Here is a 55,772-nt window from a genome sequence, read left to right as displayed (position 1 = left end):
GTCCGGGCGGACCGCCTCTCCGAATCGTCTGATCATCGCGCGCCCTTTGTGCTTGGCCCGAAGCCTCTGTATAAGGCGGGTATGCCAAGCCACGCGGCACAAGGAAACCCCATGTCACTCGGATCGCAGATCGCCTGGGACGATACCGTCCTGCCCTTTCAGCTTGACCGCAGCGATATCCGCGGCCGCGTTGCGCGGTTGGACGGTGTGCTGGACAACGTGCTGGCCCAGCACGACTATCCGCCCGAGATCGAGGCGCTGGTGGCCGAGGCGGCGCTGTTGACGGCGATGATCGGCCAGACGATCAAGTTGCGGTGGAAACTCAGCCTCCAGGTACGGGGTGACGGGCCTGCCCGGCTGATCGCCACCGACTATTACGCCCCGACAGAGGATGGCGCGCCCGCCCGTATCCGCGCCTATGCCAGTTTCGACGCAGAGCGCCTGGTGCCCGGTGCTGATCCGTTCGGCCAGATCGGCAAGGGCTATTTCGCGGTGCTGATCGACCAGGGTCGGGACATGGTGCCCTATCAGGGGATTACGCCGATTTCAGGCGGGTCGCTTTCGGCCTGTGCAGAGACATATTTCGCCCAGTCCGAACAATTGCCGACGCGGTTTTCGCTGGCCTTTGGCCGGTCCGTGCTGCCCGGCCAGGGCGAGCGCTGGCGTGCGGGCGGCGTGATGTTGCAGATGATGCCCGAGGCATCGCCCCTCGCGGCCGGCGAGGGTGGTAGCGGCGATGCCGGCCTGTTGCGGCCCGAGGATATCCTTGACGGCGATGCCGCCGAAAACTGGGCGCGGGCCAACATGCTGCTGGATACGGTCGAGGAAATGGAGCTTGTCGGGCCGAGGGTCGAGGCCACGCAATTGCTGGTGCGGTTGTTCCACGAAGAGAGCCCGCGGGTTTTCACCCCTCAAAGGATTCAATTCGGCTGTACCTGTTCCGAGGACCGCGTGCGCCAAAGCCTGTCGATCTATTCCGCCAAGGACATCGGTCACATGACCACGGACGAGGGCATCGTCACCGCCGATTGCCAGTTTTGTGGCGCCCATTACGAGCTTGATCCGGCCACGCTGGGATTCGAGGCTGGGAAAGATCCCGACGATGCCGACTGATCCCGTCGCCCCGCTGCGCGCCGCGCTGGCCCGTGCGGGTCGCGAGACATCGGATTATGACCTGAATCCGGGCTTTCGCCTGCCCGAGGGGCGCGTGCTGCGCGATGCGGCCGTCCTGGTGCCGGTCCGGCCCACGCCACGGGGGCTGCGGCTGATCCTGACGAAACGCTCGTCGCGGCTGAAACACCATCCCGGGCAGATCGCCTTTCCGGGTGGAAAGGTGGACGAGGGCGATGCAGGGCCGGTAGACGCCGCCTTGCGCGAGGCGCGCGAAGAGATCGGCCTGCCCCCCGATCTGGTCGAGGTGCTGGGCACCATGCCGCCCCACGAAACGGTGACGGGTTTTACCGTGACCCCGGTGCTGGGCCATGTTCGGGACGCCTTCACGCCGATGCCCGAGGCCGGAGAGGTGGACGAGGTGTTCGACGTGCCCTTTGCCCATGTGATGACGCCGGCCCATTTCGTGGTGCAATCGCGGATCTGGCGCGGGCAGAGACGGCACTATTTCACCGTGCCCTATGGTCCCTATTACATCTGGGGCGCGACCGCGCGGATCCTGCGCGCGCTGGCCGACCGGGTGGCGTGATGCGGGTTGCGGGCGAATGGTTCTTTGCCGATCATACACAGGCAGTTTGCGCGATGCTGACGGATGCCGGGCATCAGGCATTGTTCGTCGGGGGTTGCGTGCGCAACGCGTTGCTGGGTGCGCCGGTCAACGACATCGACATCGCCACCGATGCCCGCCCCGACCGGGTGATGGACCTGGCCGCCGGCGCCCGGCTGAAGCCGGTGCCGACCGGGATCGATCACGGCACGGTCACCGTGGTGGCCGGTGGCCTGCCACATGAGGTCACGACCTTTCGGCGCGACGTGGAAACCTTTGGCCGCCACGCGGTCGTGGCCTATGCTGAAACGGCCCAGGAGGACGCACACCGGCGTGATTTCACCATGAACGCGCTTTACGCCAGGCCCGATGGCACGGTGCTCGACCCGCTGGGGGGCTTACCCGACCTGATCGCGCGGCGGGTGCGGTTCATCGATGATGCCGATGCGCGGATCCGCGAGGATTATCTGCGCATCCTGCGGTTTTTCCGGTTTCATGCGTGGTATGGCGATCCCGAGGGTGGGCTTGATCCGCAGGGGCTGGCGGCCTGTGCGGCCAATTCCGCCGGGTTAGAGACGCTTTCGCGGGAACGTGTGGGGGCAGAGCTGAAGAAGCTGCTGGCCGCGCCTGATCCGGGGCAATCGGTGGCCGCGATGGAGGCCAGCGGCGTGCTGGCCCGCGCCCTGCCCGGCGCGGCGGCAAGGGCACTGCCGGTGCTGGTACATCTGGAAACCGGTTGGGGCATCGCGCCCGATCCGATCCGGCGGTTGGCCGCCCTTGGTGGGCAGGACCACGCCGACCGCCTGCGGCTGAGCAAGGCCGAGGCACGCAAGCTGGATCATTTGCGTGCCGCGATGGGATCGGACGAGGGGCCGGCGGTCCTGGGTTATCGCATCGGGGCCGCGCAGGCGCTGGACGCGGTTCTGCTGCGCGCCGCGCTGATGGAGATGCCGCCGCCCGCCGATGCACGCGATGCGATCGCCCGCGGAGCAATGGCCACCTTTCCGGTCAAGCCGCGCGACCTGATGCCCGCGCTTTCCGGTCCGGCGCTGGGCGCGCATCTAAAGAGGCTAGAGGCGCGGTGGATCGTGTCGGGCTTTGCCCTGACGCGGGATGCGCTTTTGGCTGATACACCGCGCAATGGGCAGGAATAGAGCCTGATGTCGCTCGATCCGCTGTATCTGTTCGTCTTTGCGGGCCTGTTTTCGCCGGGACCGAACGTGATCCTTCTGACCGCCTCGGGCGCGCGGTTCGGGTTTCGCCCGACCCTGCCCCATGTGGCCGGCGTGGTGGTCGGGGTCGGCGTGACCTCGGGGCTGACAGCGCTGGGCATCGGCGCGCTGCTGCTGGCGCAGCCGGGTCTGGCCCTTGCGCTGCGGGTTCTGGCGGCGGGGTGGATCCTGTGGATGGCGTGGAAACTGCTGACCGCCGCGCGCCAGAGGCGGGCGGCGGCGGGGGACCGGCCCTTTACCTTCGTGCAGGCGGTGCTGTTCCAATGGGTCAATCCCAAGGTCTGGGCTATCGCGCTGGCGGCGGCCAGCGGCTATGCCGCGGGCCTGCCCCCGCTGCAAGAGGCGCTGCGGCTGGGCGGCACCTTTTCGGGGATCAACCTGTTCGTCTGCCTGTTCTGGTCCTTTGCCGGGTCGCTCTTGACTTACCTGCTGACCAGTGAACGGGCGTGGCGGCTGTTCATGGGGGGCATGGCGCTGGCGCTGGCGGCCTCGGCGGGAATGGTTTTCCTGTAGGCGCGGGCCAGCTATATCGAGGCGTATCCAGGCGAAAGGCCCGCCCGTCCATGTTCCGTTATTTCGAAAACCTCGTCGATCCTTATGCGCCCTATGCCCAGGACGATACCCCGCCGCAGCGTTTGTTGCCGTTCCTGTGGGCCTATGCCCGCCCGTTCTGGCGTGTCCTGGCCGTGTCCATCGTGGCCGCGATCCTGGTTGCGGCGGTCGAGGTCTGGCTGATCCACGCGCTGGGCCGGGTGGTCGACATCCTGTCCAACGGGACACCGGCCGAGGTCTGGGACCAGTACGGTTGGGCGATGATCGGGCTGGCGGTGTTTATCCTGGTGATCCGCCCGGCGCTGCAGGGGCTGGACGTGCTGCTGCTGAACAACGCGATCATGCCCAATCTCGGCACGTTGATCCGCTGGCGCGCGCATTCCCATGTGCTGCGCCAGTCGGTCGGCTGGTTCGAGGACGATTTCGCCGGCCGCATCGCCAACCGCATCATGCAGACGCCGCCGGCCGCCGGAGAGGCGGTGTTCCAGGTGTTCGACGCGATCACCTTTGCGGTGGCCTATTCGGTGGGGGCGCTGATCCTTCTCAGCAACGCCGACCCAAGGCTGGCGTTGCCGCTGATCCTGTGGCTGGGCTTCTACGCCGCGCTGGTGCGCTGGACGATGAAGCGGGTCGGCCCGGCGTCGAAGGCGGCGTCGGATGCCCGCAGCGCGGTGACGGGCCGGGTGGTGGACGCCTATACCAACATGCAGTCGGTGAAACTGTTTGCCCATCACGACCGCGAACTGGCCTATGCGAAAGAGGCGATCGAGGGGGCGCGCGAAACCTTTGCCGCCGAGATGCGCATCTTTACCCGCATGGATGTGACCCTGACCTTGCTGAACGGCTTTCTGATCGTGGCGGTCGTCGGCTGGGCGATCGCGCTGTGGATGCAGGGATCGGCCAGCGTCGGGATCGTGGCGGCGGCCACGGCCCTGACCCTGCGACTGAACGCGATGACGGGCTGGATCATGTGGGCGCTGTCCAGCTTCTTCCGCGCGTTGGGCGTGGTGTCCGAGGGGATGGAAACCATCGCCCAGCCGATTGCCCTGACCGATGCCCCGGACGCCAGGCCGCTGGTGCTGAAAGAGGGCCGGATCGCGCTGAAGGGCCTGACCCATCACTACGGCCGCGGGTCGGGCGGGCTGGAGGGGCTGGACCTGACCATCGCGCCCGGTGAAAAGGTCGGCCTGATCGGCCGGTCCGGGGCGGGCAAGTCGACGCTGGTCAAGCTGATGCTGCGCTTCTACGACGCCGAGGGCGGGCGGATCGAGATCGACGGGCAGGACATCGCCCATGTCACCCAGGAATCCCTGCGCCGCCAGATCGGCATGGTCAGCCAGGAGGCGAGCCTGATGCACCGGTCGGTTCGCGACAACATCCTTTATGGCCGCCCCGAGGCCAGCGAGGACGAGATGATCGCGGCGGCTAAACGCGCCGAGGCGCATGAGTTCATCCTGGATCTGGAGGACCCGGAAGGGCGGCGCGGCTATGACGCTCATGTCGGCGAACGCGGCGTGAAACTGTCGGGCGGGCAACGACAGCGCGTGTCGCTGGCCCGGGTGATCCTGAAGGACGCGCCGATCCTTGTCCTGGACGAGGCGACCTCGGCGCTGGATTCCGAGGTGGAGGCGGCGATTCAGGAAACCCTCTATGGGGTGATGGAGGGCAAGACGGTGATCGCCATCGCGCACCGCCTGTCGACCATCGCGCATATGGATCGCATCGTCGTGCTGGATCAGGGCCGCATCGTGGAACAGGGGCCGCACGCGGCGCTGTTGGCGCAGAACGGTCTGTACGCCCGGTTCTGGGCGCACCAGTCGGGCGGCTTCATCGGGACGGAGGCGGCGGAGTGAGCCATGTGATCCAGCGGCTCAGCCTCAAGGGCGAGGGGCTGACCGCCGACGGCGTCACCGTGGCGCTGGCCCTGCCCGGTGAAGAGGTCGAGGGCGAGGTGCAAGACGGGCGCATCGCCAGCCCCCGTATCCTGACCCCGGTGCCCGACCGCGTGCGCGCGCCCTGCCCGCATTTCGCCCGCTGCGGGGGCTGCGCGCTGCAACATGCCAGCGATGGCTTCGTGGCGGACTGGAAGACGCAGGTCGTGGCCCGCGCGCTGGCGGGGCAGGGGCTGGAGGCAGCCCTGCGCCCGATCCTGACCTCGCCGCCCTTCAGCCGGCGCCGGGCGGTGCTGGCCGCGCGGCGGACGAAAAAGGGGGTTCTGGTGGGCTTTCACGCCCGCGCCTCGGACGTGATCGTGCCGATCCCCGAGTGCCGCCTGTTGCACCCTGACCTGATGGCCGCGCTGCCCGCCTGTGAAGAGATCACCGCGCTGGGCGGCTCGCGCAAGGGGGAGGTGACGCTGACCCTGACCCGGTCAGAGGACGGGGTGGATCTGGCGGTGGCGGGTGCGAAGGGGGAAACACGCTCTGTTCTGGCCGAACTCGGGGCGCTGGCCGGCCGGCACGATCTGGCGCGGCTGACCTGGAATGGCGAGGTGATCGCCACACGCCGCCCGCCGCGGCAGGTGATGGGCCGCGCCCATGTGGTGCCGCCGCCCGGCGCCTTTTTGCAGGCGACGGAGGCCGGGCAGGCCGCGCTGACCGAGGCCATGCGCGCGGCGGTGGGGCCGGCGGCGCGCGTGGCCGATCTGTTCGCGGGCTGCGGGACGTTTGCCTTGCCGCTGGCGGAGGGTGCCGAGGTCCATGCCGTCGAGGGATCGGCCGCGATGCTGGCCGCGCTGGATGCCGGGTGGCGGCAGGCGCCGGGGCTGAAGCGGGTCACGACCGAGGCCCGCGACCTGTTTCGCCGCCCCCTGATGCCGGACGAGCTGAAACCATACGACGCCGTCGTTCTGGACCCTCCGCGCGCCGGGGCCGAGGCGCAGGTGGTGCAGGTCGCGGCCTCGGGCGTGCCGGTGATCGGCATGGTGTCCTGCAACCCGGTCAGCTTCGCCCGCGACGCCCGGGTGCTGACCCAGGCCGGGTTCCGGCTGGACTGGGTGCAGGTGGTGGACCAGTTCCGCTGGTCCGCGCATATCGAGCTTGCAGCGCGGCTGTCGCGCCGCCATATCGCGTGAAACCCTGTCTGACCCCGACAACGGAACCGACACGATGAGAGAGAGACTGGCCCAAATCCTGGACCGGCCCCTGACCCGCAACGCCATCATGGGCGTGATCCTGGTGAACGCGGTGCTGTTGGGCATGGAAACTTCCCAAACGCTGATGGACCGCGCGGGCGGGCTGATCGTGGCGCTGGACATGGTCTGCCTGACCATCTTCGTGGCGGAGATCGCGGCCAAGCTGGTGGCGCATCGGCTGTCCTTCTTCCGCTCGGGGTGGAACAATTTCGACTTCGTGATCGTCGGCATCTCGTTGGTGCCCGGCGCGCAGACGCTGAGTGTGCTGCGCGCGCTGCGCATCCTGCGGCTGTTGCGCGTGGTTTCTGTCGCGCCCAGTCTGCGCCGGGTGGTCGAGGGCTTTATCACGGCGTTGCCCGGAATGGGTTCTGTTTTTCTGTTGATGGGGATCATCTTCTATATCGGCGCGGTGATGGCGACCAAGCTGTTCGGCGCCGCCTTCCCCGACTGGTTCGGCACGCTGGGCGATTCGGCCTATTCGCTCTTCCAGATCATGACGCTGGAAAGCTGGTCGATGGGCATCGTGCGCCCGGTGATGGAGGTTTTCCCCTATGCCTGGGCCTTCTTCGTGCCGTTCATCATGGTAACGACTTTCGCGGTGGTGAACCTTCTGGTGGGTCTGATCGTGAACTCCATGCAGGACGCCCATCACGAAGAGGACGTGCTGCGCACCGATGCTTATCGCGACGAGGTTCTGGCGCGGCTGGCCGCGATAGAGGCCAGGTTGGGCGGCGGCGCGCATTCGCCTGATGAAACCGCGCCGAGAACAGGGTATGATCCAATGCGAGGACAGGCAGGAAACGGGTAATATCCCATGATCGATCGTCGGTCGGTGCTGGCGGGGGCTGCGTGTTGCGCGCTTGCGGGCTGCGGGTCAAGGTTCAAGAGCTATGACGGGCCCGAGGTCACGCGCATCCTGGTTCAAAAGGACGGGAGACGGATGCATTTGCTGCACCACGACCAGGTGCTGAAAACTTATCGTATCGCGCTTGGCTATGCGCCGCTGGGTGACAAGCGGCACGAGGGGGACGGGCGGACGCCCGAGGGCCGCTATTACATCGACCGGCGCAATCCCAACAGTGAATTTCACCTCTCCCTTGGGATCTCTTATCCCAACCGGGCCGATATTGCGGAGGCTGCGGCACTTGGCAAACCGGCCGGCGGCGATATTTTCATCCATGGACGCGCCGGCCGGCATCGCGGCAAGGGGCGCGACTGGACGGCGGGCTGTATCGCGGTGAAAGATCGCGAGATAGAGGATATCTATGCGATGGTGCGCGAGGGGACTGTCATCGACATCCTGCCCTGAATCCGGTTCAGGTCGCGGGCACCGCGCGCCCGGTGACCAAAGTCCACCAGATCTTGCCGTTGGGTTCCTGGAAATAGGCAAAACCCATATCGGTGGCTTGCGGGTCAAGCACGACGTCGCGCGTGTCGGGCTGTTCCATCCAGGCGGCCAGGGTTTCCAACTCGGTCTCGTAGGTTTCCGAGATGTTTTCGCCCCTGAGTGTGCCCTGGTATCCGGCGCGCAATACCCTGTCCAACGGCGACGAACCGTCCGATCCGAAATGCCAGGGCCGGTTCTGCACCGACATGTCGCGCGAATGCGTGGCCGCGGCGGCAGTCAGACGGGCATCCATCGACACGCCATTCAGGCCGCGGGCCGATCGAAGCGCGTTGACTGCATCCATCATCCGGTACTGGATCTGCGCGGTATCGGTTCGCGATATGCGATAGACCTGCGGCATGGGTTTGCCGTCGGGGCCGATCCTGGGTTCGGGTGCGGTGGAGCAAGCCGAAAGCGCGATCACCGCACTGAAAAGAACCAAGGCCAAATGCTTCATATCCGGCGCTTCCCCGTTATTGACGAAAATCTTGTTAGCCTGTCTGGTGTCCGGGTTCAAATCCTTCGGCAAGGTGGGGTCGTGTATTGACGCCGGTTTGATTTGCGCCGGGGGCGCGGCACTTCTAAGATCGGGTGCAATTCGGGGGTCAGCCCCATGACGGAGCTTAACCATGAGCAGCAAGACAAGACCCGGCCTGTCACGGCGTGACCTTCTGGGTGGGGCCGCGGCAGTTGCGGGCATTCTGGCTGCGCCTGCCCTGCGTGCCCAGACGATCGAGATCGAGCCGGATATTACCCCCACGGTCCGACATAACGTTTCAAGTTTCCGTTCGCTCGATTGGCGGCCCTATTTCGCGGACCTCAGCAAGGGCGCGATCCTGGTCGATACCACCTCGAGGGCGCTGCATTACTGGTCGGAAGATGAAACTATCTACAAGCTTTACCCGACATCGGTGCCGATCTCGGAGGATCTGACACGCCGCGGCCGCACCAGCGTCGTGCGCAAGGTCGAGGGGCCAAGCTGGGCGCCAACTCCCGCCATGAAAAAGCGCAACCCTGAATGGCCCGATTTCGTCGGACCGGGGCCGGACAACCCGCTGGGAACGCATGCGTTGTACCTGAGCTGGACCTATTACCGGATCCACGGCACCCACGACACGCGCAAGATCGGGCGGCGATCCTCGAACGGTTGCATCGGGTTGTATAACGAGCACATCGCCGAATTGTTCGAGCTGGCAAAAATTGGAACGCAGGTGTTGCTAATTTGACGAAATCCAGTTCGACCAAGTACCGGCATGCAAGCGCATGATTGCAAATTGGTGCGCTCGTGCTCTAACAAACGAGTATAGATCATTCGCAGGAGACGGGGGAATCCTGCCCCGTTTCGTATGAGGAGAGAACCATGAAGAAAATCGCCCTTGCCGCCGCTCTTTCGGTTGCCGCCACCACCGCCTTTGCCGGCGGCTATTCCGAGCCGGTCATCGAGCCCGAAGTCATCGTCGAAGACACCTCGTCCTCGGCCGGTGGCGTTCTTGTGCCGATCCTGGCCCTGGTGCTGATCGCGGCTGCCGTTTCGGACTGATCCGGGACCAGAGCTCAGAAAACGAAAGGCGGTGGCCGCAGCCACCGCCTTTTTTGTTGTGCCAGACGCTTTCGCGGCGTGGTGTGCCTATTCCAGCCAGCCGCGCAGGTTGGTCTTGATCACCTCCGACAGAGCATGAACGTGGGCATCGTCGTCGTTGAGGCAGGGGATATAGGTGAATTCCTCACCTCCGGCCTCTTCAAAGCTCTCGCGAATCTCTTCGTTGATTTCCTCAAGTGTTTCGATGCAATCGGCGGAAAAGGCCGGCGCGCAGACCGCGATCCGCTTTTTGCCTTGTTCCGCCAGGCGCGCGACCTCTTCCACCGTGTAGGGTTGCAGCCATTCCTCGGGGCCGAACCGCGACTGAAAGGTCGTTGTGATCCGGGTGTCGTCCCAGCCCAGCCGTTCCTTGAGCAGCCTGGTCGTTTTCACGCATTGGCAATGGTAGGGATCGCCCTCGGTCAAGTATCGCTGCGGCACGCCGTGATACGAACAGACCAGGACGTCGGGCTTGTTCTCAAGCGCGTCATAGGCCCGCCGGATCGAATCGGCCAACGCCTCGACATAAAGCTGGTTGTCGAAATAGGCGGGAACCGTGCGCACCTGGGGCTGCCATTTCTCGTCCATCAGCGCGCGGAAGAAATGGTCGTTCGCGGTGGCCGAGGTGGTCCCGGAATATTGCGGATAAAGCGGGAAGAACAGGATCTTGCGACAGCCCTGATCGACCAGTTCGCGCACCTTGGCCTGGGTCGAGGGATTGCCATAACGCATACAGAAATCGACCACGACATCGTTCCCATAGGCGGCTTCGAGCGTGCTGCGGATTTTTTTCGTCTGCGCCCTGGTGATCGTCATCAGGGGGCTTTCGCCCGCCTCGTTGTTCCAGATCGACTTGTACGCCTCGCCCGAGGCAAAGGGCCTCTTGGTCAGCACGATCAGTTGCAGGATCGGTTGCCAGATCCAGGGTGAATAGTCGATCACCCGTTTGTCCGACAGGAACTCGTTCAGGTAGCGTCGCATCGACCAGTAATCATAGGCATCCGGCGTGCCGAGATTGGCCAGCAGCACGCCGACCTTTTCACGCGGAATCCGGGGATGGTCGGCCGGGGCGTGAACCGGGCGCTCTGCCGTGTCCGCAGAGGTTTCGGGGCGGGACGCGCCGTGCTTTGAATCAAACATGGTCTCGGTTCCGGGGTCTTGCTCGAGCTTCAACTTAGAATTCCTCAAGGACATATACGCTTTTGGTTGGGGGTCAATCGTATCCCCGACTTTACTTGTCGGGCAATTTGACCTCGTCACAGCCCAAGGCATCGGCCAGCCGGGTTGTTGCACTACCCGGGCGCAACGGCTTTTGCTGATTATCGTCGGGGGCCCAGCCTGTCAGATAGATCATTTCCGCCGTTGCGGGAATGCGGCCATCCGGCCCGGCATGGGCCAGGGCATAGCGCCGGGCGGTTTCGGCAAACAAGGTTCGGGGCGCGGGTGCGCGGTGGCGTGTGGCCAGCGCGTTGGTTTCTCCCATGGCGCGCAGATCCTGCATCAGCTGAAAAACCGTTTGATAACTTACGGTTTGGATCACGCTATCGGCCACCGGCAGGGCAAAACCGGCCCGTTGCAGCACCGCGCCGAGGTCGCGGATTTCAGCCATTGGCAGGATGCGGGGTGACAGCCCCCCGGTCAGGGCGGTCTCTGCCTCGGCCAGGGATGCGCGCAATTCGTGCAGGCTGCGGCCGCCGAACAGAACACCGATGAACAACCCGTCGGGACGCAGGGCGCGGCGGCATTGCACCAACTGGCCGACCGGATCGTTCGCCCAATGGAGGGCAAGCGCGTGGATCACAAGGTCGTGCGCACCGGGTGTAAGGTCAAGCATGTCCTCATCTGTGACCACCCTGGCGCCGGGTAGAACGCCCCGCCACCTTTCGGCAAAACCGGTGACGATCGCGGGTGAGATAAAGGTTCTGTTAACCTCTTTCAGCCTTTCCTGAATCTCGCCCACCGCCAGGTCGTGCAGGAACAGTTCGGGCGCGCGCCGGGCGCGGGCGCGGGCGCGGCAAAGCGCGATGCGGTCGGTCAGGTCGGGGGGGCGGGTCATGTGCATTCTGGCCTTGGGCTGGGAAAGGCAGATGTAGGGATGGGTTCCGATGTTGCAAAGCGTCCTGCGGCAGATCTATCCGCCCCGTTGCGTGTCCTGTGGCGATCTGGTCGCGCAGGATTTCGCCTTGTGCCTGCCTTGTTGGGGCAAGACGCCCTTTGCCACGGGGCTGGTCTGCGATGCCTGCGGCGTGCCGTTGCCGGGCGACGATCATGGCCAGCCGGAATATTGCGATGAATGCCTTGCCAGGGTCCGCGCCTGGACCCGCGGGCGGGCGGCCCTGATCTACGCAGACAAGGCACGCGACCTGGTGCTGGCGTTTAAACATGGCGACCGGACAGAGCTGGCCCGGCCTGCCTCGGGCTGGGTGTTGCGCGCGGTGCGACCGATCCTGTTGCCGGGCATGGTGGTGGCGCCGGTGCCGTTGCATCGATGGCGGCTGCTGCGGCGGCGCTATAACCAGGCCGCGCTTTTGTCGCACGGGGTGGCGCAAGGGGCGGGGCTGGACCATTGCCCCGACTTGCTGATCCGCACCCGCGCAACGGTGGTGCAGGACGGGTTGGGTGGGGATGCGCGCTTTGCCAACCTGGAGGGGGCGATCGCGGTGCATCCCCGGCGAGGTGACCTATTGGCGGGGCGGCCGGTTCTGTTGGTCGATGACGTGATGACATCGGGTGCCACGCTTGAGGCCGCGGCGCGCGCCTGCATGGCCGCGGATGCGTCCGAGGTTCGCGTGGCGGTGCTGGCGCGCGTTGCGAAGACGATGTGAATCCCCCATATTCCGCCGAACCTGAGGGGAAGAACCATGCAGAGCGTTGAAATCTACACCTCGCCCTATTGCGGCTATTGTCACGCGGCCAAGCGTTTGCTGGACCAGAAGGGTGTCAGCTATAGCGAAATCGATGTCGCCGTCGCCCCCGAGAGGCGCGAGGAAATGGTGACCCGCGCGCGGGGCGGCTATACCGTGCCGCAAATCTTTATCGGCCAGACCCATGTGGGCGGCTGTGACGAGCTTTATGCGCTGGAGCGTATCGGCAAGCTTGACCCGCTGTTGCAGGGGTGATCGGGTATGCGCGCGGCCTTGTTGCAAATGACATCGGGCGATGATCCCGAGGTCAACCTGGCATCCGCGCGCGAGATGATCCGCGAGGCGGCAGGGGCAGGGGCAGGGGCGGGGTTTGTCCTGACACCCGAGGTTACCAATTGCCTGTCGGCCAGCCGCGCGGTGCAGGAACGTGTGTTGCAGTACGAGGCGGACGACCTGACGCTGGCCGCGTTGCGGGCCGAGGCGGCGGAGCTGGGGATCTGGCTTCTGATCGGATCGCTGGCGCTGAAGACCGGGGATGCGGACGGGCGATTCGCCAACCGGTCCTTCCTGGTCGCGTCTGATGGGGCGATTACGGCGCGCTATGACAAGATCCACATGTTCGACGTGCAGATCAACGACACCGAAAGCTATTGCGAATCCGAGGGCTACCGCCCCGGCAACCGCGCCGTCATGGCCGCGACGCCCTTTGGTGTTCTGGGGTTGAGCATCTGTTACGATCTGCGCTTCGCCCATCTCTACCGGACGCTGGCCCATGCGGGGGCCGAGATCCTGACCGTGCCTGCGGCGTTTTCCCCGGTTACGGGTGCGGCCCATTGGGAACCCCTGTTGCGGGCCCGTGCGATCGAGACGGGGTGTTACGTCCTTGCACCGGCGCAATGCGGATCGCACTCGGCATCCGAGGGTCGCGAAAGGCGCACCCACGGGCATTCGCTGGCGGTGTCGCCCTGGGGCGAGGTTCTGGCCGACGGGGGCGATGCGCCGGGGATCGTCTATGTGGATCTGGATCGGGAGGAGGTCGCGCGCGCCCGCGCCCGCGTGCCTGCCATCACCCATGACCGCCCCTTTGCGCCCCCGGCATGAGCGAGATTGGCGATAGCCTGGCCGTCTCGCTGTTTTCCGAGATCTTCATGGCCGATCAGCTGGCGCGGAACCGGATATCCCGCGCGTTGCCCAAGGGGATGGAGATCAGCCATTTCTCGGTTCTCAACCACCTGGCCCGGCTGAACGAGGAACGCACCCCCGCGCAACTGGCCGCGACACTTCATGTCACGCGCGGCGCGATGACCAACACGCTGAATCGGCTGGATTGGGCGGGGCATGTGCATATCCGGCCCGACTGGGACGATGCGCGGCGCAAACTCGTCTCTATCTCGCCTGCGGGCCGGTCCGCGCGCGACGCGGCGATCCAGGCGATTTCCCCGGTTCTGGCCGAGGCCGTGGCCGATATCGGCGAGGACCGCCTGCGCGCCGCGTTGCCCGTGCTGCGGCAGTTGCGCCAAAAGCTGGAAGGCGGGCGGTAGGCCCAGCCCGGCGTTGCCACCGGACGGGCTATCCTTGCGCGAAGCGCCCCTCAGGCCGGTTTTACCGACGCGGTCACGTAGTTCACCGACAGGTCGCGGCTGGACAGCGACCAGCTCCACGCGATCGGGTTGAAGACGAAACCGGTGCGGTCCACCACGCGCAGCCCGGCGCGTTCGATCAGGTCGCACAGCTCGTCCGGGGTGATGAACTTGTTGTATTCGTGGGTGCCCTTGGGCAGCCAGCGCATCACGTATTCCGCCCCGAAAATCGCCATGACAAAGGCCTTGGGGTTGCGGTTGATCGTGGAACACAGGTGCAGCCCGCCCGGTTTCAGCAATTGCTGGCAGGCGGTCAGATAGGCCAGCGGGTCGGCCACATGTTCCACCACCTCCATGTTCAGGACCACGTCGAACCGTTCGCCCGCCGCGGCCAGCGCCTCGGCGGTGGTAAAACGATAGTCGATCTCAAGCCCCGACTGTTCCGCATGGATGCGCGCGACGGGGATGTTGCGTTCCGCCGCGTCGGCACCGACCACTGTGGCGCCCAGCCGGGCCATCGGTTCCGACAGCAGCCCGCCGCCGCAGCCGATATCCAGCAGGCGCAGCCCCTTGAACGGTTTTTCGGCCGACAGGTCACGACCGAATTCCGCCGCGATCTGCCGCGTGATATAGTCCAAGCGACAGGGGTTAAGCATGTGCAAAGGCTTGAACTTGCCGTTCGGGTCCCACCATTCGGCGGCCATTGCCTCGAATTTGGACACTTCGGCGGGATCGACGGTGGTCTCGGCTGCTTGCATCACACGCTCCGTTCCTGTCTTTTGGTGGCGCACCCTTGGGGTGCGGCCCTTCGGCGTTATATAGGCGGCTCATGGACAAATCCGCAGGCCAAAAGCGCGCATCGCAGGTTCTTTACCCGCCGGTCGACCCGTTTGACCAGCGGATGCTGGACGTCGGTGACGGGCACAGCGTCTATGTCGAACAATGCGGCAATCCCCAAGGGATACCCGTGATCGTGTTGCATGGCGGGCCCGGTGGCGGGTGCAGCCCGGCGATGCGCCGCTATTTCGACCCCGATCAGTTTCGCGTGATCCTGTTCGATCAGCGCGGCTGCGGCCGCTCGCGCCCCCATGCCAGCGTGCAGGCCAACACCACCTGGCACCTGGTCCGCGATATCGAGGCGATCCGCGAAACACTGGGAATCGACCGCTGGGTCGCCTTTGGCGGAAGTTGGGGCGCGACGCTGGCGCTGATCTATGCCCAGACCCATCCCGACCGCGTGGCCTACCTGGTGCTGCGCGGCGTGTTCCTGATGACCCAGGCAGAGCTTGACTGGTTCTACGGCGGCGGCGCGGGGCGGTTCTGGCCCGACCTGTGGGGCCGCTTCGTCGACATGATCCCGGTGGATGAGCGCGACGACATGATCGCCGCCTATCACAAGCGCCTGTTTTCCGGCGACGTGATGCTGGAAACCCGCTATGCCCGCGCCTGGGCGTCCTGGGAAAACGCGCTTGCCTCGATCGAGCATCAGGGCATGGCTGGCGAGGTGCCCGCCGATTACGCCCGCGCCTTTGCGCGGCTGGAGAATCACTATTTCCTGAATCGTGGCTTCCTGGATCGCGATGGGCAGATCCTGGACGACATCTCGCTGATCGCCCATATCCCGGCAACCATAGTGCAGGGCCGTTATGACATGGTCTGCCCGCCCGAATCCGCCTGGGCGCTGTCCGAGAGGTGGAGCCGGTCCAGCTTGCGCATGGTGCCGATGGCCGGCCATGCGCTGTCCGAGCCGGGGATCACGGCGGAACTTGTGCGCACGATGCGTGGCGTGGCCCGCCAGGCCGGTGGTTTGGGATTGTAGAGATGAGCATCAACGTCCGTTTCTGGGACCGCATCGCCCGACGCTATGCCCGCATGCCCCTGCGTGATCCCGACGCCTATGAGCGCAAGCTGGCGATGACCCGCGCCCACATGAAACCCGGTGCCGAGGTGTTCGAATTCGGCTGCGGGACGGGCACCACGGCGTTGAAACATGCCCCCCATGCAGGGCATGTCACTGCCATAGATTGCGCCCCCGCGATGATCGAGATCGCGCGGGAAAAGGCGGCCGAGGAAGGAATCGACAACGTTACCTTCGAGGTTGCCAACCTCGAACAGATGGCGCGTGCGCCGGGATGTTACGACATGGTGATGGCGCATAACGTGCTGCACCTGCTGACTGACCGGCACGCGGCATTGACCCATGTCCACGACATGCTGCGGGAGGGGGGGATCTTTGTCTCGTCGACGGCCTGCGCGGCCCGCGCGCCGTGGCTGTTTCGCGCCATCGTCAAGACCGGAGGGCTCCTGCGGCTGCTGCCGCTGTTCCATCTGCTGACCGAAGAGCAGTTGAAAGCCGACATCACCGCCGCCGGGTTCGAGATCGTCGAGGAATGGCTGCCCGAGGGCGGCAAGAGCGCGCTGTTCCTGATTGCGCGCAAGGTGGGTTAGGCCCGCCCGGTCATGGGTGCGGACAATTCCCTTGCGCCGTGCGGTCTTTGCCCCTATACCGACGACAACAGCGGCGGTTCGGCCTCCACACCCGAACCCCCACCGGATCATCGTGTGCGGGCCGTTGGCCCGTTTTTTTATGCCCGGAATGCAAGCCCATGAATGACCTCATCGCCAAGACCGCCATCGACCGGCGCCTGGCCGAGATCCTGACCCCCGTGATCGAGGGGATGGGGTTCGAACTGGTGCGTCTTCGCCTGATGGGCGGCAAGAACAAGACATTGCAGATCATGGCCGAGCGCCCCGAGGGAGGCATCGAGGTCGACGACTGCGCCGCGATCTCCAGTGCCGTATCGGCGATCCTGGATGTCGAGGACCCGATCGAGGATGCCTATACCCTTGAAGTGTCCAGCCCCGGAATTGACCGGCCCTTGACCCGGCTCAAGGATTTCGCGGCCTGGGAAGGCTACGAGGTCAGGCTGGAAACGACCGAGCTGATCGACGGACGCCGCCGTTTCAAGGGGGTTCTGGCAGGTGTCGATGGCAACGAGGTGCTGGTCGAGATTGCAGATGACAAAGGCGAACAGGTTGTCATCGGGCTAGACCATGACTGGCTGTCGGACGCGAAACTGGTGCTGACCGACGAGTTGATCCGCGAAATGCTGCGCGCGCGCAAGGCCGCTGGTCTGATCGACGAGGATGATTACGACGAGATCGAGACGGACGACGGGTCCGTTCGCGAGGAGGATTGAGACATGGCGATTACCTCTGCCAACCAACTTGAATTGCTGCAAACCGCCGAGGCGGTGGCCCGCGAAAAGATGATCGATCCCGATCTGGTGGTGCAGGCGATGGAAGAAAGCCTCGCACGGGCCGCCAAGTCGCGATACGGCTCTGATATGGATATCCGTGTCGCGATCGACCGCAGGACGGGCCGCGCCACATTTACCCGCGTGCGCACCGTGGTCGCCGATGACGAGTTGGAAAACCACCATGCTCAACTGACCGTGGCGCAGGCCCGGCAATACATGGCCGAGCCTCAGATCGGCGATGAAATCCGCGACGAGGTGCCCGCCGTCGACATGGGCCGGATCGACGCGCAATCGGCCAAGCAGGTGATCCTGCAAAAGGTCCGCGAGGCCGAGCGCGACCGCCAGTACGAGGATTTCAAGGACCGCGCGGGCACCATCATCAACGGTGTCGTCAAGCGCGAGGAATACGGCAACGTCATCGTCGATATCGGCCGGGGCGAGGGCATCTTGCGCCGCAACGAAAAGATCGGCCGCGAAAGCTATCGCCCGAACGATCGCATCCGCTGTTTCATCAAGGACGTGCGTCGTGAAACGCGGGGGCCGCAGGTTTTCCTGTCGCGCACCGCGCCCGATTTCATGGCGGAACTCTTCAAGATGGAAGTGCCGGAAATCTATGACGGCATCATCGAGATCAAGGCCGTCGCCCGTGACCCCGGGTCGCGCGCCAAGATCGCGGTCATTTCCTATGACAACTCGATCGATCCCGTGGGCGCCTGCGTCGGCATGCGTGGCAGCCGGGTACAGGCCGTCGTGAACGAGTTGCAGGGCGAAAAGATCGACATCATACCGTGGAACGAGGATCAGGCGACCTTCCTTGTCAATGCGTTGCAACCGGCCGAGGTCAGCAAGGTCGTCATCGACGAAGAGGCCGGCAAGATCGAGGTCGTGGTTCCCGACGAACAGCTTTCGCTGGCCATCGGGCGGCGTGGCCAGAACGTGCGGCTGGCCAGCCAGTTGACGGGCCTGGATATCGACATCCTGACCGAGGCCGAGGAAAGCCAGCGCCGCCAGGCCGAGTTCGAGGAACGCACGCGGCTGTTCATGGACACGCTGGACCTGGATGAATTCTTTGCCCAGCTTCTGGTGTCCGAGGGTTTCACCAATCTCGAAGAGGTGGCCTATGTCGATGCCGACGAGTTGCTGGTCATCGACGGGGTGGACGAGGGCACCGCGTCCGAGTTGCAGGCCCGCGCCCGCGACTATCTTGAGGAACAAAACCGCAAGGCGCTGGAACATGCGCGCGAACTGGGTGTCGAGGACAGCCTTGTTGACTTCGAGGGCCTGACGCCCCAGATGATCGAGGCATTGGCCGAGGACGGCATCAAGACGCTGGAAGATTTCGCCACCTGCGCAGACTGGGAATTGGCCGGCGGCTGGACCACGGTGAATGGCGAACGGGTCAAGGATGAGGGCCTGCTTGAAAAATTCGATGTCTCGCTGGAAGAGGCCCAGGCCCTGGTGATGTCGGCGCGCGTGCTGTTGGGCTGGGTCGATCCAGCCGATCTTGAGGTGGAGGAGTCCGAGGCCGACGAGGCGGATGCCGATACCGACGAGGAGGCCGGGGCCTGATCCGGGGCCCCGTTTGACGGACATGGCCCGCGGAGGTGCCCCGAAAGGCGCGGATACGCCGGAACGCCGTTGTATCGCCACGGGCGAGGTTCAGCCCAAGGCGGGGCTGATCCGGTTCGTCATCGGCCCAGAGGCGCAGGTTGTTCCCGACCTCTGGGGCAAGCTGCCAGGCCGGGGTATATGGGTCTCGGCCGACCGTGCCGCATTGGAACTGGCGGTGAAACGCCGCATCTTCGCCCGCGCGGCAAAACAGGCCGTCACCGTCCCCGAGGACCTGGTTGACCAGGTCGAGGCGGGCCTGGTGCGCCGCTTGGTCGAGGGGCTGTCGCTGGCTCGCAAGGCCGGTGGTGCGGTGGCGGGATTCGAAAAGGTCAAGTCCTGGCTTGAAACGGGTCGCGCGGCGGCATTGCTGCAAGCGTCGGACGGGTCAGAGCGGGGCAAGACCAAGCTGCGCCCGCCTGATGGGCAGGATGTGGCCATAGGTTGTCTGACTGCCCGGGAATTGGGTTTGGCATTCGGCCGGGAAAGTGTGATACATGGCGCGCTTGCGTCTGGCGGACTCACTGAACGTGTAGTAGAGGATGCCGCCAAGTTATCAGGCGTGCGCAGAGAAGTCGGGGGAGCGACCCCCGGAAAGGGCTGAAAGAGCTTATGAGCGATAGTGACGGCAAGAAGACACTCGGTTTGCGCAGCGGCTCCCGCTCCGGTCAGGTAAAGCAGAGCTTTTCCCATGGTCGGACCAAGAATGTTGTGGTCGAGACCAAGCGCAAACGAGTTGTCGTGCCCAAGCCTGGCACCGCCAAGGGGGGTGCCGGTGCTGCCGCGGCCGGTGGCGATCCGTCGAGGCGCCCCGCCGGGATTTCCGATTCCGAAATGGAACGCCGCCTGAAGGCGCTTCAGGCCGCCAAGGCCCGTGAAGTCGAGGATGCCAAGGCCCGCGAAGAAGAAGAGCGCAAGCGCGAGGAAGAGCGTCAGCGCCGCCGCGACGAGGCCGAGGCCAAGGAACGCGAACAGCGCGAGATCGAAGAGGCCGCACGCCGCAAGGCCGAGGCTGAGGCCGAAGAGCAAGAGCGCAAGAAGCGTGCCGCCGCCGCGGCCGCGAAACCCGCCGCGCCCGCCCCCACGGCGACGCCCGCCGATGTCGAGGCGGCCCAGTCCACCGCCAAGCCCGCACCCCGCAAGACCGAGCGTGACCGCGTAGAAGAGCGCCCGACCCCGCGCAGCAAGGGCAAGGATGATAACCGCCGGTCCGGCAAGCTGACGCTAAACCAAGCGTTGTCGGGTGGCGAGGGCGGTCGTCAGCGTTCGCTTGCCGCCATGAAGCGCAAGCAGGAACGGATGCGTCAAAAGGCGATGGGCGGCGCCGAATCCCGCGAAAAGGTCGTGCGCGACGTGCAGTTGCCCGAAACCATCGTGGTGTCCGAACTGGCCAACCGCATGGCCGAACGCGTGGCCGATGTGGTCAAGGCGTTGATGCAGAACGGCATGATGGTGACGCAGAACCAGTCCATCGATGCCGACACCGCAGAGTTGATCATCGAGGAATTCGGTCACCGCGTTCAGCGCGTCAGCGACTCTGACGTCGAGGATGTGATCGACACAGTCGAGGACAAGGCCGAAGACCTGAAATCACGCCCGCCGGTCATCACGATCATGGGCCATGTCGACCACGGGAAGACCTCGCTTCTGGATGCGATCCGGAACGCCAAGGTCGTGGCGGGCGAGGCCGGTGGCATCACCCAGCATATCGGCGCCTACCAGGTGACCACCGAAAGCGGCACGCTGCTGACCTTCCTCGACACGCCGGGCCACGCGGCCTTTACGTCGATGCGGGCGCGGGGCGCACAGGTGACGGATATCGTTGTTCTGGTGGTGGCCGCCGACGACGCGGTGATGCCGCAAACCATCGAGGCCATCAACCACGCCAAGGCGGCCGAAGTGCCGATGATCGTGGCGATCAACAAGGTCGACAAGCCCGAAGCCAACCCCGACAAGGTGCGCACCGACCTGTTGCAGCACGAGGTCGTGGTCGAAAAGATGTCGGGCGAGGTGCAGGATGTCGAGGTGTCGGCCAAGACGGGCCAGGGCCTTGATGAACTGCTTGAGGCCATTGCGCTGCAATCGGAGATCCTGGAACTCAAGGCAAACCCCGAACGCGCCGCCGAGGGCGCGGTCATCGAGGCACAGCTCGACGTGGGCCGCGGCCCCGTGGCCACCGTGCTGGTGCAAAAGGGGACCCTGAAACGCGGCGATATCTTTGTCGTGGGCGAACAGTGGGGCAAGGTGCGCGCGCTGATCAACGACCGCGGCGAACGCGTGGACGAGGCCGGTCCGTCGGTTCCGGTCGAGGTGCTGGGCCTGAACGGCACGCCCGAGGCGGGCGATGTTCTGAACGTGGTCGAAACCGAGGCGCAGGCCCGCGAGATCGCCGAATACCGCGAGGCGAAGTCTAAAGAGAAACGGGCCGCCGCCGGGGCCGCCACGACGCTGGAACAGCTCATGGCCAAGGCCAAGGAGGATCAGAACGTCGCCGAGCTGCCGATCCTGGTAAAGGCCGACGTTCAGGGCTCTGCCGAGGCGATCGTTCAGGCGATGGAAAAGATCGGCAACGAAGAGGTGCGCGTGCGCGTTCTTCACGCGGGTGTTGGCGCCATCACCGAAAGCGATGTTGGCCTCGCCGAGGCGTCGGGTGCGCCGATCATGGGCTTTAACGTGCGGGCCAATGCGCCGGCGCGAAACGCGGCTAACCAGAAGGGTGTCGAGATCCGCTATTACAGCGTTATCTATGACCTCGTGGATGACGTGAAGGCGGCGGCTTCGGGCCTGTTGTCGGCCGAGATCCGCGAGAATTTCATCGGTTATGCCCAGATCAAGGAGGTCTTCAAGGTCTCTGGCGTCGGCAAGGTCGCGGGCTGTCTCGTGACCGAGGGGATTGCGCGCCGTTCGGCTGGTGTGCGCCTGTTGCGCGATGACGTGGTGATCCACGAGGGCACTCTCAAGACCCTGAAACGGTTCAAGGATGAGGTTGCCGAGGTTCAGTCGGGCCAGGAATGTGGCATGGCGTTCGAGAATTACGACGACGTGCGTCCTGGCGATGTCATCGAGATCTTTGAACGGCAAGAGGTCGAGCGCACGCTTGCCTGACGTCGGCAACGGCAAAAACCTGGCCAGATCAGATGAAAGGGCGCCTTATCGGGGCGCCCTTTCATGTTTCGGCGGTTAAAGCCAATCCTGAAGAACCGGGATCAGCGGGATATCCGCCGCGGGCATGGGATAGTCGCGCAGATCCCGCGGCCGCACCCATTTGAGGGCTTGGCCTTCACGCCCACGCGGGGTTCCTTGCCATTTCCGGCAGGCAAATAGCGGCATCAGCAAGTGAAAGTCGTCATAGCCGTGGCTGGCAAAGCTGAGCGGCGCAAGACAACTGGCCCAGGTGTCGATGCCCAGTTCCTCTTGCAACTCGCGCATCAGCGCGGCCTCGGGTGTCTCATGCGGTTCCACCTTGCCGCCGGGAAATTCCCAAAGACCCGCCATCGCCTTGCCCTCGGGGCGTTGCGCCAGCAAAACCCGTCCGTCCATGTCGATCAACGCCACCGCGGCGACCAGAACCATCCTCATGAGCGGTAATCGGCGTTGATCTCGATATAGCGGTTGGTCAGATCACAGGTCCAGACGGTGGCCGCGCCCTTGCCCAGCCCCAGGTCAACGCCGATCTGCAATTCATCGCGGCGCATATACGCGGCACCGGCCTCTTCGGCGTAGGTTTCCGCGACCCAGCCCTTTTCGGCGACAAGGATATCGCCGAACCTGATCGCCAGGCGGTCGCGGTCGGCCTGCGCCCCCGATTTGCCCACCGCCATCACGATGCGGCCCCAGTTGGGATCTTCGCCCGCGATCGCGGTCTTGACCAGCGGCGAGTTCGCGATTGCCATCGCCACTTTTTTCGCGTCCGCGTCGTCGGCCCCGCCGGTTACCGCGATCTCGACGAATTTCGTTGCCCCCTCGCCGTCGCGCACCACCTGCTGGGCAAGGTCCAGCATCACGCCGTGCAGCGCCTGCTGGAACGCGCGCGCGGGCTTTCCGCGCATGTCATTGATCGCGGGTGCGGACGATGCGCCGGTGGCGGCCAACAGCAGCGTGTCCGAGGTCGAGGTGTCGCCATCCACCGTGATGCAGTTGAAGGTCTGGTCGGTCAGCCGCGTCAGCATCTTTTGCAGCGGCGCCTGGGCGATTTTCGCATCGGTAAAGATGTAGACCAGCATCGTCGCCATGTCGGGCGCGATCATGCCCGATCCCTTGGCGATGCCGGCGATCCGGATGGGGGCGCCGTCGATCTCGATCACCGCGCCTGCGCCCTTGGGGAAGGTGTCGGTGGTCATGATCGCGCGGGCCGCGTCATAGATCGCGCCCGAATCCTGCCGCGCGGCCAGATCGTCGAGAACCGCGGTGATCCGTTCATGCGGCAATGGCGCGCCGATCACCCCTGTCGAACTGGTGAAAACCCGCGTTTCGGGCACTCCGGCCGCACGGGCCGCGGCCGCACAGATCATCGTCACCGCCTCGGCGCCGTGGCGGCCGGTAAAGGCGTTGGCGTTGCCGGCATTGACCACGATTGCGGCACCCGCCCCCGCATCGGCGGGTTGGCCGATCTTGGCCTCGCAATCCAGCACCGGTGCCGCGCGCGTGGCCGAGCGGGTGAATGCCCCAGCCACGGCAGTGCCCGGCGCCAGGGTGGCCAGCATCACGTCGGGCCGACCCCGGTACCGCACTCCGGCTTCGGCGATGGCAAAGCGGACGCCCTCGATGACGGGCAGGTCCGGGAACCCGCCAACGGGCGCGAGCGGCGAAATTTTCGGTCCCGTGGCCGGGGCCTTGCACCGCGTCGCCGCGAGCTGTTTTTCCAGCCGCCTGACCTGCCGTTTCAGGGGCTTGAGCCTGGCTTTCTTCTTGTCGGCCTTATTCTTGTCCTTCGCCATTTTTTCCTCGCTGCGGTTGGCGGCTCATTGGTCCAGCAGGCTGCGGTCATTGAGGAGCGCGGGATCAACCTGCACCTCTGGGCGCTCGATATCGGCGGCGGCGGTCAGATCCTCCATTGCCTTTTCCATCGCGTCGCGCTGGATCTGTTGCACCAGGTCGTCGCGCACCTCGTCCAGGGCGGGGGCCTGCTTGATCCGACTGTCGCGCAGCGTGACGACATGCCAGCCGAACTGCGTTTCGACCGGGTCAGAGACCTGTCCGGGTTCAAGACCCAGAACGGCATCCTCGAAGGGTTTGACCATCATGCCCTTGGTGAACCAGCCCAAATCGCCGCCATTGGGCCCCGAGGGGCCGGTGGATTTCGTCTTTGCCAGTTCGGCGAAATCCGCGCCGCCATCCAGTTCGGCGCGGATTGCCTTTGCTTCGTCCTCGGTTTTTACGAGGATATGGGCCGCGTTATACTCTCGCTCGGGTTCCGCGGCCGCATAGGCGGCCTCGTAGGCGGCCTGAATCGTCTCGTCGGTTACCGCCTCCTGGGCGACACGCGAAAGGGCCTCGCCGGCAATATAGCTGCGCTGTTCATTCTCAAGGGCCAGCCGTGCGCCAAGCGACAGGTCGTCGCCGATGCTATCGGCGACAGCGCTCTGTCGGATCAGCTGGTCAAGTACGGCCTCGTAGAGCACGTCATCGGGCAGTTGCTGATATTCGGGGGGCAGTTGGGCGCGCATCACGATCATGTGGCCCAGCGTGATCGAGGTTTCGCCGACGCGGGCGACAACCGTGTCGGGGCCGATTTCCTCGGCTGCGAGCGGCAGGGCGAGCCCCGTGCTCAGCACGAATGCAAACATCGAACGGAAGGCTTTCGGCATTGGGGCAACTCCTTTCGGGCGCGCGCTTGGGCGGCGTTGACACATTTCTGGCAGCCCCTTACATCGCTTCTGGTCCGTACGGGCCGGCGCCAGTCTCAGGCCATTTCTATTGGGGCAATCGGGGGCGGGCAAGGCGTCCTGAAGACAAGATCCCGTCAGACACGACAACCGCCGCGGAGAGAACATGCTGGGCATCGGAACACTGGGCCGCAAGGTCTTTGGCACCAAGAATGACCGCCTGATCAAGAAGGTCCGCCCGCTGGTCGACCGGATCAACGAACTGGAACCTGAATTCGAGCGTCTGAGCGACGAGGGTCTCAAGCAGAAGACCGAAGAATTCAAAAAGCGCATCGCCCAGGGCGAGAGCCTTGACGACATCCTGCCCGAGGCGTTTGCCAATTGCCGCGAGGGCGCGCGCCGGGCGCTGGGCCTGCGGGCCTTTGACGTGCAGCTGATCGGCGGCATCTTCATGCATCGCGGCTATATCGCAGAGATGAAGACGGGCGAGGGAAAGACGCTGGTCGCGACCTTCCCGGCCTATCTGAACGCGCTGACCGGCAAGGGCGTGCATATCGTTACGGTCAACGACTACCTGGCCAAGCGCGACTCTGACTGGATGGGCAAGGTCTATGGCGCGCTGGGTCTCAGCGCGGGCGTGGTCTATCCGTTCCAGCCCGCCGATGAAAAGCATGCGGCCTATGCCGCGGACATCACCTATGCCACGAATAACGAGCTGGGCTTTGATTACCTGCGCGACAACATGAAGTCGGAACTGTCCGAAATGTTCCAGCGTGGGCATTACTTTGCCATCGTCGACGAGGTGGACTCGATCCTGATCGACGAGGCGCGCACGCCTCTGATCATCTCGGGGCCGTCCGAGGACCGTTCGGAACTTTACCGGACGCTGGACAAGGTCGCCCCCGAACTGACCGCAGATCATTTCACGCTGGACGAGAAACAGCGTAACGTGACCTTTAGCGAGGAAGGCAACGAATTCCTCGAGCGCCGCTTGCTGGAACTGGGCATCCTGCCCGAAGGTCAGTCGCTCTATGATCCCGAAAGCACCACGATCGTACATCACGCCACCCAGGCGCTGCGCGCGCACAAGCTGTTCCAGAAGGATAAGGATTATATCGTCCGGGGCGGCGAGGTTGTTCTGATCGACGAATTCACCGGGCGCATGATGCCGGGCCGGCGCCTGTCGGATGGCCTGCACCAGGCGATCGAGGCCAAGGAGGGCGCCGCGATCCAGCCCGAGAACGTGACGCTGGCCTCGGTCACCTTCCAGAATTATTTCCGCCTCTACGACAAGCTGGCGGGCATGACCGGCACGGCGGCCACCGAGGCCGACGAATTCCGCGAAATCTATGGTCTTGGTGTGATCGAGGTGCCTACCAACCGCCCCATCGCACGCGAGGATGAACATGACGCGGTCTTCCGTACCGCCGAAGAGAAATACACGGCCATCGTTGACACCATCCAGAAGGCCCATTGGCGGGACCAGCCGGTACTTGTCGGGACCACCTCGATCGAGAAATCGGAAATGTTGTCCGAATTGCTCAAACAGGCGAAGGTTCCGCATAACGTGCTGAACGCCCGCCACCATGAACAAGAGGCCAAGATCGTGGCAGAGGCGGGCCGCCTGGGCGCGGTGACCATCGCCACCAACATGGCCGGGCGCGGGACCGATATCCAGTTGGGCGGCAATGTCGAGATGAAGGTCATGGAGGCGCTTGCCGCCGATCCGCAGGCGCATCCCGACGAGATCCGCGCCCGGATCGAGGCTGAACATGCCGATGAGAAAAACAAGGTTCTCAAGGCCGGGGGCCTGTTCGTCCTGGGGACTGAACGCCACGAATCCCGTCGTATCGACAACCAGTTGCGCGGCCGCTCTGGCCGGCAGGGCGATCCGGGGCGGTCGGCGTTTTTCCTCAGCCTCGAAGACGATCTGATGCGCATCTTCGGGTCGGAGCGGCTTGACAAGGTGTTGTCGACACTGGGAATGAAAGAGGGCGAGGCCATCGTTCACCCATGGGTGAACAAGTCGCTGGAAAAGGCGCAGGCCAAGGTCGAGGGGCGCAATTTCGACATCCGCAAGCAATTGCTGAAATTCGATGATGTCATGAACGAGCAGCGCAAGGTGATCTTTGCCCAGCGCCGCGAGATCATGGAGGCGAGCGACCTCTCCGAGATCGTGCAGGACATGCGCCAGGATGTCGTGGACGACCTTGTCGCGGCCCATATGCCCGCCCGGTCCTATGCCGATCAGTGGGATACAGAGGGCCTGCGCGAGGCGGTGCGCGACAAGCTGAACCTTGACCTGCCGGTGGGCGAATGGGCAGCCGAAGAGGGCGTGGATGACGAGCATGTGCGCGAACGCATCGCCGAGGCCGCGGATGTGGCCATGGCCGCAAAGGCCGAACGCTTTGGCCCCGAGACGATGCGCAGTATCGAAAAGCAGGTTTTGCTGAACGCCATAGACGCAAAGTGGCGAGAGCATCTGTTGCGGTTGGAACACCTGCGCTCGGTCATCGGGTTTCGCGGTTATGCACAGCGCGATCCGCTGAACGAATACAAGACCGAGTCTTTTGCGCTGTTCGAATCCATGCTCAATGGTCTGCGCGAGGACGTGACGGTGAAACTGGGCCAGATCCGTCCCCTGACCGACGAGGAACAGGCCCGTATGATGGCGCAGGTCGAGGCCCAGGCGAGGTCGCTGGAGGCCGCCGCCAGGCAGGCTCATGCCGAACATCCCAGTCCCGACGGCCGGCCCGCCCCCAATGAAAGTGCGCGCGAGGGCTTTGACGAAACGCGGCCTGAAACCTGGGGCAATCCGGGACGCAACGACCCGTGCCCCTGTGGATCGGGCCAGAAATTCAAACATTGCCACGGGCGTTTCTGATCGGGATCGACGGTGCGCCGCGATGCGGTGACATGGTGCCGTGTCACGCGGCCAGGCCAACGGCCTGCCCGTGACAGGATGGACTGTGACGGAATAGGCCGGTGCAGGCGTTACAGGCGCTTGGTCTGGTCCTGAACCTGTTCGAGATTGATGTTGACCCAGCGCATCGCCTCGGCCCGCACAAGGTCGGGATCGCCCGTGGCCAAAGCCTTGCGGAGGCTTTGCAGCGCGCGCGCGACCTGGAATTCTGAGACAGCGGCCTCTTCGGCGATGAAGATCTTGCTGTTTGCCGTGCGGCCAAGATCTGCGCCCACGGCCAGTTGTTCATGCAGCTTTTCGCCAGGGCGCAAACCGGTGATCGCGATGTCGATGTCGCCATGCGGGTTGGCGGCATCGCGCACGGTATAGCCCGAGGTTTCGATCACGCGTCGGGCCAGTTCGGAAATCTTGACCGGCTTGCCCATGTCGAGAACGTAGATCTCTCCGCCCTTGGCCATGGTGCCCGCGCAAAGCACCAGTTGCGTTGCCTCGTTCACGGTCATGAAATAGCGCGTCACGTCGGGGTGGGTCAGTGTCACCGGGCCGCCGCGCGCGATCTGTTCGCGAAACAGCGGGATCACGGAGCCCGACGAACCCAGCACATTGCCGAACCGCACGATGGCAAAGATCGACCCGCGCCCCTCTGCCTGGCAGCGCCGCGCGGTGTCGCCCACCACCAGTTCGGCCAGCCGCTTTGACGCGCCCATCACGCCAACGGGCCGAACGGCCTTGTCGGTGGAAACGAGGATGAAGCGTTCCACGCCATGCGCCGCGGCCTCCTGGGCGATGGTCGCGGTGCCCAGAACGTTATTGGCAAGGCCCGCGACCACGTTCGCCTCGATCAGCGGGACGTGCTTGTAGGCGGCGGCATGCAAGACAACCTGGACGTCGTACTCTTCCAGCGCGGTGCGCACCTGGCGACGGTCGGTCACCGTGCCCAGCACCGGCACGATTTCGCAATTCATCCCCTCGGCAAGGGTGCGCAACTCGTTGTCGATATTGTAAAGCGCGTATTCCGACAGTTCCAACAACACCAGCCGCGCCGGGTTGCAATTCAGGATCTGGCGGCACAATTCCGAGCCGATCGAGCCACCTGCGCCCGAGATCATCACGTTCTTTCCAGTATAGGCGTTCACGATCCCCGATAACGCGCTGTCTACCTGTTCTCGCCCCAGGAGACTGGAGGGCAGAACGGGCGCAAGGCTGTCGGTCAAGGTCTCTGCCCCGACCAGTTGGGCGAAAGAGGGCACTGCCTGAACCTCGACCCCGGCGTTGGCGATGCGCCGGGCGATCTGTGCCTGCCGTGGCGGCGAAAGTGACGGAATCGCGATCAGCACCCGCTCGATCGAGTGATACCCAAGAAGGCGGTCCAGCTCTTTCGGGGCATGTACGGTCAGCCCCGCAACGGTCGTGCCCTGCAACACCTGGTTGTCATCGACGAATGCAACCGCTGTGATCTGGTTATGCGCCTTGAGCGCGAGCGCCAGTTGCATCCCGGTGGTGCCGGCGCCGTAGATCAGCACCCGGCAGTGGGATTCGGTGTCGCGATAGATCGCCAAAAGCGCCTGAAGCAGCACGAGGCGGGTTGTAACGGTCAGCACCAGGAAGGCCAGCGCAAAGACCACCACCCCGCCGGGGCGCAGCAGCGGTTGAAACAACGTGCAGATCAGCCCGAGGATTGCGGCCAGCGCCAGGGTCGCCGCGGCGCTGCGGCTCATTGCCGAGATTTCATAGGCTTTCAACTGGATGCGCGGAATACCCAGAAGGATCGAAATGGCCGCCGCAGAGGGCAACAGCGTTGCCAGGACCGGCACTGCCTGGCGAAACCAGGCCCCGCCTGGAAAGGCGTTTTCCTGCGCGATCGCCGCGATCAACAGGGCCAGCGCCACAAGGGCCAGGTCCATGCCGAGAAGAACCAGTTTCTTTTGGGTTCGGGACAACGACTTTACGAAAGATTTCATCATCGAAATTTCACCCCGTACCGCGTCCGTCCCCGTTGCCAAAAAACAGCAACAGGCTGCGTGGTCCCCCCGAACGCATAATGACCTACAGCCCGGCTATAAGCCTCACCCGTGCCCTTTTGCATCAATAAAGGGCAGTGGACAATTGCGTTTATCCCCCAATGGCGGTTTCTCGCCAGTCATTTAGCCATTTGTGGGGGCGATTGCCCGATTGTGTGACAACCACGGCGCGGCCTCGATTGCAGGGGGCGAGGCAGAGGATGGCGGCCCCGGCGCAACAGTCCGGGGCCGCGGGGATCAGTCATAGGCGGTGCCAGGCTTGATCCCCAGTTTCTTGAACACGATCGCGGCAGGGCAGAAGCCGGTAACGGCGCTTTGCATCATGTTCACGCCGATGAAGGCGGTGAAAAGATACCACCAGCCCGAAACCCAGGTGCCAAGGGCCAGCGTCAAGAGGATCATGAAGCCTGCAAATAACAGGACGGCACGGTCGAGGGTCATTTCGAATCTCCTTTGAAGGATGGCGCACGCGGCGCGAGGTGAATAGGATATGAGGACCATGGGTTAAATTCAATATTTTGAATGTTAACCGTGCATTTGCCGTCCCCGCTTTTCCCCTTGACGACCCCCGGCGCCTCGAATACCTAGCCCCTCGCTCGTGGCGGAGTAGCTCAGTTGGTTAGAGCAGCGGAATCATAATCCGCGTGTCGGGGGTTCAAGTCCCTCCTCCGCTACCACACACCCCGTAAACCACTGTTTTCTCTAGAAGGCTTAGTTTTCCTACTGCTTTTCACTGGAAAGTGGTACACAACGGTGGTACGCAATGGGCATGCAAGACATGCCTAAGCAGCAATATCTCAGCCGCGATGACAAGGGTTGGAAGCTGCGCCGCCGGGTGCCTGCGAACATCCAAGAACTCGCGGGGAAGACCCAATGGGTCGAACGAATGGCCGGAGTTTCCCATCGGGAAGCTTGTGAACGTGCCAAGACCTTCGGGGTCAGAACCGATGCCGAGATCAAGCGTCTAGAAGGCAAGCTCGCGGCTGTGCCCCTTGCACCCATAAAGGCAACCGACGCTGAACCGGGGTTCAAGTTTGAACTCACCGATCATGAGATTGACCAGATTGCCATCGGGTACTTCCACGAGCTTGAACGGTCCGTTCAGGCGACAGGCGGTTATCGTGCCGGTGTTACCGAGGCCAATCGCGACGAAATTCTGATTGATCTGGCGCTCGAATATGACCGCGCTGACGCGTTGCATGTAGGGGATGAAAGCCGCGCTCAGGAGTATCCTGACCAAGATATACAGGTCGTTTATCATCTCACGGCGCTTCGCCAACTCATCAAATACAACTTCTTGGATCATGCGGAGTTTGAAGAAACAGTCACGAGCAAACGCAAAGGGTCCAAAGTCAAACGGCTCCGCGTGACCGCTGAGCTACGGGCAAACCCTCATTTTCAACGCCTCGCTGATCGGCTGGCCGCAGCACATGCGGAGATGGCGCGGCGCAAACTGGAAGCCGTTTCTGATCAGCGCCACCCATCCCTGCAAAACCCGGCCTTTGGACCTGCGCTTGATCCAACTGTGACCATCAAGCCCCACAAGGAAGTCCGCGTCGGCGAGCTGGTTGATAGCTATCTCGCTCAGCGCAAACGGCAGGTCGGTAAGTCTCGATACGATCAGTTGCTGACCGCCTGCCGCGCGCTGAATGAAGAGATCGGCACGCGGGTTCCTATCTCCAAAATCACGCGGGAACAGTGTCAATCTATCGTTGATCTGTTTGTCACCGTACCGCCCTACGTCTCGCGGCATTACAAGGGCAAGACTTTGCGCAAGGCGGCTGAGATGTTCGCTAAGAAGACCGGCGAACCCGCGCAGCGCTTCAAAGAGGCGGACAAGAACCTTGCCGTGTTGCGTGAGGTGTTCGAGTTCGCCATCGACAAAGACTGGCTTGCCATCAATCCCGCCCAGCGCGTCAAGGTCGTGAAGCCCTCGCGCCCAGTCAGCTTTGCTGAGCATGAGGAAGGTTACGAGCCGTTTAGCGTCAACGAACTTCAGATCATCTTCCAACAGCCGCTCTACACCGGCTGCCAGAATGACGAACATGGTATCAACAGGCCCGGACCCAACCACCCGCGTCGAAGCCGCTTCTGGGTGCCGCTTATTTCTGCCTTCTCAGGCCTGCGGATGCAGGAGGTCTTGCAGCTCGAACGGTCGGACATTCGGGAAACCGATGGCGTGCATTTCATCTCGGTGAATGACAAGCCCGTCGGGGCTGACTACCGTGACGGTGAATACGTCAAGCGCCTAAAAACCAAGAACTCTCTAAGAAAGGTGCCGATCCACCCCGAGCTGATCAAGATCGGCTTCTTAGACTACGTGCAAGCGGCAGACCGCGAGTGGCTGTTCCCGGACATGCCATGTCGTGAAGCCGCGAAGATGTCGGATCAGTTTTCCAAGAGGTTCCGCACCTTTCTGAAGCCAACGGGAATTTGGGTGCCAAGGCGTAAAGTGTTCCATAGCTTTCGCAACGCATTCAACGACGCGCTGCGCGAAGCCGATGTGCGCCTTGAGTTCCGAGAACAACTTATGGGATGGGTAGACTACAACAAGATGGACAGTGTCTATGGTCACGGGCACCTGATCAATCGTCTGAACGAAGAGGTGTCACGTGTCGCATATAGCGGGCTGGATGTGAGCCATTTGCACAGGTGATCTGATTTGTTTGCCCGCCCCCTACTAAGAGTACTATGAGTGATCTAGGGGAAGGGAATGAGAGAGCAGCAAATCAAATATGATGGCGTTTGAACGAGGGGTTCAGGTAACCGCGACACAGGCAAAGCAAGACAAAATTGCCATCGTCTTTGGCGAGTGGATATTCGACACCTCCTTTACTGAGATTGAAGCGCTTGCAAGCTATTTGTCTCGCCGGACTTGGCATTCTATAAACGGTGAGCAGTATGAGTTCACCCCCTTGCGGGATCACCAAAGACGTACAAACCGGTGGAAGATACCCTTCCGTTCACACAAAAGGAACGGCGTGGTTCAAGAGGGTGCAGCGCTGATAGCGGGCGAAATCGTGATCCAGCAGACTGGCTTCAACAATTTCGGGCCATCGCGCTATTACTGCACCGCCGACGTAACAATCAACCCAACAAGGGCGTTGGCATATCAAAGCCCAGCCCCATCCATCGTCGGCGCATTCCGTTCCGGGGATCATTCTAACGCAAGTGTTCCGGTTCCTGACCTGGCCGCGACAACCCGTCCGCCTCTCGTTCGCAACGAGCGTCCGATCAACTCAACAGACGATAACGTATTGATTGACCGGCAATGGCTGATGATGGCCGAACCGACGTATTGGCCGGAGTTTATGCGACGATAGAGTCGCGCACCGGAAAGCTTGCACAGCGGATCGGGCTCGGCGGTGGGCCCGTGCGATGATGGGTGGGCCTGCGCGAAACGCGTGACCCCAGGGTGGCCCGCGGCCCGCGGCGCACCAAAAAGAGATGACGAAGGAAAGGTCAGACATGGCGAATGACGTGACACTCGCACGGTCAGGGGCAAGCAGCCCGGATACGCACCGTGCGAAAGCCGACCTTGCCGAGGCATCCCCGCGCCGGGTGCCGGATAATAGCCCGTCGGTCATCTTCGACGCTGTCACCGACGCGCGGGCTGGTCACGACATCCCCCCTGCCGGTATCACGGGGGGCCAGTACGACGCCGAGACAGCGCTCATTCTGGCGGTGCGGCACATCCTGTCGCTTTCCGGCATGGCCTTTTCGTCCGGCGCGGTGCGCGACCTGCCCGAACTGACAAGCGAAACCTTCGATCCAGGCTCTGCGGTCTCTGCGCTACGCCATGTGGGCCTCGAGGCCAGCCTTGGCGAGATGCGCCCCGGTGAGTTGAAGCAAAGTCATTGCCCGGCAACCGATTGCAGCACAGACTGTGGATAAAGTTTTTCAGGGCATCGGAGCAGCGTGCACCGGGGTTCATTGGTCGTCTATACCGACGAGTGCAGGGTTCTCAGCCAGCAGACGCGCAGCTGCGCGGTATGGCCCTGACAGGACGAGCGAAGATGCTCTAGGCCGAACACGCTGAAGGACACCCGAGGTTCGAAGCCTTAAAACCGCTGCACGCAGAGGGTCATTTGCAAGAACACGATAGCCGTTTTGGTGAACCAAGACGCTGAGCAAGTGTCTTGCATCTGCATCACTGTCACACGCGGCAATGACATGCCGAACGAACTCATAGGCGGTTTCAGGTTCCGGCGCAGGTGGCAATTCATCGGTCAAGACATCGAGCAACTGATTTGCATGCTCGGCTGCATCAACCGATAAGTTGTCAAGGGAGAGAACGAAGTCCTGTATGGACGGATATGTGCTCGCAAGACCCGGTACTTGAGGGTGTTTGTGCCTGATCTCCAAGCGCAACCTGTTTGTGGTCTTTGGATATACCACTCCTTTTATGCCGGTGAGAAGTTGGGCAGACAGTCGGGGTGCGTTGCCATCACGCCCAACTTCATGCGCGACCTCTCCATATTCGCGATAGTTGGAGGATGTGCCAAGGTTGCGGAAGACTGGTTCAAGACTGCGCACTGTGCCGATGGGATCATTGCACCGAAACTCCCAGTAGGTCTCGACCTCCTTAACTCGGTGCCCTTGTTGGTGCTGCATTTCCCCGGCCATACCTGATTGATGGGCAGAGCTTTGGATCAGCGTGTCGATAAGCGCATAGGCTGAGATCACATATCGTCAGCAAAAGAATCTGGCGTTCGGCCTGCATGGCGATATGACGATCCTGGGCGCGATAATTCTCTATTTCAGCCTCGATAAGCTGGCGCAGGTTCGTTTGTCCGGTTGCGATCTGCGACCGGGCCGTCTTTGCCTCGGAGGCGCTGAGCGTGATCTGTCGTGCCACCAGGGGCATCGATCGCTCTATTGCGTCCAATTGATCCAGGGAGGCGTCGATTTCCGCCTTGAGTGCGCGCTGGGCATCCGCAAGCTGCGCTTCGGCCGCAGCGTGGCGGGCCCGGGCAGAGTCAAGTTCGGACCTGCGGCGCCCGCCATCGCCGAAAGTGTATTCGAGGACCAGGCCCACAGAAAGATCGGTGCTTTCTTCTTGTTCCATCGGAGAGGTCACGCCAGCCTGAAACCGGGCGCGGGGGCGGAACGCGGCAGTGGCCCTTTCCACACCGGTCTGCGCGACAATAAGTTCGGCGGCGGCGCGGTGCAGTTGGGGGGATTGCTGCCAGGATTTCGCGGCCGTGCGGACCTCTGGCGAGGAGGCCAGGTCTGAGGGGCGGGCGGGTTGCCCGAGGGGGCGATTGAAGAAACGAGCATAGCGAACCCGCGCCTCGTTCAGATCCGCCTCTAGCCGCGTTTGTTCGAGTGCGATGTCGATGACCTGGTGGCGGGCACTTTCCAGCGCGCCGCGGTCGATCATGCCGTTAGAGGCCATCCGCTCTATCTGGGCGATCAAGCGGTTCATCTCGTCGGTGCGCGAACGCAGCAGGCGCAGGCGCGCATCGAATTGCCAAGTATCGATCCAGGCGCGCGCGGCCTCAAGCGCCAGCGCGTTGCCTTGCGCCACGCGCTCGGCCCGCGCGGCAAGCGCCTCGGCCGTGGCGCCATTCACCTCGGCCCGGCTTGCGCCGCCATCGTAGACAAGTTGTGAAATGGTCAGCCCGCCGGCAATCCCCGTTGTCGTCTCATCCGCGATGCCGCCCGTTTCGCGCAGCGTGCCGACATTGGCATTTGCCGTGATCTGCGGATGCGCTGGCCGAATTCAACGATGCCGTGGCCGCGTGGGAGGTCACCAATGGCCTGGTCGATGACCTTGCGGCGTTGAACGGCACGCTGACGGATCTAAAGGCCGACGTGACCGCCGCCGAGGATGCCATCGCCAACGGGGCCAACGCTGACCCCTCGGGCCTGGGCCTGAACCTGGTAGATTACGGTGAAACCGTGACGTTCACCAGCTATGACGACGTGACCGTCTTTGAATCCGAGACGGATACGACGATCAGCAACTTTGGCACCGCGGGCATCGACCGGCTGTTCTTTGGCGAGGGCTATACCTTTGTCGAGATGGGCGAGGATGAAACCACGGCCGATGCGTTGGGCGATGTGGCGATCCTGGAAATCTTTGCCGATCAAACGACAACCGGCGTGGATCTCTATGTCGAGAATTTCGCCTTTGCCGGCAATGGCTCGACCCCCAGCGACATGACCAAGGTCACGCTGACCGGTGTCGATCTGGACGCCCTGTCCTTCAATATCGAGGCGGGCATCCTGTCGGCGAGCGAGGACCTGATCGCCTGATGCGACCCCGGCACCAGCCCGGCCCAAGGGGCTGGTGCCACCTCGGCCGTTCGCGGCCGACCGAGGCCCCCGCGTCCCACGGGGGCCTCTTTTGCCGCACCGAAAAGGATGCCAGATGCCCCCCATACCCCCTGACATCGCCAAGCTATATGAAAACAGCCACGACATGACGGGCCTGGACGACACGGGCCGGTCACTGCTTGCCAATATCCGGTTTTGCGACATGCGGATTTGGCAACTCAACAACGAATGGGCGGTGGCCGACACCGCCCGCACCGCCTATATGGCCGCGTTGCGCCGCGAGATGGGGATGAGTGACGAATGACCCGCCCCCCGATCCTGCGGCTGGATGGCAAGGATTACGACCTCTCGACGCTGAGCGCGCAGGGGCGCGAGGCGCTGGCCGCCTATCAGCACGCCACCGCCCAGATGCAGCACGCGCAAAAGATGCAGGCGCTGCTGATTCGGGCGAAAAACGCCTATGTCGAAGATTTGAAAGCCGAGATCGTGCAGGGCAAGACCGGCCTCGACCTGGCCGCCCTGTTCGGCGACTGAAAGAAGGGTGCCCACATGCCGAAGATCACCGTCGACGGGATCGACTATAACACCGAGGACCTCAGCGAGAACGGCAAGGCGCAACTGGCCAGCCTTCAGTTTCTCGAAGTGCAGATGAAAAGGCTGAAGAACGAGATCGCGGTCTACCAGACGGCGCGCGCAACCTATGCGCAGGCGCTGAAGGCCGAGTTGGAAAAGTAGGGCCGATGAGCGCCGCATCGACAGGGGGGACCGCGTGAATGGCCCAGCGTTTCATTCTGTTCCTGGGGCTGGTGGTCTTGTGCTGTGGCATGCTGGCCATCGCCCGGCCCGATTTTCCGGTTGTGGCCGCCCCGCCGGTGTTGGACAGGTGGTAGGTCCGTGTGCCAAACCCGCCGGAATGGTCTCGGCGGGGCATATTGTCGCAGGGTAGGGGGATCGGCCAGTGCGCGGTGATGTGAAACGACGGCGGGCGCGGGTGTTGCGCTGGTTCGTGGTGCTGTGCGCGCTGGGGCTGGTGCTGTGGTCTGCGTATTGGGGGGCGATGGCCCTCGCCTGGCACGGCGGCGCCCGGATCGCCGCCCAACAGGCCCGCCTGTCGGGCATGGCGGCGCGATTCGAGGGGGGCGCGGTATCGGGCTATCCCGCACGGTTCGAATTGGGGCTGAACGACCTGTCGATCGCCCATGAGGCGGGCGGCTGGTCGACCGATGCGATCCGGGTCAGCGCGCAGAGCCATCGCCCCCATGACCTCCACCTCGACCTGTCGCGCGCGCACCGGATCGCGGGGCGCCATGGCGTACTGGATATCGATGCGCAACAGGCCGGGATCAAGGTTCTGTTCCGGCCCGAATGGACCCTGCCGGTCGGGAACATTAGCATGGTCGCGGATGCAGTCGAGATTCGCCATGCCCAGGTCGGGGTGGTGTCGATGGATCGGGTGCGGGCCAACCTGGCGCAAGGTGCGGCTGGGGGCGCGGCCTATGAGGCCGACATAACGATTCGCGGGCTGGCTGTCTCGTCCGCCTTTGCGGATCTGCCGCAGGCATATCGCGCGATTCCCGAAATGCAGGTGCGCGGGCAACTCTTGTTCGAGGCGCCCTGGGATCGCGGGCTGTTGGCGCGGGGTGCCCCGGATCTCGTGGCGCTGGTGGTGGACAGCGCCGCGTTCGATATCGGGCCATCGCGGGTCCAAGTGACAGGCCAGTTGGATCGTGGCGTGGACGGTGCGCTGTCGGGCCAGTTGGAGGTGGGCGTGCAAAACTGGCAAAGCCTGTTCGATCTTGCGCTCGATCAAGGATATGTCGACCCGGAGCTCAAGGATTTCTTTCTGGCCATGCTTGGCGGGCTGGCCGCGCGAAACGGGCCCGAGGATCGATTGATCCTGCCGCTGCGCGTGCGGAACGGGCGGGTTTTCTATGGCGCGCTTGTTCTTGGGGGCTTGCCTGCCCTGCGCTAGCCGCGGTCCTGTCCGTGATCGCGTGGGCCCTGGGGCCTATCCCGAGCGCCGGGGCGGCAAGGCGGCACCCCGTTCGATCCGGCCATCCCCGGCCTGCCCGTGGGGACCGGTTCGGGTGCTGGGTGCGACCGTGGCGCCGTTCGGCCGCGGCCCCTGCAATTTTCGGGTCGCATCGCGCAGCTCGATCTGTTGGTAGGAAATCACCGCGGCGCCAATTCGTAGGGCCAGGTACTTGTCCAGTTCAATCTGGACCTTGCGCGAGGGCACCAGTGTCTTGCGGCTTTTCTTCTTGGCCGGAACGATCTCAAGCGATCCATCGCGAATACGATCCCGGATGAAATTTGAAAGGGTAAGGCGGCTCGAAGAGGAACTCTTGAGCATGTCGATATAATCCCCGATCCCGTAATCAGGGTTGCCGTCCAGGGCGGAAATGAGAAACAACAACTCCTACGTGGCAAGAGTATTGGAGAAAAGGCGTAGTCAGCGGCTATTTCGAATGAACTCCACTACCTCTATTTCGTGAGCGACGTGCATTTTTAGGTTCCGATACAGACCTGTACGAAAATACATCTGTACAATTTCACAGACGATTTTTAACCACAGAATTAATAGCTAAAAAATATGCATAGGGCGACCGCATTGTGTTGTTGCAGGTCCCTGGTTGTCGTGCTAGCGCCAATCCACTTGCCGGGTTGGGCGATCCAATGATCCAAGTTTCGCTGGATTAAAACTTTCTCACGTTACAATTATCCCATTCCCGAATTACAGGTCAACGCCATGGTTTCGGGTACCAAAATCGCGTCGGGCAGCGTTGATTAGACTACATTCATCGCCGCGGGATCGATTTGCCCTGCAACAGGGCCGATGCGGTAATGCGCAGTTTCCCTGTCGCCGCGAACGTTGGCGCGATGGACGGTTTAGAGGTGCTGGGGATGACTGGCCTGGCTGAGTGGATGTCTAATTTGTTGCGTATGAATATGGTTGCAAAATAATCTATTTTGGTGGAGCATTGCGATGTTAACTGCGATCGTGTCAGGGTCGTCGGGCCGGACCATCCGCGGCGGCGTGCCGTGGCTGTCCGCCCCCCGCGAGCGCAAGACAGGAGCGGCGAGATGATCCCCTATATCGCGTGGTTCGATTACGCCGGCGTTGCGCTGTTCGCGGCGACGGGGGCCTTGACCGCATCTCGTAAACAGCTTGATATCATGGGGTTTTTCTTTCTCGCGATCCTGACGGGCGTGGGGGGCGGGACGGTGCGCGACCTGATCCTGGATGTGCCTGTCTTCTGGGTGCAGCAGCAGGCCTATCTCGTCGTCTGCATGGCCACGGCGGTTGGCGTCTATTTCACCGCCCATCTCGTCGAGTCGCGTTATCACGTCCTGTTGTGGCTGGATGCAGTGGCACTGTCGGTCTACGCGGTGGTCGGCGCGCACAAGGGCTTGCAACTTACCGGATCGCCTTTCGTGGCGATCATGACCGGCGCTATGACCGGGACGCTGGGCGGTATCCTGCGTGACGTTCTGGCAGGCGAGCCGAATGCCGTTACCCACAAGGAAATCTACATCACCGCGACGGTCCTGGGCGCCGCGAGCTACGTCGTCATGCGGATGGCCGGATTCCCGGTTTTTGCCGATGCGGCCATTGGCGGGTTGGTGGCATTCACCGCGCGGGCCGGTGCGATCCGTTTTGGCTGGGCGATGCCGCCCTACAGATCGCGGCCGGGCCGGCCGGCCGACATGCCATAGGGGACGTTCCGTCCGGGGTCTTGCGGGTAATGGCGCGATGAAAACGGGGGGCGCTCTTGCACCTCCAGTGAAAGGGAAAGACACCCATGGACGATCTTCGGTCCATCATGAATGACCCGGTCATCTGGGCGATCGCGGCGGCGCTCGTGGCGCTGGTGGTGATGCAGGCGTTCCTGTTCATCAGGCTCGCGCTCAGATTCTCGGGCAGGTTCTCGATCCTGTCGGACAAGGAAAAGAGCGTTGTCTACAAGACCGCGACGATCAACAGCATCGGGCCAGCGGTTGCAATCTTCATCATCGCGATCAGCCTGATCAGCATCGTCGGGGCGCCGATCACCCTGATGCGGATCGGGGTGATCGGGTCGGCGGTGTTCGAGCTTTACGCCGCGGGCAACGGTGCCAAGGCGGCGGGGGCGGATATCGCCGGGGACATGACGTTGCAGGCCTTCACGGCCGCCGTTTGGGCGATGTGCCTTGGCGGGGCGGGGTGGCTGGTCTCGACCATGTTCTTCACCTGGCAACTGGGCAAGGCGCAAGGCAAGCTCAGGAAATCGTCCCCGCAGGCGTTGCTGATCATGGGGGCGATCACGCCGACGGTGATCTTTTTCGTCCTGATGATGAACGAGATCCTCGACAAGAAACCGGCCACCCCGCTGATCGGGATCGACAAGCTGGCGGCGGCGGCGACCGCGGCGATCAGCATGGTGGTTTTCAGGCAACTCGGAAAAGTGGCCCCCTGGCTAAAGGAATGGGGGCTGGGGTTCAGCCTGCTGCTGGGGGTGATCGCGGGCTACCTGGTGTCCGTCTACATGATGCAGGGAATGCAGGAATGACCGATCGTATCGAAAGCTATTACAGCAGCACATACATCCCAGCGGCACATCGCATCGGGCAGGCATCGCTGGCGCTTGCCCTCGCGATGAGCCTGCTTGTGCCTCTTTACCTGTCCTTCGTGCTGGGCGGCTGGCCGGGCATCGCGGTGATCTGGACAGCCTTCCTGATCGTGGCGTCTTTCGTGGGCGTGATCTGGCTGGTCGAGCCGGTGGCCTATTTCCCGATGCTGGGCGTGGCCGGCAATTACATGAGCTTCCTTTCGGGCAATATCGGCAACATGCGCCTGCCCGTCACCATCGCCTGCCAGAGTGCCATAGGTGCAGAACCCGGCAGCTATCGCGCCGAGGTCGCGGCCATACTGGGGATTGGCGTTTCGGTCGTGGTCAACCTGGTCTTCGTGCTGGCGCTGGTGCTGGCGGGTCAGGCCATCATCGCGGCGATCCCCGCACCACTTGTCGGGGCGCTGAAGCTTTATACCTTCCCCGCACTTTACGCGGCGGTGTTCATGATGTTCTTCTTCAACGCCAAGCGTCCGGCCTGGGCCGTCATCGCCGTCGCCCTTGGGACGACAGTGCTGGTGCTACCCATCTCGGAGGTCTTCAACATCGTGGCCGCAGGTTTTGCAGGCATCATCGTCAGCTTGGTCGTGACCAGGTTCGCAAAAGACGACACAGCCTGAGGCACGAAAAAACCCGCCCCGGATATTCTCCGGGGCGGGTTTCGGCCCTGCGCGGGGAGTTAACGCAGATAGCCTTCGGTCAGGGCCACCCAATAGGCCGCCCCGATCGGCAGGATGTCCTTGTCAAAGACGAATTCCGGGTGGTGAACGAACCTGGTGTCGCCATTGCCGAGGAAGCAGTAGGTCCCCTTGCGCTTTTGCAGCATGAAAGCGAAGTCCTCGGAGCCCAGATAGGTGGGGCCGTCCTCGAATACCTCATCCTCGCCAAAGGCGTCACGGGCGATGCGGGCGGCCTTGCGGGTTTCCTCTGGGTCATTGGTCAGCACCGCGCCGGGCACGCCCTCGCGGATTTCCGCGGTGCAACCGAAGGACTCGCTTTGCTGCTGGACCAGCCGACGCACATTGCCCAGAACGGTCTTGCGATCCTCTGGCGTGGTGGTGCGGATCGACAGGCGCAGGATCGCGCTGTGGGCGATCACGTTGCCCGCCTGACCGGCCTGGAAGGCGCCAACCGTGACAACGGCACTATGCGAAGGGGCCACGTTACGGGCCACGATGGTCTGCAACGCCATCACCAGCGACGATCCGGCAACGACCGGGTCCACCGCCAGTTCGGGAAAGGCGCCATGCCCGCCCTTGCCGGTGATCTCGACTTCCCAGTTGTCCACCGCGGCCATGGTGTCGCCCTCGGTGAAGTAGAGCTTGCCCTTCTCCAACCCCGGCATGTTGTGCATGCCAAAAACCGCGTCGACCGGGAAACGCTCGAAAAGACCATCTTCGATCATTGCCGGGCTGCCCTGCATGGTTTCCTCGGCGGGCTGAAAGATCAGCCGCACGGTACCGTTGAAGTTCTTGGTCTCGGCCAGGTGCTTTGCCGCGGCCAGAAGCATGGTCGTATGGCCGTCATGGCCGCACAGATGCGCGACGCCGGGGGTTTCGGACTTGTAGGGCAGATTGTTGACTTCCTGGATCGGCAGCGCGTCGAAATCGGCCCGCAGCCCGATTGCCTTGTCGCTGTCGCCGACTTTCATCGAGGCGACGATGCCGAATTTCCCGACCCCGGTCTCGATCTCGTAGGCACCGAAGCTGCGCAGGGTCTCTTCAATGAATTTGGCGGTCTTTTCCTCTTTCATCGACAGTTCGGGGTGGCGGTGCATGTGCTCGAACCATTCGCCCATCAGGGCCTTGTCCTGTTCGAGTTCCTTGACGATGGCGTTCATTTCGTCCTCCAGCGGAGAAGTTTCGAGGGGTTCCCCCGCCAGCCTTGGCCGGCAGGGGACAGAGCGTTACGATTTGGCCTCTTTCTTGCCTGCCGGGATCGTCAGCAGGATGGTAAGGATCGCCCCAAAGACCAACATCAGGTTGAACCCGAGGGCGATCAGGGCCGCCTCGCGGATGGCCACGTTGTCCTGCCGGCCGACGAAGGTGATGACGCCTTGCAGCCACTGCACCGAGGCGTCGTTGGCGCTAAGGGCAGTGAAGATGGCCGCCGAGATCGCAACCCCGAAAGATCCACCGAGCGACGAGGCCATCTTGTAGATCCCCGCGCCCGCCGCCGCCTGGTCATCGGGCAGGTTCGACAGCGCCGCGTCGGTCGAGGGCGTGGCGTAGAAGGCAAGGCCCAGACCCAGCAGGATGTAGGAGATCACAGCCAGCACCCGGTAGGTGTCCAACATGAGGTTGGTCGGCATCAGCAGCGCGATGGACAGGCCCGATATCAGGCAGGCCCAGAGCATCGGCTTGCGCGACCCATACCGTTGAAGCAGCTTTTCCCCGACCCGGATGAAGGCCACGATGGTGATCGCGTAGCCCAGCGTCAGCATCCCCGCGGCCTGCGCCGACAGCCCGCCGCCCAGTTGCAGCAGCAGCATCGACACGATGATCATCCCGGCGATCCCGTTGAGCAGGAAGTTCGAGACGGTGGCGCCGGTATAGATGCGGTTCGAGAAGAGCTTGAAGTTCACGAAGGGGGCCTTGGTGCGGACCTCGACATTGTAGAAGATCACGCCAAAGACGACGGCCACGGCGGCAAGCCCAAGGGTGACCGGGCTGGTCCAGCCGATCTTGGCACCCTGGGTCGCGACCACCTGCAGGGCGACCATCGAGATCAGGAAGCTGGCAATGCCCTTGACGTCGAACTTGTAGTCGCCCTTGGTCTCGGCCTTGCTCTCGGGGGTGCCGCGCACCATCAACATGCCGATCAGCGAGACGACGGCCGAGATGATGAAGATCCAGCGCCAGCCGATGTTCGAGGCCATCAGCCCGCCGAACAGCGCGGCGAAACCGGACCCGCCCCAAGACCCCATCGACCAAAGGCTGATCGCCCGCTGGCGGCCTGCGCCTTCCCAATAGGTTTTTACCAGCGCAAGGCTGGCCGACATGATGAAGGCCGCCGACAGCCCCTGTGCGATCCGGCCCAGCATCAGGAAGGTGGTGCCGAAGGCGCCGGCCGGAGCCAGGCCGACGAGCAGCGAGCCGATGATCGACAGCACAAAGCCCCACATGACCACTTTCACGCGGCCAATGCGGTCGGCGATGCCACCGATCACGACGATGAAGATGCCCGAGAACAGGGCCGTGATCGACACGGCGATGTTCATCAGGCTTTGCTCGATCTGAAGATCGGCCGCCATCTGCGGCGCGATGTTCAGGGTTGTCTGGGCAAAGAGCCAAAAGGCCAGAACGCCCATGATGATACCAAAGAGGAGCCGGTCGGTCCCCTGGTAGGTTTGTGCGGATGTGTCAGACATCTCGACGATCCTTTGTTCAGCGCCTGCGCGCGATAGCGGAGTGAGGTCGTGGCGGAGGGACCGGGAATGAGACGAATCACCGGCCCCTCCTTGCCTCTGGTAGCATTATACAATAGTTGCATATCACAACAAGTTTGAATCGAGACTGCCGGCCGGTTTTATGCGCGCCCAGCAATGGTTGTAGTTCGCGAGTGGCAGGCTTAGTTAAACCGCCGATGTGCACCTCCCTCCTGGGCCATGAAAGGAGCTTTGGACGATGGAAAAACCATTCCAGAAAGAACGACTGACGTTCCGGCTCGACATCCTCGCCAAGGAGGCGATCGATGCCAATGACGGAATCTTCAAGACTCATCTCGGTCTCAGCATCCGCGAGGTTCGTGCCCTGCGCATCATCAACGACCGGCCCGGAATCACCTTCGTGGACCTTGTGCAACTCGCCGATATCGAGCGCAGCCGTACCTCGCGGATCATCCAGAGCCTGATCAAGCAAGGCCTGGTGCGCCGCGAGAACGACGACGAGGATGCGCGCAAGTTCCGATTGCACACCACCGATGCCGGTGCGCGCAAACGCGCCGAGGCAGGCACCTTGTCGGAAGAGTTGGAGGCTATTTTGCTTGGCCCTCTCGACCCGACGGATATCGGTGTTCTGGACGATCTGCTGGCCCGTCTTGCAACCTGGATACGGTCGGATGACTACCATGCCCGCCTTAAAGAATTCGGCGACGGTATCACGTCGGCAAAGTGAGTTCCCGAAGGTAAAGGTGACCTCGGCCTTTCACGTCTCGGAGCGGTGGTGGCGGGGCGATCCAGACGGGCGGGTCGCGACATGTGAAAATGAAAACCCGCGTCAGGCGCCGTTTCCGGGCCTGGATTTCGACCGGCCATCCTCGCGCAACGGGTCGGGGGGGCGGTGACGCATAATCCTCGCGGCCTTGCCACACGATGGCCATTTTCAGGGGCTATTCCTGCCCCGACAAGAATCTGACAAGGCCAGCGAAAGGAGCCCGGCGTGAAGCTGCAATCCCGGCAGAAACGGCTGCTTGCGATCGGCATCAGCATGGCGATCGTCATCGGTTCGCACCACGCCATCAACCTGTTCGAGCCCGCGCCGCGCATCGCGCGGATGAGCGTGGCACCCGAACACCCCGCGTCCTTGCCTGCAACGGTGGCACAACCCGCGTCGGCTGAAGGGGTTTCCGCCGCGCCGCACCCGGTGCGCCCCGTCGCAACCCTTTCCGACGATCGGTCCTCGGTCCTGCCGGAACCGCCGCCAGAGGCGCGCGACCCCGCCGATTTCACGCAACGCTCGGTGGGCGGCATGGCAAGGTGGCGCCCCGAACCCGGGCTGGATCTACCCGTTCTGCACGTGGCGGGCGATCACTATGGCCCCTTCGGCCTGCCTTGCGGGCCGCACCTGAGTGCGGTCACCATTGCCAATGGCGACCTGAACCTGTCTGTTGCGGCGCCCTGCCGGTTGCACAGTCGCCTGAACGTTAAGTTTGGCCCTGTCGAATTCACCGCGATGACCGACCATGTCGGCGCCTGGTCCGCGACTTTGCCGCCGCTGTCCGAGGGCGGCCTGACGATCGCTTTCGAGGACGGCGCGGTGCTGACCCATCATGTCGTCGCCCGCGCGGACGATATGCAGAGCGTCGCGGCGCTGGTGTCACCGGCCGATGCCGGGATGCGCCTGGTCCTTCATGATCCCGGTACGGACGAGGGCGGTGCGAGTCATCTTGAGGCAGGGACGCCCCCCGTCGGGCTTGGGCGGTTCTACTTGCTGGGCGCGCCGGAACTGGCCGGTGGCCGGGTCACCCAGGTCTATGCCGCGCCCGTGGGCGCGCCGCCCGCCCGCCTGTCGGTCGAGGTCGAGGTAACGCCGGCCAATTGCGGGCGCGACGTGGCCGGGTTTGCCGCGCTGGCAGCGCCCGATGGGACGCTCAGGCCGCACCCGATCAGTTTCGCGGTGCCTGGTTGCGATGCGCTGGGCGAATATCTGGTGTTGAAAAACCTCGCGCCAAGCCGGACACTCGCCTTACGCTAATCTGGTTCGGACGCGTGCATGACAGGATTGTGCTGCCGCGCGGCGGTTCTCGCCGCGCTTTTTCATGTCTTTGGCTGGCCTGCCCTGGCGCAGGATGTCACGCTGACGTCGCGCGATGGCGCGGTCGCGGTCAGTGGGATGCTTCTTGGCTTTGACGGGGAATTCTACCGCGTCGATACGATCTATGGTCCGCTTATGCTGGACGGGCAGGGGGTGATCTGTACCGGTCCCGGCTGTCCCGACATGGAGGCCTACGTCGCCCGCTTTACCCTGTCGGGCAGCCCCGCGCTGGGCGCGGTGCTGATGCCCGCTTTGATCGAGGCTTTTGCCGCCCGCCGTGGGCTTCGCGTGGTGCGGGTCGAGACGGGCGAGGGCGGGATCGCCATGCGCCTGGCCGACCCGGAGGACGGGCGCATCGTGGCCGAAATCGGGCTGAGAACCGGCAGCACCGACGAGGGGTTCGCCGATCTGGTCGCTAGAGAGGCCGATATCGTGATGGCCGCGCGCGAACCTCGCCCCGAAGAGTTGCGCCGCGCCCAAGAGGCTGGCCTGGGCGATCTTTCCGACCCGGCGCGGCGGCATGTGGTGGGGCTGGACGCGATCGTTCCGGTTGTCGCCCCCGGACTGCCGGTGCAGGCGTTGGAGATTGCCGACATGATGGCGATATTGACCGGTTCCATCGCGGATTGGTCGGCTCTGGACGGGCCCGATGCCGCGGTTTCCGTGCATCTGCTGGATCGGCGCGACGGGTTACAGCAAGCGGCGGTCGCGCGCCTGTTGAATGGTAAGGCGCCGGTGGCGAGCGCGCGTCGGTATCCGGATGCGCACAGCCTGGATGTTGCTGTTGCGCGCGATCCGCTCGGCCTGGGCCTGACCCGCTATTCTGCCCGCGATGCCGCGCGGCAGTTGCCATTGGTCGGCGGGTGCGGAACCCGGCTGATGGCCACGCATGAATCGATAAAGACCGAGGATTACCCATTTGTCGCGCCGCTGTTCCTGTATACCCCGGCCTGGCGCCTGCCGCTCTTTGCGCGTGAATTCCTTGACTACCTGCAAAGCCCCGGCGCCCAGCTCGTGGTGCGCCGCGCCGGGTTCGTCGATCAGTTGCAAGAGCGTATCCCGTTGTATCGACAGGGCGATCGTCTGGCGCAGGCGATTGTGAATGCGGGAACAGAGGTATCGCTGGCCGAATTGCAACGGTTGGTGCGGGTGCTGGGCGGGGCCGAGCGGTTGACCACCACCATCCGCTTTCGCAACGGCGCCACCGAGATGGATGCGCAATCCTATGCCAATGTCGCGGCCTTGGCCCGCGCGCTTGAGGCGGGTACTTATAGCGGCCGCAGCTTGCTGTTTGTGGGGTTCACCGACGGGGCAGGCTCTGCCGCCGCGAATCGCCGGATCGCGCGAGACCGGGCCAGGGCGGTGCGCGACGCGGTGCTTGCCATGGCGACCGCCGCCGACGTCGCGGCAACGCAGTTGCGGATCGAATCTTTCGGCGAAGCACTGCCAGTGGCCTGTGATCAGAGCGATTGGGGCGGACTGATCAATCGCCGGGTCGAGATCTGGCTGCGTTGACGCGGGTTACAGGTGGCCCTCTGCCCGAAAGCTGAGCACATCTGACCTCCCGACGATGATATGGTCGTGCAGCACGAGAGACAGCGCGCCGCAGGCGGCTTCGACCTGGCGGGTCACCACGATATCGGCCTCTGACGGGGTCGGGTCGCCCGAAGGATGATTATGCACCAGGATCAGGGCCGAGGCGTTCAGTTCCAGCGCGCGCTTGACCACCTCGCGGGGATAGACCGGGACGTGATCGACCGTGCCATGCGCCTGTTCCTCGTCGGCGATCAGCACGTTTTTGCGGTCGAGAAACAGGATGCGGAACTGTTCGGTTTCGCGATGTGCCATCGCCGTGCGGCAATAGGCAATCAGCGCCTCCCAACCCGAGATTGCATGGCGTTGCATCACGCGGGACCGTGCCAGCCGGTGCGCGGCGGCTTCGACCAGTTTCAACTCGACGAGGACAGCGGGGCCGACGCCGGTCACCTCTTCCAATCGGGGGGCGGGGGCAGAGAGCACCCCGTTGAAATCATTGAACCGGTCCAACAGGGCGCGGGCGAGCGGTTTGACGTCCTGCCGGGGCAGGGCGCGGAACAGGACAAGTTCCAGCAATTCGTAATCGGGCAGGGCCGCGGCCCCGCCTTGCATGAAGCGGTCGCGCAGGCGTTTGCGATGATCGCGGAGGTAGGAGGGGAGCCGATGACCTGCGCGGCCCGCCGCCACAGGAGGTGACGCCCCCGCCGCGAAAAGCGGCAGGGGCGGTTCTTGCAGATCGGGATCAGAGGCCGTGCGCATGTCCCGGAGGCTGGGCGATTCAGGTGAACAGCAGGTTAACGCGGATGCGTCAGCTCTTCATGCCGTCCCAAAAACTCTTGACCTTGCGGAAAAAGGACGACCCCTCGGGGTTGTTGTCCTCGCTGAGTTCCTCGAACTCGCGCAGCAATTCCTTTTGCCGCGTGGTCAGTTTCACGGGGGTTTCCACCGCCAGTTCGATGAACATGTCACCCTGGCCGGTACCACGCAGCGCCGGCATTCCCTTACTGCGCAGGCGCATCTGGCGACCAGACTGGCTACCCTCGGGAACCTTTACCCGCGAGCGGCCGCCATCTATGGTCGGCACCTCGATCTCGCCACCCAGGGCGGCCGTGGTCATTGGCACCGGCACGCGGCAGAACAGGTTCATGCCGTCGCGTTCGAACAGTGGATGCGCCGTCACCTCGATAAAGATGTACAGATCGCCCGGTGGCCCGCCACGCAGCCCGGCCTCGCCCTCGCCAGCCAGCCGAATACGGGTGCCGGTCTCTACCCCGGCGGGGATGTTCACGCTGAGCGCGCGATCCTTTTCCACCCGGCCTGCGCCGCCGCAGGCCTTGCACGGGTTCTTGATGATCTGGCCCATGCCCCCGCAGGTCGGGCAGGTCCGTTCCACGGTGAAAAAGCCCTGCTGCGCACGTACCTTGCCCATGCCCGAACAGGTTGGGCAGGTGGCCGGTTCCGCGCCACCCTCGGCCCCGGTGCCATTGCAGACATCGCAGGCGATCGAGCCGGGAACGTGGATCGTCTTGTGCAGGCCGGCATAAGCCTCTTCAAGCGTGATCCGCAGATTGTAGCGCAGGTCGGAACCACGGGCGGCGCGCTGGCGCCCGCCGGGGGCGCCGCCCATGAAATCGCCGAAAAGATCGTCGAACACGTTTGAAAACGCCGAAGCGAAATCGCCCTGGCCCATGCCGCCTGGGCCGCGTGGCCCACCACCCATGCCCCCATCGAATGCCGCATGGCCGAAACGGTCATAGGCGGCCTTCTTGTCGGGGTCTTTCAGGATGTCATAGGCCTCGTTCACTTCCTTGAACTGGGCCTCGGCATCGGGGTTGCTGGCATTGGTGTCGGGGTGCAGCTCCTTGGCCTTGCGGCGGTAGGCCTTCTTGATCTCGTCGGCCGAAGCGCCGCGGGAGATGCCCAGAAGCTCGTAATAGTCGCGCTTTGCCATCAGCTGTCCTTATTGTCGGAAACACGCGGACCGACCCGGGCGTCTGCCCCGGGCCGGCCTGATCGGCGTGGCGCGCCCTTACGAGCGCTTCTTGTCGTCGTCGAGATCCTCGAACTCGGCATCGACGATGTCATCGTCCACGCTGCTGGGTTCATCGGCACTGTCAGGGTCGACCTCGCCCGACTGTTCCTGCTGGGCCTTGTAGATCGCCTCGCCCAGCCGCATCGAGGCCTCGGTGACGTTCTGGATGCCGCCCTTGATCTTGCCGGCATCTTCGGTTTCCAGCACGTCCTTGAGCGCGGCAATGGCCAGTTCGATCGCCTCGACCGTGGACGGGTCGACCTTGTCGCCATGTTCCTCGATCGACTTCTCGGTCGAGTGGATGAGGCTTTCGGCCTGGTTCTTGGTTTCGACCAGTTCCTTGCGGGTCTTGTCGGCCTCGGCATTGGCCTCGGCATCCTTGACCATCTGGTCGATCTCGTCATCCGACAGACCGCCCGAGGCCTGGATCGTGATCTTTTGTTCCTTGCCGGTGCCCTTGTCCTTGGCCGACACGTTCACGATGCCGTTGGCGTCGATGTCGAAGGTGACCTCGATCTGGGGCATGCCGCGCGGGGCGGGCGGGATGTTTTCGAGGTTGAACTGGCCCAGCATCTTGTTGTCTGCGGCCATTTCGCGTTCGCCCTGGAACACCCGGATCGTCACGGCGTTCTGGTTATCCTCGGCGGTCGAGAAAATTTGCGATTTCTTCGTCGGGATCGTGGTGTTGCGGTCGATCAGCCGGGTGAACACGCCGCCCAGCGTTTCGATGCCGAGGCTCAGCGGCGTAACGTCCAGTAGAACGACATCCTTGACGTCACCCTGCAGCACGCCGGCCTGGATCGCCGCGCCCATGGCCACCACCTCGTCGGGGTTCACGCCCTTGTGCGGCTCCTTGCCAAAGAACTTGGTCACCTCTTCGATCACGCGGGGCATGCGGGTCATGCCGCCGACCAGCACCACCTCGTCGATATCCGAGGTCGACAGGCCCGCATCCTTCAGCGCGGCCTGGCACGGCTTGATCGAGTTCTTGATCAGGTCGCCGACCAGGCTTTCCAGCTTGGCGCGGGTCAGTTTCATGACCATGTGCAGCGGCGTGCCGGTCGTGGCGTCCATCGAGATGAAGGGCTGGTTGATCTCGGTCTGGCTGGACGAGGACAGCTCGATCTTGGCCTTTTCGGCGGCCTCTTTCAGGCGCTGCAGCGCCATCTTGTCCTTGGACAGGTCGACGCCGTGTTCCTTTTTGAACTCGTCGGCCAGGTAGGCGACGATGCGCATGTCGAAATCTTCGCCGCCCAGGAACGTGTCGCCGTTGGTCGATTTGACCTCGAACAGGCCGTCGTCGATTTCCAGGATGGTGATGTCGAAGGTGCCGCCGCCCAGGTCATAGACCGCGATCGTGCGGGTTTCCTTCTTGTCGAGGCCATAGGCCAGCGCGGCCGCGGTCGGTTCGTTGATGATGCGCAGCACTTCCAGACCGGCGATCTTGCCGGCGTCCTTGGTGGCCTGGCGCTGGGCGTCGTTGAAATAGGCAGGCACGGTGATGACGGCCTGCGTCACCTCTTCGCCAAGATAGCTTTCGGCGGTTTCCTTCATCTTTTGCAGGATGAAGGCGGAGATCTGGCTGGGGCTGTACTTGTCGCCCTTGACCTCGACCCAGGCATCGCCGTTGCCGCCATCCACGATGGAATAGGGGACGTGTTTCTTGTCCTTTTCCACCTCGGCATCGTCGGCGCGGCGGCCGATCAGGCGCTTGACGGCGAAAACGGTGTTTTCGGGGTTGGTGACGGCCTGCCGCTTGGCCGGCTGGCCGACAAGGCGCTCGTTGTCGGTAAAGGCAACGATCGAGGGCGTGGTGCGCGCGCCTTCCGCATTCTCGATCACGCGGGGCTGCGAGCCGTCCATGATGGCGACGCAGGAATTGGTTGTCCCAAGGTCGATCCCGATGACTTTGGCCATGTGTAATACCTCTTCTTCGGCGATGTTGTGGGGTGCAGGCCCTGAAAAGGCCCCTGCCCCCCGATCCCTAAAAGGCCCGGCCGATCACCGGACCCCTTGTCTCGGCGGTATATAAGGAGGGGTGTTTGACCCTGCAAGCCGCGCTTATGACAGAAATGTGAGCAGGCTCGCCAATCTCTTTTGCTCGGTCCGTGCCCAGCCCGACAACACGGGGGGCAAGCGCATCGGGGCGGGTCAGCGCGCGGCGAACCAGCTTTTCGAGGCGAACTTGCGCGTGTAGAACTCGCCCAGCAGGCCGATCATGATCAACGCGATACTGAGGTAAAGCGGGTAGCTGATCGAACTGAAATGCGGATTGTAATTGATGAAGGCAAATCCGCGGGCCTGGTCGATCGTGTGGAAAAGCGGGTTCCAGTCGAAAAACGTCAACAGGTAGCCCGGCATGGCATTGGCAACGAACATCTTTCCCGACGCGATCATGTTGACTCGCTGATAAAGCATCGAGGCCAGCGCGACAAAGCCCGGAAACCACGGTTTCAGCGCCAGAAAGACCATGCCCACCGATACCCCGGAAAACCACGACAACAGGAACATGCCAAAGGCGCCGGCCGGGTTGTGGATCGTGATCGGTTCAAAGGCGACGTGATAGACGAACAGGATCGTGAACACCGACAGCGTTTGCAGGTAAAGCGCGCCAAGCGCCGAGGCGCTGATCGCGATCATCGTGTTCATCGGCGCATGCTGCATCATCGCCGATGTCGGACCCTCCGATCCGACGACGGCGCCCACGCTTTTGACATGGGTCATGAACAGAAAGATGCCCGATAACAGGAACACGACGAAATCGCCCCGGATCGCCGCGCCGCGCATCCCCAGGATGGCGAACATCACGTAAAAGACCGCGACCAGGATCAGGCTCTGGAGCATGCTCATCAACAGGCCGACGATGGCGTTTCCGTGACCCTTGCGGATTTCGCGCACGGTGGCGTGAAAGATCAGCTCCAGGATCTGGGCGCCGCCGCCGATCGCGGTGGTGGGTCTGGTTCGCTGAAACATGTTCGACGCCTCGTCCGGGGTCTTGCCCGCCTGTTCTTGCCGTTCGGCCCCATGGCGATCATAAGGGATTTGCACGACCCTTACAACGCGCGCCCCCAAGGAGAGCAGGTTTGGATTATCAAAAGCTTGAGACGGTCATGCGCCGCGCCGCCCTGATGGCCGGGGCAAGGATCATGGAAATCTACGCGGAGGATGAATTCGAGATCCGCGCCAAGTCCGACGAAAGCCCTGTGACCGCTGCCGACGAGGCCGCCGATACCCTGATCTCGGCGGAACTGGCGGCTGCCTTTCCCGGCGAACTGATCGTGACCGAGGAACAGGCCGACAGCCATGGCGCGCATGCGACGAGTTTCCTGATCGTCGACCCGCTGGACGGCACCAAGGAATTCATCAAGCGCCGCGGTGAATTCACCGTCAACATCGCCTGGGTCGAGAACGGTCAGCCGGTGCGTGGCGTGGTTTACGCGCCCGCCAAGGGGCGCCTGTTCTATACCCGCGCCGATGGCACCTCGGTCGAGGAAACCGGCGAGTTGGCCTTGGGCCGGGCGGGCGAGGTGGCGCCGATTCGCGTTTCCGATCCCGATAACGGCGCGTTGATCGTGGTGGCCTCCAAATCTCACCGCGACCAGGCGACGGACGACTACATCGCCAAGTATAACGTCAAGGACATGACCAGCGCCGGGTCTTCGCTGAAATTCTGCCTTGTCGCCACTGGCGAGGCCGATCTTTACCCCCGGCTGGGACGAACCATGGAGTGGGACACCGCCGCGGGCCACGCGGTGTTGATCGGTGCGGGCGGGCATGTGGTACGCTTCGACACGATGGCGCCGTTGGGTTACGGCAAGCCGGGCTATGACAACCCCTTTTTCATCGCCTACGCCCCCGGCGTGGAATTGATGGAGGGCTGATGTCCGTTCTTGTCGTCATTCCGGCGCGTTATGCCTCGACGCGCTATCCGGGCAAACCGCTGGTGGCGCTGAAAGGCGCCACCGGGCAGACGCGGACGCTGATCCAGCGCTCGTGGGAGGCCGCGCAGGCCGTCGCGGGCGTGGATCGCGTGGTCGTGGCGACCGATGACGACCGGATCCGGGTGACGGCCGAGTCCTTCGGCGCCGAGGTTGTGATGACCTCCGAGTCCTGCGCCAACGGGACCGAGCGGGTGGCCGAGGCGTTCGACCGGCTGGGCGGCGGCCATGACATCGTGGTGAACCTGCAAGGCGATGCGCCGCTGACCCCGGCCTGGTTCGTCGAGGACCTGATCGTGGGGCTGCGCGCCGATCCGGTGGCCGAGGTCGCCACGCCGGTGCTGCGCTGCGACGGCCGCGCCCTGACCGCGCTGCTGGAGGATCGTCGCGCGGGCCGGGTGGGCGGCACGACCGCCGTGTTCGGCTGGGACCGCCGCGCGCTCTATTTCTCCAAGGAAGTGATCCCCTATACCGGGCAGGACTATGCCCCCGATGCCGAGACGCCGGTGTTTCACCATGTGGGCGTCTATGCCTACCGTCCCTCGGCGCTGGCCGCCTATCCCCGCTGGGAGGCCGGTCCGCTGGAGGGGCTTGAGGGGCTGGAGCAGTTGCGTTTCCTCGAACGCGAACGCCCGGTCCTGTGCGTCGAGGTCGCGGCGCGCGGCCGGCAGTTCTGGGAGTTGAACAACCCTTCCGATGTGCATCGCATCGAGGCCATGATGGTGGAGATGGGGCTCGAATGACCGCGGTGCCGGTCTCGGTGGTGATCGCCAGCCATCGACGGCCCGCCGCGCTGCGCCTCTGCCTCACCGCGTTGCGGTTCCAGGACTACCGCCCGTTCGAGGTGATCGTCGTGGCCGACCTTGCCGGTCTGGACATGGTCGGTGCCATGGCCGTTGCCGATCGGGTCAAGACCGCCCATGTCGAGGCGCCCGGCATCGCCGCGGCCCGCAATGCCGGACTGGCACTGGCGGCGGGCGATATCGTTGCATTTATAGACGATGATGCCGTGGCCGAGCCGACCTGGCTGACCCAGCTTGCCGCGGGGTTAGAGGGAGAAGGCGTGACCGCAGCGGGCGGTTTCGTGCGGGGGCGCAACGGGATTTCCTTTCAGTGGCGCGCGCGCTGGGCCGATGCCTGCGCCCGGCATTTCCCCCTTGAGGTTCCCGAGGATCGTGTAAGCTTGCACCGGGGCAGCCCGGATCGGGCAATCCGCACCGAGGGCACAAACATGGCCTTTCGCCGCGATCTCCTGGTGCGGATCGGCGGATTCGACGAGGGCTATGGGTTCTTCCTGGATGAAACCGATGTGAACATGCGCCTGGCGCGGATCGGTGCGATCACCGCGATCGTGCCCCGTGCGCAGGTACATCACGGATTCGCGCCGGGTCCGTTCCGCCATGCTTGCCGCACACCACGCTCGCTCTACGAAATCGGTAGATCCTCGGCGCGATTCCTGCGCAAGTTCGCCCCCAGCTCCGCGCATGAACGCGCGTTGGAAGAGCTGCGCAAGGGTCAGCACGCAGCGTTGATCGCGCGCATGATCGGTGGCCAGGTAGAGCCGCGCGATGTCGCGCGACTGATGCGCACGCTGGACGAGGGAATTGCCCGCGGCACGGCGGACGCGATCGGGCCATTGGCGCCGCTGACCTGTGATCCGCCGGCCTTTCGTCCCTTTGTTTCGACTGATCCGCGCCCGCCTGTCTGGCTGGCCGGGCGGGGCTGGTGGCGGGCGCGGTTGCGCCGCCGCGCGCGCAGGCTGGCGGCAGGGGGTTATCCGGTGACGCTGTTCCTGTTCACCCATACCGCGCGTTATCACCGCATGCGCTTTGTGCCCGATGGCTATTGGGTGCAATCGGGCGGCATGTTCGGCCGTTCGGTGCGTGGCGGGCCGCTGGTGCGGTTCACCCGCTTTGGCGCACGGGTTCGTGCCGAATGCGCCCGGCTGCGCGCCGTGCGGCCGCTTTCGCCCCCTGACCGCTAGGCTGGCCTTTATGCGCTGTCTTTGCCTTCCTGTTAGGGATCTTTTGCATTAGTGTCGCTGCGCGAACGGGGCGGTTGGACCGGGCATTGCCCGGCTACGGTTTTTTGAGAACGAGGCAGGGCAGGATATGAAACGCAAGGTCACCAAGGCAATTTTTCCGGTCGCGGGTCTGGGGACGCGCTTTCTTCCGGCGACGAAATCGATCCCGAAAGAGATCATGACGCTGGTCGACCGG

56 protein-coding genes, 1 tRNA gene and 1 pseudogene (1 of these 58 running past the window's edge) are annotated in these 55,772 nt (G+C 63.5%); 40 read left to right on the top strand and 18 right to left on the bottom strand.

The annotated features are described in order from the left end of the window. On the bottom strand, nt 1–36 hold the 5' end (the start) of the coding sequence (locus EV663_RS08130) for an NUDIX hydrolase (protein ID WP_132951296.1). The gene continues 408 nt to the left of window position 1, outside the view; 36 of the gene's 444 nt are visible here — the first part of the coding sequence; the start codon lies at nt 34–36; its stop codon lies off the left edge, out of view. 75 nt (nt 37–111) lie between these two features. On the opposite strand from EV663_RS08130, the gene hslO reads away from it, so the two are divergent. The 8 genes from hslO to EV663_RS08090 are packed head-to-tail and all read left to right on the top strand — an operon-like array spanning nt 112 to nt 7,943. Further along, entirely contained in the window at nt 112–1,113 is a 1,002-nt protein-coding gene (gene hslO / locus EV663_RS08125; protein WP_132951295.1) for an Hsp33 family molecular chaperone HslO, read from the top strand. Then, entirely contained in the window at nt 1,103–1,699 is a 597-nt protein-coding gene (locus EV663_RS08120) for a CoA pyrophosphatase (protein WP_132951294.1), read from the top strand. The genes hslO and EV663_RS08120 overlap by 11 nt, the downstream gene beginning before the upstream one ends. Next, nucleotides 1,699–2,871 (top strand): CCA tRNA nucleotidyltransferase, encoded by a 1,173-nt coding sequence (locus EV663_RS08115; RefSeq protein ID WP_132951293.1) that lies wholly within the window; start codon nt 1,699–1,701, stop codon nt 2,869–2,871. Before EV663_RS08120 ends, EV663_RS08115 begins: the two co-directional genes overlap by 1 nt. 6 nt (nt 2,872–2,877) lie before the next feature. Then, complete coding sequence (locus tag EV663_RS08110; RefSeq protein WP_132951292.1) at nt 2,878–3,462, top strand: LysE family translocator; 585 nt, start codon at nt 2,878–2,880, stop codon at nt 3,460–3,462. Between the two features lie 50 nt (nt 3,463–3,512). Beyond that, nucleotides 3,513–5,354, top strand: a complete 1,842-nt coding sequence (locus tag EV663_RS08105; RefSeq protein WP_132951291.1) for an ABC transporter ATP-binding protein — start codon at nt 3,513–3,515, stop codon at nt 5,352–5,354. Then, nucleotides 5,351–6,574, top strand: coding sequence for a class I SAM-dependent RNA methyltransferase (locus tag EV663_RS08100; RefSeq protein WP_132951290.1), 1,224 nt, complete (start codon nt 5,351–5,353; stop codon nt 6,572–6,574). The genes EV663_RS08105 and EV663_RS08100 overlap by 4 nt, the downstream gene beginning before the upstream one ends. Before the next feature lie 34 nt (nt 6,575–6,608). Beyond that, the gene (locus EV663_RS08095; RefSeq protein WP_132951289.1) at nt 6,609–7,442 is read left to right on the top strand and encodes an ion transporter; all 834 of its coding nucleotides are present in this window, start codon (nt 6,609–6,611) and stop codon (nt 7,440–7,442) included. A gap of 6 nt (nt 7,443–7,448) precedes the next feature. Further along, nucleotides 7,449–7,943 carry a L,D-transpeptidase family protein gene (locus EV663_RS08090; protein WP_132951288.1) on the top strand — a complete coding sequence of 165 codons (495 nt, stop codon included), beginning with the start codon at nt 7,449–7,451 and terminating at the stop codon, nt 7,941–7,943. Nucleotides 7,944–7,950: 7 nt separating this feature from the next. Here EV663_RS08090 and dalA read toward each other — a convergent pair whose 3' ends face one another. Then, nucleotides 7,951–8,478, bottom strand: a complete 528-nt coding sequence (gene dalA, locus EV663_RS08085; RefSeq protein ID WP_132951287.1) for a divisome-associated lipoprotein DalA — start codon at nt 8,476–8,478, stop codon at nt 7,951–7,953. Between the two features lie 172 nt (nt 8,479–8,650). On the opposite strand from dalA, the gene EV663_RS08080 reads away from it, so the two are divergent. Both EV663_RS08080 and EV663_RS08075 read left to right on the top strand, forming a co-directional pair. Continuing rightward, complete coding sequence (locus EV663_RS08080; RefSeq protein ID WP_132951286.1) at nt 8,651–9,247, top strand: L,D-transpeptidase; 597 nt, start codon at nt 8,651–8,653, stop codon at nt 9,245–9,247. A 134-nt stretch (nt 9,248–9,381) separates the two neighbouring features. Continuing rightward, on the top strand, nt 9,382–9,561 hold the full coding sequence (locus EV663_RS08075; protein ID WP_132951285.1) for a hypothetical protein: 180 nt from the start codon (nt 9,382–9,384) through the stop codon (nt 9,559–9,561). Nucleotides 9,562–9,648: 87 nt separating this feature from the next. On the opposite strand, the gene hemH is transcribed toward EV663_RS08075, so the two are convergent. Both hemH and EV663_RS08065 read right to left on the bottom strand, forming a co-directional pair. Beyond that, on the bottom strand, nt 9,649–10,740 hold the full coding sequence (hemH, locus tag EV663_RS08070) for a ferrochelatase (protein WP_132951284.1): 1,092 nt from the start codon (nt 10,738–10,740) through the stop codon (nt 9,649–9,651). Nucleotides 10,741–10,831: 91 nt separating this feature from the next. After that, the gene (locus EV663_RS08065; protein ID WP_132951283.1) at nt 10,832–11,656 is read right to left on the bottom strand and encodes a methyltransferase domain-containing protein; all 825 of its coding nucleotides are present in this window, start codon (nt 11,654–11,656) and stop codon (nt 10,832–10,834) included. Nucleotides 11,657–11,705: 49 nt separating this feature from the next. Here EV663_RS08065 and EV663_RS08060 point away from each other — a divergent pair, with 49 nt between their 5' ends. From EV663_RS08060 to EV663_RS08045, 4 genes are read left to right on the top strand one after another with little or no spacing between them, the layout of a single operon-like run. Further along, a complete protein-coding gene (locus tag EV663_RS08060) occupies nt 11,706–12,425 on the top strand; it encodes a double zinc ribbon domain-containing protein (RefSeq protein ID WP_132951282.1) in 720 nt (239 codons plus the stop codon). 36 nt (nt 12,426–12,461) lie between these two features. Next, nucleotides 12,462–12,719, top strand: coding sequence for a glutaredoxin 3 (gene grxC, locus EV663_RS08055; RefSeq protein ID WP_132951281.1), 258 nt, complete (start codon nt 12,462–12,464; stop codon nt 12,717–12,719). A gap of 6 nt (nt 12,720–12,725) precedes the next feature. Beyond that, nucleotides 12,726–13,565 carry a carbon-nitrogen hydrolase family protein gene (locus EV663_RS08050; protein ID WP_132951280.1) on the top strand — a complete coding sequence of 280 codons (840 nt, stop codon included), beginning with the start codon at nt 12,726–12,728 and terminating at the stop codon, nt 13,563–13,565. Beyond that, nucleotides 13,562–14,005 (top strand): MarR family winged helix-turn-helix transcriptional regulator, encoded by a 444-nt coding sequence (locus tag EV663_RS08045; protein ID WP_132951279.1) that lies wholly within the window; start codon nt 13,562–13,564, stop codon nt 14,003–14,005. The genes EV663_RS08050 and EV663_RS08045 overlap by 4 nt, the downstream gene beginning before the upstream one ends. A gap of 50 nt (nt 14,006–14,055) precedes the next feature. Here EV663_RS08045 and ubiG read toward each other — a convergent pair whose 3' ends face one another. Continuing rightward, nucleotides 14,056–14,802 carry a bifunctional 2-polyprenyl-6-hydroxyphenol methylase/3-demethylubiquinol 3-O-methyltransferase UbiG gene (gene ubiG / locus EV663_RS08040; protein ID WP_132951278.1) on the bottom strand — a complete coding sequence of 249 codons (747 nt, stop codon included), beginning with the start codon at nt 14,800–14,802 and terminating at the stop codon, nt 14,056–14,058. A 71-nt stretch (nt 14,803–14,873) separates the two neighbouring features. Here ubiG and pip point away from each other — a divergent pair, with 71 nt between their 5' ends. The 6 genes from pip to infB all read left to right on the top strand — a co-directional run bounded on the left by pip (nt 14,874) and on the right by infB (nt 22,017). Continuing rightward, complete coding sequence (gene pip, locus EV663_RS08035; protein WP_132951277.1) at nt 14,874–15,863, top strand: prolyl aminopeptidase; 990 nt, start codon at nt 14,874–14,876, stop codon at nt 15,861–15,863. Nucleotides 15,864–15,865: 2 nt separating this feature from the next. Continuing rightward, a complete protein-coding gene (locus tag EV663_RS08030; RefSeq protein WP_132951276.1) occupies nt 15,866–16,492 on the top strand; it encodes a class I SAM-dependent methyltransferase in 627 nt (208 codons plus the stop codon). A 158-nt stretch (nt 16,493–16,650) separates the two neighbouring features. Then, nucleotides 16,651–17,244 carry a ribosome maturation factor RimP gene (gene rimP / locus EV663_RS08025; RefSeq protein WP_132951275.1) on the top strand — a complete coding sequence of 198 codons (594 nt, stop codon included), beginning with the start codon at nt 16,651–16,653 and terminating at the stop codon, nt 17,242–17,244. Nucleotides 17,245–17,247: 3 nt separating this feature from the next. Beyond that, the gene (gene nusA / locus EV663_RS08020) at nt 17,248–18,873 is read left to right on the top strand and encodes a transcription termination factor NusA (protein WP_132951274.1); all 1,626 of its coding nucleotides are present in this window, start codon (nt 17,248–17,250) and stop codon (nt 18,871–18,873) included. 22 nt (nt 18,874–18,895) lie between these two features. Further along, entirely contained in the window at nt 18,896–19,516 is a 621-nt protein-coding gene (locus tag EV663_RS08015) for an RNA-binding protein (RefSeq protein ID WP_132951273.1), read from the top strand. Nucleotides 19,517–19,524: 8 nt separating this feature from the next. Next, on the top strand, nt 19,525–22,017 hold the full coding sequence (infB, locus tag EV663_RS08010; protein ID WP_132951272.1) for a translation initiation factor IF-2: 2,493 nt from the start codon (nt 19,525–19,527) through the stop codon (nt 22,015–22,017). A gap of 75 nt (nt 22,018–22,092) precedes the next feature. Here the strand turns inward: infB and EV663_RS08005 are convergent, their stop codons facing one another. Genes EV663_RS08005 through EV663_RS07995 form a run of 3 tightly spaced genes read right to left on the bottom strand, consistent with a single transcriptional unit; the run spans nt 22,093 to nt 24,719 of the window. Beyond that, nucleotides 22,093–22,491, bottom strand: a complete 399-nt coding sequence (locus EV663_RS08005) for a (deoxy)nucleoside triphosphate pyrophosphohydrolase (protein ID WP_132951271.1) — start codon at nt 22,489–22,491, stop codon at nt 22,093–22,095. Continuing rightward, nucleotides 22,488–23,849 carry a bifunctional glutamate N-acetyltransferase/amino-acid acetyltransferase ArgJ gene (argJ, locus tag EV663_RS08000; RefSeq protein WP_132951270.1) on the bottom strand — a complete coding sequence of 454 codons (1,362 nt, stop codon included), beginning with the start codon at nt 23,847–23,849 and terminating at the stop codon, nt 22,488–22,490. Before argJ ends, EV663_RS08005 begins: the two co-directional genes overlap by 4 nt. 24 nt (nt 23,850–23,873) lie before the next feature. Continuing rightward, entirely contained in the window at nt 23,874–24,719 is an 846-nt protein-coding gene (locus EV663_RS07995) for a peptidylprolyl isomerase (protein WP_132951269.1), read from the bottom strand. A gap of 184 nt (nt 24,720–24,903) precedes the next feature. Between EV663_RS07995 and secA the strand changes: the two genes are divergently transcribed. Continuing rightward, nucleotides 24,904–27,621, top strand: coding sequence for a preprotein translocase subunit SecA (gene secA, locus EV663_RS07990; RefSeq protein ID WP_132951268.1), 2,718 nt, complete (start codon nt 24,904–24,906; stop codon nt 27,619–27,621). Between the two features lie 110 nt (nt 27,622–27,731). On the opposite strand, the gene EV663_RS07985 is transcribed toward secA, so the two are convergent. Both EV663_RS07985 and EV663_RS07980 read right to left on the bottom strand, forming a co-directional pair. Further along, nucleotides 27,732–29,621, bottom strand: a complete 1,890-nt coding sequence (locus EV663_RS07985; protein ID WP_132951386.1) for a polysaccharide biosynthesis protein — start codon at nt 29,619–29,621, stop codon at nt 27,732–27,734. A gap of 297 nt (nt 29,622–29,918) precedes the next feature. Next, entirely contained in the window at nt 29,919–30,122 is a 204-nt protein-coding gene (locus EV663_RS07980; protein WP_132951267.1) for a YgaP family membrane protein, read from the bottom strand. Between the two features lie 159 nt (nt 30,123–30,281). Here EV663_RS07980 and EV663_RS07975 point away from each other — a divergent pair. From EV663_RS07975 to EV663_RS07960, 4 genes are all read left to right on the top strand, one after another. Further along, a tRNA-Met gene (locus EV663_RS07975) sits at nt 30,282–30,358 on the top strand. Between the two features lie 86 nt (nt 30,359–30,444). Next, nucleotides 30,445–32,337 (top strand): site-specific integrase, encoded by a 1,893-nt coding sequence (locus EV663_RS07970; protein ID WP_132951266.1) that lies wholly within the window; start codon nt 30,445–30,447, stop codon nt 32,335–32,337. A gap of 79 nt (nt 32,338–32,416) precedes the next feature. Next, nucleotides 32,417–33,004, top strand: coding sequence for a hypothetical protein (locus tag EV663_RS07965; protein WP_132951265.1), 588 nt, complete (start codon nt 32,417–32,419; stop codon nt 33,002–33,004). A gap of 145 nt (nt 33,005–33,149) precedes the next feature. Next, nucleotides 33,150–33,575 (top strand): hypothetical protein, encoded by a 426-nt coding sequence (locus tag EV663_RS07960; RefSeq protein WP_132951264.1) that lies wholly within the window; start codon nt 33,150–33,152, stop codon nt 33,573–33,575. Between the two features lie 691 nt (nt 33,576–34,266). Here the strand turns inward: EV663_RS07960 and EV663_RS07955 are convergent. Continuing rightward, nucleotides 34,267–35,385 carry a TolC family protein gene (locus tag EV663_RS07955; protein ID WP_279432540.1) on the bottom strand — a complete coding sequence of 373 codons (1,119 nt, stop codon included), beginning with the start codon at nt 35,383–35,385 and terminating at the stop codon, nt 34,267–34,269. 32 nt (nt 35,386–35,417) lie between these two features. On the opposite strand from EV663_RS07955, the gene EV663_RS07950 reads away from it, so the two are divergent. The 5 genes from EV663_RS07950 to EV663_RS07930 all read left to right on the top strand — a co-directional run bounded on the left by EV663_RS07950 (nt 35,418) and on the right by EV663_RS07930 (nt 37,935). Further along, nucleotides 35,418–35,942, top strand: coding sequence for a hypothetical protein (locus tag EV663_RS07950; protein ID WP_132951262.1), 525 nt, complete (start codon nt 35,418–35,420; stop codon nt 35,940–35,942). 115 nt (nt 35,943–36,057) lie between these two features. Beyond that, nucleotides 36,058–36,267: a hypothetical protein gene (locus EV663_RS07945; protein ID WP_132951261.1), complete on the top strand. Its 210-nt coding sequence runs from the start codon at nt 36,058–36,060 to the stop codon at nt 36,265–36,267. Continuing rightward, entirely contained in the window at nt 36,264–36,497 is a 234-nt protein-coding gene (locus tag EV663_RS07940) for a DUF6447 family protein (RefSeq protein ID WP_132951260.1), read from the top strand. Before EV663_RS07945 ends, EV663_RS07940 begins: the two co-directional genes overlap by 4 nt. A 15-nt stretch (nt 36,498–36,512) precedes the next feature. Continuing rightward, the gene (locus EV663_RS07935) at nt 36,513–36,698 is read left to right on the top strand and encodes a DUF6447 family protein (RefSeq protein WP_132951259.1); all 186 of its coding nucleotides are present in this window, start codon (nt 36,513–36,515) and stop codon (nt 36,696–36,698) included. Between the two features lie 223 nt (nt 36,699–36,921). Then, nucleotides 36,922–37,935 (top strand): DUF2125 domain-containing protein, encoded by a 1,014-nt coding sequence (locus EV663_RS07930; RefSeq protein WP_132951258.1) that lies wholly within the window; start codon nt 36,922–36,924, stop codon nt 37,933–37,935. A 36-nt stretch (nt 37,936–37,971) separates the two neighbouring features. Here EV663_RS07930 and EV663_RS07925 read toward each other — a convergent pair whose 3' ends face one another. Next, nucleotides 37,972–38,376, bottom strand: coding sequence for a hypothetical protein (locus EV663_RS07925; RefSeq protein ID WP_132951257.1), 405 nt, complete (start codon nt 38,374–38,376; stop codon nt 37,972–37,974). A gap of 671 nt (nt 38,377–39,047) precedes the next feature. On the opposite strand from EV663_RS07925, the gene EV663_RS07920 reads away from it, so the two are divergent. The 3 genes from EV663_RS07920 (at nt 39,048) to EV663_RS07910 (ending at nt 41,193) form a co-directional block, all read left to right on the top strand. Then, complete coding sequence (locus EV663_RS07920) at nt 39,048–39,680, top strand: trimeric intracellular cation channel family protein (RefSeq protein ID WP_132951256.1); 633 nt, start codon at nt 39,048–39,050, stop codon at nt 39,678–39,680. A gap of 86 nt (nt 39,681–39,766) precedes the next feature. Further along, a complete protein-coding gene (locus tag EV663_RS07915; protein ID WP_132951255.1) occupies nt 39,767–40,513 on the top strand; it encodes a DUF5058 family protein in 747 nt (248 codons plus the stop codon). Further along, nucleotides 40,510–41,193 (top strand): hypothetical protein, encoded by a 684-nt coding sequence (locus EV663_RS07910; protein ID WP_132951254.1) that lies wholly within the window; start codon nt 40,510–40,512, stop codon nt 41,191–41,193. Before EV663_RS07915 ends, EV663_RS07910 begins: the two co-directional genes overlap by 4 nt. A gap of 59 nt (nt 41,194–41,252) precedes the next feature. Here EV663_RS07910 and EV663_RS07905 read toward each other — a convergent pair whose 3' ends face one another. Both EV663_RS07905 and EV663_RS07900 read right to left on the bottom strand, forming a co-directional pair. After that, a complete protein-coding gene (locus EV663_RS07905; RefSeq protein ID WP_132951253.1) occupies nt 41,253–42,413 on the bottom strand; it encodes a M20 aminoacylase family protein in 1,161 nt (386 codons plus the stop codon). 66 nt (nt 42,414–42,479) lie between these two features. Further along, on the bottom strand, nt 42,480–43,943 hold the full coding sequence (locus EV663_RS07900; RefSeq protein ID WP_132951252.1) for an MFS transporter: 1,464 nt from the start codon (nt 43,941–43,943) through the stop codon (nt 42,480–42,482). A 256-nt stretch (nt 43,944–44,199) separates the two neighbouring features. Here EV663_RS07900 and EV663_RS07895 point away from each other — a divergent pair, with 256 nt between their 5' ends. From EV663_RS07895 to EV663_RS07885, 3 genes are all read left to right on the top strand, one after another. Next, nucleotides 44,200–44,688 carry a MarR family winged helix-turn-helix transcriptional regulator gene (locus tag EV663_RS07895; RefSeq protein ID WP_132951251.1) on the top strand — a complete coding sequence of 163 codons (489 nt, stop codon included), beginning with the start codon at nt 44,200–44,202 and terminating at the stop codon, nt 44,686–44,688. 264 nt (nt 44,689–44,952) lie between these two features. Further along, nucleotides 44,953–45,987, top strand: coding sequence for a hypothetical protein (locus EV663_RS07890; RefSeq protein ID WP_132951250.1), 1,035 nt, complete (start codon nt 44,953–44,955; stop codon nt 45,985–45,987). 18 nt (nt 45,988–46,005) lie between these two features. Then, on the top strand, nt 46,006–47,562 hold the full coding sequence (locus tag EV663_RS07885) for a substrate-binding domain-containing protein (RefSeq protein WP_132951249.1): 1,557 nt from the start codon (nt 46,006–46,008) through the stop codon (nt 47,560–47,562). Nucleotides 47,563–47,568: 6 nt separating this feature from the next. On the opposite strand, the gene radC is transcribed toward EV663_RS07885, so the two are convergent. The 4 genes from radC to EV663_RS07865 all read right to left on the bottom strand — a co-directional run bounded on the left by radC (nt 47,569) and on the right by EV663_RS07865 (nt 52,588). After that, on the bottom strand, nt 47,569–48,342 hold the full coding sequence (radC, locus tag EV663_RS07880; protein ID WP_132951248.1) for a RadC family protein: 774 nt from the start codon (nt 48,340–48,342) through the stop codon (nt 47,569–47,571). Between the two features lie 49 nt (nt 48,343–48,391). Continuing rightward, nucleotides 48,392–49,534, bottom strand: coding sequence for a molecular chaperone DnaJ (gene dnaJ, locus EV663_RS07875; protein WP_132951247.1), 1,143 nt, complete (start codon nt 49,532–49,534; stop codon nt 48,392–48,394). A 78-nt stretch (nt 49,535–49,612) separates the two neighbouring features. Further along, complete coding sequence (gene dnaK, locus EV663_RS07870) at nt 49,613–51,532, bottom strand: molecular chaperone DnaK (protein WP_132951246.1); 1,920 nt, start codon at nt 51,530–51,532, stop codon at nt 49,613–49,615. Nucleotides 51,533–51,766: 234 nt separating this feature from the next. Beyond that, nucleotides 51,767–52,588: an ABC transporter permease gene (locus EV663_RS07865; RefSeq protein WP_132951245.1), complete on the bottom strand. Its 822-nt coding sequence runs from the start codon at nt 52,586–52,588 to the stop codon at nt 51,767–51,769. Nucleotides 52,589–52,698: 110 nt separating this feature from the next. On the opposite strand from EV663_RS07865, the gene cysQ reads away from it, so the two are divergent. The 4 genes and pseudogenes from cysQ to EV663_RS15830 form a co-directional block, all read left to right on the top strand. Next, entirely contained in the window at nt 52,699–53,496 is a 798-nt protein-coding gene (cysQ, locus tag EV663_RS07860; RefSeq protein ID WP_132951244.1) for a 3'(2'),5'-bisphosphate nucleotidase CysQ, read from the top strand. Beyond that, nucleotides 53,496–54,296 (top strand): 3-deoxy-manno-octulosonate cytidylyltransferase, encoded by an 801-nt coding sequence (locus tag EV663_RS07855; RefSeq protein WP_132951243.1) that lies wholly within the window; start codon nt 53,496–53,498, stop codon nt 54,294–54,296. The genes cysQ and EV663_RS07855 overlap by 1 nt, the downstream gene beginning before the upstream one ends. Beyond that, nucleotides 54,293–55,537, top strand: coding sequence for a glycosyltransferase family 2 protein (locus EV663_RS07850; protein ID WP_132951242.1), 1,245 nt, complete (start codon nt 54,293–54,295; stop codon nt 55,535–55,537). Before EV663_RS07855 ends, EV663_RS07850 begins: the two co-directional genes overlap by 4 nt. A 127-nt stretch (nt 55,538–55,664) precedes the next feature. Beyond that, a pseudogene (locus EV663_RS15830) lies at nt 55,665–55,772 on the top strand (UTP--glucose-1-phosphate uridylyltransferase); the annotation flags it as partial.

It is taken from the genome of Rhodovulum bhavnagarense (assembly GCF_004343505.1).
Classification (GTDB): domain Bacteria; phylum Pseudomonadota; class Alphaproteobacteria; order Rhodobacterales; family Rhodobacteraceae; genus Rhodovulum; species Rhodovulum bhavnagarense.
This window is presented reverse-complemented; position numbering and strand designations above follow the sequence as displayed.

Coding starts and splice junctions, on each gene's coding strand:
- EV663_RS08105 (WP_132951291.1), top strand. CDS start 3,513: ATGTTCCGTTATTTCGAAAACCTCGTCGATCCTTATGCGCCCTATGCC.
- nusA (WP_132951274.1), top strand. CDS start 17,248: ATGGCGATTACCTCTGCCAACCAACTTGAATTGCTGCAAACCGCCGAG.
- EV663_RS07895 (WP_132951251.1), top strand. CDS start 44,200: ATGGAAAAACCATTCCAGAAAGAACGACTGACGTTCCGGCTCGACATC.
- EV663_RS08075 (WP_132951285.1), top strand. CDS start 9,382: ATGAAGAAAATCGCCCTTGCCGCCGCTCTTTCGGTTGCCGCCACCACC.
- radC (WP_132951248.1), bottom strand. CDS start 48,342: ATGCGCACGGCCTCTGATCCCGATCTGCAAGAACCGCCCCTGCCGCTT.
- EV663_RS08005 (WP_132951271.1), bottom strand. CDS start 22,491: ATGAGGATGGTTCTGGTCGCCGCGGTGGCGTTGATCGACATGGACGGA.
- EV663_RS08015 (WP_132951273.1), top strand. CDS start 18,896: ATGGCCCGCGGAGGTGCCCCGAAAGGCGCGGATACGCCGGAACGCCGT.
- dnaJ (WP_132951247.1), bottom strand. CDS start 49,534: ATGGCAAAGCGCGACTATTACGAGCTTCTGGGCATCTCCCGCGGCGCT.
- grxC (WP_132951281.1), top strand. CDS start 12,462: ATGCAGAGCGTTGAAATCTACACCTCGCCCTATTGCGGCTATTGTCAC.
- secA (WP_132951268.1), top strand. CDS start 24,904: ATGCTGGGCATCGGAACACTGGGCCGCAAGGTCTTTGGCACCAAGAAT.
- dalA (WP_132951287.1), bottom strand. CDS start 8,478: ATGAAGCATTTGGCCTTGGTTCTTTTCAGTGCGGTGATCGCGCTTTCG.
- EV663_RS08120 (WP_132951294.1), top strand. CDS start 1,103: ATGCCGACTGATCCCGTCGCCCCGCTGCGCGCCGCGCTGGCCCGTGCG.
- EV663_RS08065 (WP_132951283.1), bottom strand. CDS start 11,656: ATGACCCGCCCCCCCGACCTGACCGACCGCATCGCGCTTTGCCGCGCC.
- EV663_RS07995 (WP_132951269.1), bottom strand. CDS start 24,719: ATGCCGAAAGCCTTCCGTTCGATGTTTGCATTCGTGCTGAGCACGGGG.
- EV663_RS08090 (WP_132951288.1), top strand. CDS start 7,449: ATGATCGATCGTCGGTCGGTGCTGGCGGGGGCTGCGTGTTGCGCGCTT.
- rimP (WP_132951275.1), top strand. CDS start 16,651: ATGAATGACCTCATCGCCAAGACCGCCATCGACCGGCGCCTGGCCGAG.
- EV663_RS08095 (WP_132951289.1), top strand. CDS start 6,609: ATGAGAGAGAGACTGGCCCAAATCCTGGACCGGCCCCTGACCCGCAAC.
- EV663_RS07885 (WP_132951249.1), top strand. CDS start 46,006: ATGACAGGATTGTGCTGCCGCGCGGCGGTTCTCGCCGCGCTTTTTCAT.
- EV663_RS08060 (WP_132951282.1), top strand. CDS start 11,706: ATGTTGCAAAGCGTCCTGCGGCAGATCTATCCGCCCCGTTGCGTGTCC.
- EV663_RS07970 (WP_132951266.1), top strand. CDS start 30,445: ATGGGCATGCAAGACATGCCTAAGCAGCAATATCTCAGCCGCGATGAC.
- EV663_RS07940 (WP_132951260.1), top strand. CDS start 36,264: ATGACCCGCCCCCCGATCCTGCGGCTGGATGGCAAGGATTACGACCTC.
- EV663_RS08115 (WP_132951293.1), top strand. CDS start 1,699: ATGCGGGTTGCGGGCGAATGGTTCTTTGCCGATCATACACAGGCAGTT.
- EV663_RS08080 (WP_132951286.1), top strand. CDS start 8,651: ATGAGCAGCAAGACAAGACCCGGCCTGTCACGGCGTGACCTTCTGGGT.
- EV663_RS08110 (WP_132951292.1), top strand. CDS start 2,878: ATGTCGCTCGATCCGCTGTATCTGTTCGTCTTTGCGGGCCTGTTTTCG.
- EV663_RS07965 (WP_132951265.1), top strand. CDS start 32,417: ATGATGGCGTTTGAACGAGGGGTTCAGGTAACCGCGACACAGGCAAAG.
- EV663_RS07960 (WP_132951264.1), top strand. CDS start 33,150: ATGGCGAATGACGTGACACTCGCACGGTCAGGGGCAAGCAGCCCGGAT.
- EV663_RS07900 (WP_132951252.1), bottom strand. CDS start 43,943: ATGTCTGACACATCCGCACAAACCTACCAGGGGACCGACCGGCTCCTC.
- EV663_RS07985 (WP_132951386.1), bottom strand. CDS start 29,621: ATGAAATCTTTCGTAAAGTCGTTGTCCCGAACCCAAAAGAAACTGGTT.
- EV663_RS08030 (WP_132951276.1), top strand. CDS start 15,866: ATGAGCATCAACGTCCGTTTCTGGGACCGCATCGCCCGACGCTATGCC.
- EV663_RS08050 (WP_132951280.1), top strand. CDS start 12,726: ATGCGCGCGGCCTTGTTGCAAATGACATCGGGCGATGATCCCGAGGTC.
- EV663_RS07920 (WP_132951256.1), top strand. CDS start 39,048: ATGATCCCCTATATCGCGTGGTTCGATTACGCCGGCGTTGCGCTGTTC.
- EV663_RS07905 (WP_132951253.1), bottom strand. CDS start 42,413: ATGAACGCCATCGTCAAGGAACTCGAACAGGACAAGGCCCTGATGGGC.
- EV663_RS07910 (WP_132951254.1), top strand. CDS start 40,510: ATGACCGATCGTATCGAAAGCTATTACAGCAGCACATACATCCCAGCG.
- EV663_RS07850 (WP_132951242.1), top strand. CDS start 54,293: ATGACCGCGGTGCCGGTCTCGGTGGTGATCGCCAGCCATCGACGGCCC.
- argJ (WP_132951270.1), bottom strand. CDS start 23,849: ATGGCGAAGGACAAGAATAAGGCCGACAAGAAGAAAGCCAGGCTCAAG.
- EV663_RS08045 (WP_132951279.1), top strand. CDS start 13,562: ATGAGCGAGATTGGCGATAGCCTGGCCGTCTCGCTGTTTTCCGAGATC.
- pip (WP_132951277.1), top strand. CDS start 14,874: ATGGACAAATCCGCAGGCCAAAAGCGCGCATCGCAGGTTCTTTACCCG.
- infB (WP_132951272.1), top strand. CDS start 19,525: ATGAGCGATAGTGACGGCAAGAAGACACTCGGTTTGCGCAGCGGCTCC.
- EV663_RS07855 (WP_132951243.1), top strand. CDS start 53,496: ATGTCCGTTCTTGTCGTCATTCCGGCGCGTTATGCCTCGACGCGCTAT.
- EV663_RS07915 (WP_132951255.1), top strand. CDS start 39,767: ATGGACGATCTTCGGTCCATCATGAATGACCCGGTCATCTGGGCGATC.
- dnaK (WP_132951246.1), bottom strand. CDS start 51,532: ATGGCCAAAGTCATCGGGATCGACCTTGGGACAACCAATTCCTGCGTC.
- EV663_RS07980 (WP_132951267.1), bottom strand. CDS start 30,122: ATGACCCTCGACCGTGCCGTCCTGTTATTTGCAGGCTTCATGATCCTC.
- EV663_RS07945 (WP_132951261.1), top strand. CDS start 36,058: ATGCCCCCCATACCCCCTGACATCGCCAAGCTATATGAAAACAGCCAC.
- ubiG (WP_132951278.1), bottom strand. CDS start 14,802: ATGCAAGCAGCCGAGACCACCGTCGATCCCGCCGAAGTGTCCAAATTC.
- EV663_RS07935 (WP_132951259.1), top strand. CDS start 36,513: ATGCCGAAGATCACCGTCGACGGGATCGACTATAACACCGAGGACCTC.
- EV663_RS07865 (WP_132951245.1), bottom strand. CDS start 52,588: ATGTTTCAGCGAACCAGACCCACCACCGCGATCGGCGGCGGCGCCCAG.
- hemH (WP_132951284.1), bottom strand. CDS start 10,740: ATGTTTGATTCAAAGCACGGCGCGTCCCGCCCCGAAACCTCTGCGGAC.
- hslO (WP_132951295.1), top strand. CDS start 112: ATGTCACTCGGATCGCAGATCGCCTGGGACGATACCGTCCTGCCCTTT.